This is a genomic window from Pseudomonadota bacterium (assembly GCA_027624715.1).
In the GTDB taxonomy this organism is placed as follows: domain Bacteria; phylum Pseudomonadota; class Gammaproteobacteria; order Burkholderiales; family Eutrophovitaceae; genus Eutrophovita.
This window is the reverse complement of the sequence record JAQBTV010000002.1, coordinates 115,343-173,013: the sequence shown is the minus strand read 5'-3', so window position 1 is coordinate 173,013 and position 57,671 is coordinate 115,343. Positions and strand designations below refer to the sequence as shown.

Annotated in this window: 55 protein-coding genes (2 of these 55 running past the window's edge); 19 read left to right on the top strand and 36 right to left on the bottom strand. The window is 44.6% G+C overall.

Going from position 1 to position 57,671, the window contains the following annotated elements; all coding sequences use genetic code 11:
• Both O3A65_02345 and uvrA read right to left on the bottom strand, forming a co-directional pair.
• A protein-coding gene (locus tag O3A65_02345) for a DUF502 domain-containing protein (protein ID MDA1331302.1) crosses the window boundary here: on the bottom strand, window positions 1-245 show its start. It extends 352 nt beyond the left edge of the window; 245 of the gene's 597 nt are visible here — the first part of the coding sequence; its start codon is at window positions 243-245; the stop codon falls past the left edge of the window.
• Window positions 246-358: 113 nt separating this feature from the next.
• Window positions 359-5,938: an excinuclease ABC subunit UvrA gene (uvrA, locus tag O3A65_02340; protein MDA1331301.1), complete on the bottom strand. Its 5,580-nt coding sequence runs from the start codon at window positions 5,936-5,938 to the stop codon at window positions 359-361.
• 108 nt (window positions 5,939-6,046) lie between these two features.
• Here uvrA and O3A65_02335 point away from each other — a divergent pair, with 108 nt between their 5' ends.
• Window positions 6,047-6,541: a TerB family tellurite resistance protein gene (locus tag O3A65_02335; protein MDA1331300.1), complete on the top strand. Its 495-nt coding sequence runs from the start codon at window positions 6,047-6,049 to the stop codon at window positions 6,539-6,541.
• Window positions 6,542-6,632: 91 nt separating this feature from the next.
• The gene (locus O3A65_02330; protein ID MDA1331299.1) at window positions 6,633-7,820 is read left to right on the top strand and encodes a ChaN family lipoprotein; all 1,188 of its coding nucleotides are present in this window, start codon (window positions 6,633-6,635) and stop codon (window positions 7,818-7,820) included.
• A 247-nt stretch (window positions 7,821-8,067) separates the two neighbouring features.
• On the opposite strand, the gene O3A65_02325 is transcribed toward O3A65_02330, so the two are convergent.
• From O3A65_02325 to O3A65_02310, 4 genes are read right to left on the bottom strand one after another with little or no spacing between them, the layout of a single operon-like run.
• Window positions 8,068-8,775, bottom strand: a complete 708-nt coding sequence (locus tag O3A65_02325; protein ID MDA1331298.1) for a PD-(D/E)XK nuclease-like domain-containing protein — start codon at window positions 8,773-8,775, stop codon at window positions 8,068-8,070.
• Between the two features lie 14 nt (window positions 8,776-8,789).
• Window positions 8,790-9,626: a 23S rRNA (adenine(2030)-N(6))-methyltransferase RlmJ gene (gene rlmJ, locus O3A65_02320; protein ID MDA1331297.1), complete on the bottom strand. Its 837-nt coding sequence runs from the start codon at window positions 9,624-9,626 to the stop codon at window positions 8,790-8,792.
• A 22-nt stretch (window positions 9,627-9,648) separates the two neighbouring features.
• Window positions 9,649-9,999: a nucleotide pyrophosphohydrolase gene (locus O3A65_02315; protein ID MDA1331296.1), complete on the bottom strand. Its 351-nt coding sequence runs from the start codon at window positions 9,997-9,999 to the stop codon at window positions 9,649-9,651.
• A gap of 36 nt (window positions 10,000-10,035) precedes the next feature.
• Window positions 10,036-10,791: a hypothetical protein gene (locus O3A65_02310; protein MDA1331295.1), complete on the bottom strand. Its 756-nt coding sequence runs from the start codon at window positions 10,789-10,791 to the stop codon at window positions 10,036-10,038.
• Between the two features lie 530 nt (window positions 10,792-11,321).
• Between O3A65_02310 and O3A65_02305 the strand changes: the two genes are divergently transcribed.
• Window positions 11,322-11,717 carry a hypothetical protein gene (locus O3A65_02305; GenBank protein MDA1331294.1) on the top strand — a complete coding sequence of 132 codons (396 nt, stop codon included), beginning with the start codon at window positions 11,322-11,324 and terminating at the stop codon, window positions 11,715-11,717.
• A gap of 11 nt (window positions 11,718-11,728) precedes the next feature.
• Here the strand turns inward: O3A65_02305 and O3A65_02300 are convergent, their stop codons facing one another.
• Both O3A65_02300 and infA read right to left on the bottom strand, forming a co-directional pair.
• On the bottom strand, window positions 11,729-12,925 hold the full coding sequence (locus O3A65_02300; protein MDA1331293.1) for a CoA transferase: 1,197 nt from the start codon (window positions 12,923-12,925) through the stop codon (window positions 11,729-11,731).
• 94 nt (window positions 12,926-13,019) lie between these two features.
• Window positions 13,020-13,268 (bottom strand): translation initiation factor IF-1, encoded by a 249-nt coding sequence (infA, locus tag O3A65_02295; protein ID MDA1331292.1) that lies wholly within the window; start codon window positions 13,266-13,268, stop codon window positions 13,020-13,022.
• A gap of 188 nt (window positions 13,269-13,456) precedes the next feature.
• On the opposite strand from infA, the gene O3A65_02290 reads away from it, so the two are divergent.
• Window positions 13,457-14,080, top strand: coding sequence for a class I SAM-dependent methyltransferase (locus O3A65_02290; protein MDA1331291.1), 624 nt, complete (start codon window positions 13,457-13,459; stop codon window positions 14,078-14,080).
• Here the strand turns inward: O3A65_02290 and O3A65_02285 are convergent.
• Window positions 14,077-15,639 (bottom strand): AMP-binding protein, encoded by a 1,563-nt coding sequence (locus O3A65_02285; GenBank protein MDA1331290.1) that lies wholly within the window; start codon window positions 15,637-15,639, stop codon window positions 14,077-14,079. The genes O3A65_02290 and O3A65_02285 overlap by 4 nt on opposite strands.
• An 88-nt stretch (window positions 15,640-15,727) precedes the next feature.
• Here O3A65_02285 and O3A65_02280 point away from each other — a divergent pair, with 88 nt between their 5' ends.
• The 7 genes from O3A65_02280 (at window position 15,728) to O3A65_02250 (ending at window position 22,185) form a co-directional block, all read left to right on the top strand.
• Window positions 15,728-16,273, top strand: a complete 546-nt coding sequence (locus tag O3A65_02280) for an SRPBCC family protein (GenBank protein ID MDA1331289.1) — start codon at window positions 15,728-15,730, stop codon at window positions 16,271-16,273.
• A gap of 78 nt (window positions 16,274-16,351) precedes the next feature.
• A complete protein-coding gene (locus O3A65_02275; protein MDA1331288.1) occupies window positions 16,352-16,651 on the top strand; it encodes a DUF1840 family protein in 300 nt (99 codons plus the stop codon).
• 64 nt (window positions 16,652-16,715) lie between these two features.
• Window positions 16,716-17,492 (top strand): SDR family oxidoreductase, encoded by a 777-nt coding sequence (locus tag O3A65_02270; protein MDA1331287.1) that lies wholly within the window; start codon window positions 16,716-16,718, stop codon window positions 17,490-17,492.
• Window positions 17,493-17,554: 62 nt separating this feature from the next.
• The gene (locus tag O3A65_02265) at window positions 17,555-18,466 is read left to right on the top strand and encodes a glutathione S-transferase family protein (protein MDA1331286.1); all 912 of its coding nucleotides are present in this window, start codon (window positions 17,555-17,557) and stop codon (window positions 18,464-18,466) included.
• 48 nt (window positions 18,467-18,514) lie between these two features.
• Complete coding sequence (locus O3A65_02260; protein MDA1331285.1) at window positions 18,515-19,483, top strand: TAXI family TRAP transporter solute-binding subunit; 969 nt, start codon at window positions 18,515-18,517, stop codon at window positions 19,481-19,483.
• Between the two features lie 32 nt (window positions 19,484-19,515).
• Window positions 19,516-21,363 (top strand): TRAP transporter permease, encoded by a 1,848-nt coding sequence (locus O3A65_02255; protein ID MDA1331284.1) that lies wholly within the window; start codon window positions 19,516-19,518, stop codon window positions 21,361-21,363.
• 102 nt (window positions 21,364-21,465) lie between these two features.
• Entirely contained in the window at window positions 21,466-22,185 is a 720-nt protein-coding gene (locus tag O3A65_02250) for a TerC family protein (protein ID MDA1331283.1), read from the top strand.
• On the opposite strand, the gene O3A65_02245 is transcribed toward O3A65_02250, so the two are convergent.
• The 9 genes from O3A65_02245 to O3A65_02205 form a co-directional block, all read right to left on the bottom strand.
• Window positions 22,186-23,109 carry an SMP-30/gluconolactonase/LRE family protein gene (locus O3A65_02245; protein ID MDA1331282.1) on the bottom strand — a complete coding sequence of 308 codons (924 nt, stop codon included), beginning with the start codon at window positions 23,107-23,109 and terminating at the stop codon, window positions 22,186-22,188. It lies immediately after the preceding gene.
• Window positions 23,110-23,149: 40 nt separating this feature from the next.
• Window positions 23,150-23,947 carry a glucose 1-dehydrogenase gene (locus tag O3A65_02240; protein ID MDA1331281.1) on the bottom strand — a complete coding sequence of 266 codons (798 nt, stop codon included), beginning with the start codon at window positions 23,945-23,947 and terminating at the stop codon, window positions 23,150-23,152.
• A gap of 25 nt (window positions 23,948-23,972) precedes the next feature.
• Window positions 23,973-25,397 carry an amidase gene (locus tag O3A65_02235; GenBank protein MDA1331280.1) on the bottom strand — a complete coding sequence of 475 codons (1,425 nt, stop codon included), beginning with the start codon at window positions 25,395-25,397 and terminating at the stop codon, window positions 23,973-23,975.
• An 84-nt stretch (window positions 25,398-25,481) separates the two neighbouring features.
• Window positions 25,482-26,243 carry a Sir2 family NAD-dependent protein deacetylase gene (locus O3A65_02230; GenBank protein MDA1331279.1) on the bottom strand — a complete coding sequence of 254 codons (762 nt, stop codon included), beginning with the start codon at window positions 26,241-26,243 and terminating at the stop codon, window positions 25,482-25,484.
• Between the two features lie 5 nt (window positions 26,244-26,248).
• Window positions 26,249-27,349 (bottom strand): alpha/beta hydrolase-fold protein, encoded by a 1,101-nt coding sequence (locus tag O3A65_02225; GenBank protein ID MDA1331278.1) that lies wholly within the window; start codon window positions 27,347-27,349, stop codon window positions 26,249-26,251.
• Window positions 27,350-27,697: a hypothetical protein gene (locus O3A65_02220; GenBank protein ID MDA1331277.1), complete on the bottom strand. Its 348-nt coding sequence runs from the start codon at window positions 27,695-27,697 to the stop codon at window positions 27,350-27,352.
• A gap of 25 nt (window positions 27,698-27,722) precedes the next feature.
• Window positions 27,723-29,393: an amidohydrolase family protein gene (locus tag O3A65_02215; protein ID MDA1331276.1), complete on the bottom strand. Its 1,671-nt coding sequence runs from the start codon at window positions 29,391-29,393 to the stop codon at window positions 27,723-27,725.
• 30 nt (window positions 29,394-29,423) lie between these two features.
• Window positions 29,424-30,311, bottom strand: a complete 888-nt coding sequence (locus O3A65_02210; protein MDA1331275.1) for a haloalkane dehalogenase — start codon at window positions 30,309-30,311, stop codon at window positions 29,424-29,426.
• A gap of 23 nt (window positions 30,312-30,334) precedes the next feature.
• Window positions 30,335-31,126, bottom strand: a complete 792-nt coding sequence (locus O3A65_02205; protein ID MDA1331274.1) for an enoyl-CoA hydratase-related protein — start codon at window positions 31,124-31,126, stop codon at window positions 30,335-30,337.
• Between the two features lie 510 nt (window positions 31,127-31,636).
• Between O3A65_02205 and O3A65_02200 the strand changes: the two genes are divergently transcribed.
• Window positions 31,637-32,239 (top strand): urate hydroxylase PuuD, encoded by a 603-nt coding sequence (locus O3A65_02200; GenBank protein MDA1331273.1) that lies wholly within the window; start codon window positions 31,637-31,639, stop codon window positions 32,237-32,239.
• 81 nt (window positions 32,240-32,320) lie between these two features.
• Here O3A65_02200 and O3A65_02195 read toward each other — a convergent pair whose 3' ends face one another.
• Both O3A65_02195 and O3A65_02190 read right to left on the bottom strand, forming a co-directional pair.
• On the bottom strand, window positions 32,321-33,574 hold the full coding sequence (locus O3A65_02195; protein ID MDA1331272.1) for a D-amino acid dehydrogenase: 1,254 nt from the start codon (window positions 33,572-33,574) through the stop codon (window positions 32,321-32,323).
• A 35-nt stretch (window positions 33,575-33,609) separates the two neighbouring features.
• Window positions 33,610-34,368 carry an SDR family oxidoreductase gene (locus O3A65_02190; protein MDA1331271.1) on the bottom strand — a complete coding sequence of 253 codons (759 nt, stop codon included), beginning with the start codon at window positions 34,366-34,368 and terminating at the stop codon, window positions 33,610-33,612.
• 76 nt (window positions 34,369-34,444) lie between these two features.
• Here O3A65_02190 and O3A65_02185 point away from each other — a divergent pair, with 76 nt between their 5' ends.
• Complete coding sequence (locus tag O3A65_02185; GenBank protein ID MDA1331270.1) at window positions 34,445-36,157, top strand: long-chain-fatty-acid--CoA ligase; 1,713 nt, start codon at window positions 34,445-34,447, stop codon at window positions 36,155-36,157.
• Between the two features lie 16 nt (window positions 36,158-36,173).
• Window positions 36,174-37,472: an ArgE/DapE family deacylase gene (locus O3A65_02180; protein ID MDA1331269.1), complete on the top strand. Its 1,299-nt coding sequence runs from the start codon at window positions 36,174-36,176 to the stop codon at window positions 37,470-37,472.
• Window positions 37,473-37,504: 32 nt separating this feature from the next.
• Here O3A65_02180 and O3A65_02175 read toward each other — a convergent pair whose 3' ends face one another.
• The 6 genes from O3A65_02175 to O3A65_02150 all read right to left on the bottom strand — a co-directional run bounded on the left by O3A65_02175 (window position 37,505) and on the right by O3A65_02150 (window position 43,461).
• Complete coding sequence (locus tag O3A65_02175) at window positions 37,505-39,211, bottom strand: dihydroxy-acid dehydratase (GenBank protein MDA1331268.1); 1,707 nt, start codon at window positions 39,209-39,211, stop codon at window positions 37,505-37,507.
• Between the two features lie 30 nt (window positions 39,212-39,241).
• A complete protein-coding gene (locus tag O3A65_02170; GenBank protein MDA1331267.1) occupies window positions 39,242-39,679 on the bottom strand; it encodes a hypothetical protein in 438 nt (145 codons plus the stop codon).
• On the bottom strand, window positions 39,666-40,505 hold the full coding sequence (locus tag O3A65_02165; GenBank protein MDA1331266.1) for an FAD:protein FMN transferase: 840 nt from the start codon (window positions 40,503-40,505) through the stop codon (window positions 39,666-39,668). Before O3A65_02165 ends, O3A65_02170 begins: the two co-directional genes overlap by 14 nt.
• Window positions 40,480-41,028, bottom strand: a complete 549-nt coding sequence (locus O3A65_02160) for an FMN-binding protein (GenBank protein ID MDA1331265.1) — start codon at window positions 41,026-41,028, stop codon at window positions 40,480-40,482. Before O3A65_02160 ends, O3A65_02165 begins: the two co-directional genes overlap by 26 nt.
• A 12-nt stretch (window positions 41,029-41,040) precedes the next feature.
• Window positions 41,041-42,021 carry an NADPH:quinone oxidoreductase family protein gene (locus tag O3A65_02155; protein ID MDA1331264.1) on the bottom strand — a complete coding sequence of 327 codons (981 nt, stop codon included), beginning with the start codon at window positions 42,019-42,021 and terminating at the stop codon, window positions 41,041-41,043.
• Window positions 42,022-42,393: 372 nt separating this feature from the next.
• Window positions 42,394-43,461: a phosphotransferase family protein gene (locus O3A65_02150; GenBank protein MDA1331263.1), complete on the bottom strand. Its 1,068-nt coding sequence runs from the start codon at window positions 43,459-43,461 to the stop codon at window positions 42,394-42,396.
• A gap of 76 nt (window positions 43,462-43,537) precedes the next feature.
• Between O3A65_02150 and O3A65_02145 the strand changes: the two genes are divergently transcribed.
• Entirely contained in the window at window positions 43,538-44,383 is an 846-nt protein-coding gene (locus O3A65_02145; GenBank protein ID MDA1331262.1) for an SDR family NAD(P)-dependent oxidoreductase, read from the top strand.
• Between the two features lie 102 nt (window positions 44,384-44,485).
• A complete protein-coding gene (locus O3A65_02140; GenBank protein MDA1331261.1) occupies window positions 44,486-46,093 on the top strand; it encodes a peptide chain release factor 3 in 1,608 nt (535 codons plus the stop codon).
• A 28-nt stretch (window positions 46,094-46,121) separates the two neighbouring features.
• On the opposite strand, the gene O3A65_02135 is transcribed toward O3A65_02140, so the two are convergent.
• From O3A65_02135 to O3A65_02115, 5 genes are all read right to left on the bottom strand, one after another.
• The gene (locus O3A65_02135) at window positions 46,122-47,324 is read right to left on the bottom strand and encodes a pyridoxal phosphate-dependent aminotransferase (protein MDA1331260.1); all 1,203 of its coding nucleotides are present in this window, start codon (window positions 47,322-47,324) and stop codon (window positions 46,122-46,124) included.
• 184 nt (window positions 47,325-47,508) lie between these two features.
• Entirely contained in the window at window positions 47,509-48,204 is a 696-nt protein-coding gene (locus O3A65_02130; protein ID MDA1331259.1) for an energy transducer TonB, read from the bottom strand.
• Between the two features lie 20 nt (window positions 48,205-48,224).
• Complete coding sequence (locus O3A65_02125; protein ID MDA1331258.1) at window positions 48,225-48,641, bottom strand: biopolymer transporter ExbD; 417 nt, start codon at window positions 48,639-48,641, stop codon at window positions 48,225-48,227.
• A gap of 50 nt (window positions 48,642-48,691) precedes the next feature.
• Window positions 48,692-49,330, bottom strand: a complete 639-nt coding sequence (locus O3A65_02120; GenBank protein ID MDA1331257.1) for a MotA/TolQ/ExbB proton channel family protein — start codon at window positions 49,328-49,330, stop codon at window positions 48,692-48,694.
• A 57-nt stretch (window positions 49,331-49,387) separates the two neighbouring features.
• Window positions 49,388-50,407 carry a transporter substrate-binding domain-containing protein gene (locus O3A65_02115; GenBank protein MDA1331256.1) on the bottom strand — a complete coding sequence of 340 codons (1,020 nt, stop codon included), beginning with the start codon at window positions 50,405-50,407 and terminating at the stop codon, window positions 49,388-49,390.
• A 138-nt stretch (window positions 50,408-50,545) separates the two neighbouring features.
• On the opposite strand from O3A65_02115, the gene O3A65_02110 reads away from it, so the two are divergent.
• Genes O3A65_02110 through O3A65_02100 form a run of 3 tightly spaced genes read left to right on the top strand, consistent with a single transcriptional unit; the run spans window position 50,546 to window position 53,529 of the window.
• Window positions 50,546-51,349: a fumarylacetoacetate hydrolase family protein gene (locus O3A65_02110; protein MDA1331255.1), complete on the top strand. Its 804-nt coding sequence runs from the start codon at window positions 50,546-50,548 to the stop codon at window positions 51,347-51,349.
• Window positions 51,350-51,406: 57 nt separating this feature from the next.
• On the top strand, window positions 51,407-53,032 hold the full coding sequence (locus O3A65_02105; protein ID MDA1331254.1) for a hypothetical protein: 1,626 nt from the start codon (window positions 51,407-51,409) through the stop codon (window positions 53,030-53,032).
• 11 nt (window positions 53,033-53,043) lie between these two features.
• Window positions 53,044-53,529 (top strand): hypothetical protein, encoded by a 486-nt coding sequence (locus tag O3A65_02100; GenBank protein MDA1331253.1) that lies wholly within the window; start codon window positions 53,044-53,046, stop codon window positions 53,527-53,529.
• Window positions 53,530-53,575: 46 nt separating this feature from the next.
• Here O3A65_02100 and O3A65_02095 read toward each other — a convergent pair whose 3' ends face one another.
• From O3A65_02095 to O3A65_02075, 5 genes are all read right to left on the bottom strand, one after another.
• Entirely contained in the window at window positions 53,576-54,520 is a 945-nt protein-coding gene (locus O3A65_02095; GenBank protein MDA1331252.1) for an alpha/beta hydrolase, read from the bottom strand.
• Entirely contained in the window at window positions 54,517-54,948 is a 432-nt protein-coding gene (locus O3A65_02090) for a PaaI family thioesterase (GenBank protein MDA1331251.1), read from the bottom strand. Before O3A65_02090 ends, O3A65_02095 begins: the two co-directional genes overlap by 4 nt.
• Before the next feature lie 23 nt (window positions 54,949-54,971).
• Window positions 54,972-55,748 carry an SDR family oxidoreductase gene (locus O3A65_02085; GenBank protein ID MDA1331250.1) on the bottom strand — a complete coding sequence of 259 codons (777 nt, stop codon included), beginning with the start codon at window positions 55,746-55,748 and terminating at the stop codon, window positions 54,972-54,974.
• 65 nt (window positions 55,749-55,813) lie between these two features.
• Complete coding sequence (locus tag O3A65_02080; protein MDA1331249.1) at window positions 55,814-56,992, bottom strand: acetyl-CoA C-acyltransferase; 1,179 nt, start codon at window positions 56,990-56,992, stop codon at window positions 55,814-55,816.
• 27 nt (window positions 56,993-57,019) lie between these two features.
• Window positions 57,020-57,671, bottom strand: the 3' portion of a protein-coding gene (locus tag O3A65_02075) for a 3-hydroxyacyl-CoA dehydrogenase NAD-binding domain-containing protein (protein ID MDA1331248.1). Its footprint extends 1,454 nt past the window's final position; the window shows 652 of its 2,106 coding nt (coding positions 1,455-2,106); its start codon lies off the right edge, out of view; it ends in the stop codon at window positions 57,020-57,022.

The window sequence follows — 57,671 nt, the reverse complement described above, 5'->3', positions numbered from 1 at the left end:
TCAGTTAAATCGAAGATGAATCGAATAAAATATGCTCGCATTAAAATACCGATGAGAAACACTCCAAGGCATCCTGCAACCAGTCCCATACCCACGACGTAGATCCCATCAGGCAAAATCATTTGTAAGGGGTAGCCCATGAACGACTCGGCCGTCGTAAAAAGCCAAACTAATAAATAAATAGTCGCTAGCACTGGTAACACAGTAAACAGACCAGTCAAAAAAATTCTACTGATAAACTTCATCACAATCGTGTTCCCCCAAATTATTTAGAACTTTTTTCCTAAGATTAAGAACAGTATATTCAATTTTTTATGTCTAGTAATTCGATCGAAAACCATTCAGCGCGCGAATCGACCTAAGATGAAGACTTAGCATCCCTTAATTTTTCATATAACTTTTTTAACGCAAGACCTGTAGCCGAATGATCTTTTTGGGACAGATCTACGGCCTGACCCTCAAACATAATATATCCACCACTGTCTCCTCCTTCCGGGCCTAAGTCAACAACCCAATCTGCACTGGTGATTAGATCAAGATTGTGTTCAATGACTACAACCGTACCACCGACGTCTACTAAACGCATCAGTGTCTCAATTAATTTTTCAACATCGGCCATATGTAACCCAACAGTGGGTTCATCAAGAACAAAGAGCGTTGTTTTATGGCTCTTCCTAGCCAATAGGCCCTCTGCATCAGCACTAAATTTAGAGAGCTCCGAAACAAGTTTAATTCTTTGCGCTTCCCCCCCAGACAAAGTACTACTATGCTGACCCAGTGTTAAGTACCCCAAACCAAGTTCATTAAGTAATTTAAGTTTTTTCTTAATACGAGGATGAGCACTGAAAAGCTCCAGCGCATCTTTGATGCTGAGATTTAAAACATCAGCTATCGAATGATTGTTATACCTAATCTGTAATGTATCTTTACTAAATCGATCACCACCACAGACCTCACAAACGGATCGCACATCAGGTAGAAAGTTCATCTCGATTTTTTGCATTCCTTGACCTTCGCAACCTTCACATCGTCCACCCTTTGTATTAAACGAAAAACGGGGGGCACCATAACCTCGGATACGGGCTTCGGTCGTGGATGCAAAAAGCGTTCTAACATCATCCCAAACCCCGGTATAAGTTGCGGGGCATGACCTTGATGTTTTTCCGATCGGATTCTGATCTACTTCTATGACTTTAGAAACACGCTCAAACCCAGTGATGCGTAAACAATCAGTAAAATCTGCATTACGATTCGGAGATACGCTCTCTGAAATCAGTCTATCCATATTCTCACGCAGTACCCCTCTAATCAGACTGGATTTACCACTTCCAGAAACTCCCGTTACAACTGTCAAACAACCTATCGGTATCCGCACATCAACATCTTTCAGATTGTTACGAACTGCTGATTTCACACATAAAAAATCTGAAGATTGATCAACACTTCTTCGCCGCGAAGGGGCGTAATGCTTGGGGAATTTTAAATACTGACCTGTGATTGAAGAAGCATTAAGCATTATCTGCCGAGGCGAACCCGAAGCAATAATGTGGCCGCCCTCGCTTCCGGCTCCAGGCCCCAAATCAACCACAAAATCTGCCTGAATAATCGTATCTTCATCGTGCTCAACAACGACGAGCGTATTGCCCTTGTTTTGCAGACTTTTTAATGTCTGTAGTAAGACTTCATTATCTCTCGGGTGAAGACCAATCGTTGGTTCATCTAGGACATAGACAGCACCTCTTAAATTTGAGCCTAACTGGGCTGACAAGCGCATTCTCTGAGCCTCTCCACCACTGAGCGTTGGAACGGATCGATTTAAAGTGAGATAAGACAAACCGACCTCAATCATGAATTTTAATCGAGACAATACTTCGTCAAGCAAATCCTTGGCAATCAATTGTTCACGTGCGGTAAGCGCGATGCCTAAAAGTATCCGATACAGCGAACCGACAGGACTAGAAACTAAATCAGAGATAGAAAGGTCATTCCAAAAAACACTCATCGCTTGTCCATTCAAGCGATACCCGTGACAGGATTCACAGACCACGCCCCCCGGGTCGTGCATATACTTAGCTCGCTCAGCTTCCACCTCAATTTCATCCTTAAGATATCTGACAATACTTATCTTTACATCTTGTAACTGACCTGTTCCCTGACACGACTCACACCATCCATACTTTGAATTGAAGGAAAATAGACGCGGATCAAGCTCATCGAAGGATTTTTGACAAGAAGGACAGGCGCGCTTACTGGAAAAACTCCGCTGTTCAAAAGTGCCCCCTGTGAGCAAGGTGTCAATATCAGCGATAATATAAAAAAATCCATCTCCGTAATGCAAGGCAGACTCGATAATATCCACCAACTCAAGACGTAGAGTTTCAGACACATTAATACTAGCGACTGGAAGCTCAATAATATGTTCTACATATCGATCTAAGGCTGGAAAATCATCTGTCGCAAGAAACACGTTATCGACTAATAGATGAGTGAAACCTTTCTTTCGATAAGTCTCAGCCAAATCTTTGTATACACCCTTTCTTGCTCGAACCAAAGGGGATAAGAAACCAATATGGCGGCCAGAATAATCTTGCAAAACGCAATCTACAATTGCAGTCAGTGTTTGCGGCTCGATTTTTACCTGGCAATCAGGACAAAATTGATCACCAATCTTGGACATCAATAGACGCAAATAATGGTATGTCTCTGTTACCGTTCCCACGGTACTTTTGATCCCACCTCGACTAGCACGTTGTTCAATGGCCACTGCTGGAGGAATGCCATACACCGCGTCGACATCGGGCTTTTTGCCTACTTGGATAAATTGTCTGGCATAGGCATTTAAAGACTCGAGATATCGCCTCTGACCCTCACCGTAAATAATGTCAAACGCTAAAGAAGATTTCCCGCTACCGCTCAGACCGGTGATCACTGTCAATTTTTCGTGAGGAATATCCAAACTAATATTTTTTAAATTATTTTCTCTGGCATTCCTGATGGAAATCGAACTTGGAAATGAGTCACGAGCTTGAGCATCCAGAGTGATCTGTCTATCCATCTGCTCGTAACTTACCCTACTATCAACGCGGGCCAGCTCACGCCCTGTTAAAGACGCTGGATCTGCGCATAAATCCTTAGGCGAACCGACAGAGACGATCTGACCACCTGCATCCCCACCTTCTGGGCCTAAATCGATAACCCAATCAGAGGCAGCAATCAGGTCAAGATTATGCTCAACCATAACTACGGAAGCCCCAAGGTTCACGAGAGTACGCAGTGCGAGCAGCAACTTTTGAATATCATGGAAGTGAAGCCCAGTTGTTGGTTCATCCAGTAGAAAAAGTGTTTGCGCAACTGGCTGACTTGAAACCTCAGAGATATAAGTGGCAAGTTTTAGCCTCTGAGCCTCACCGCCAGATAACGTCGGCACAGGCTGTCCAAGCCTCAGGTAGCCGAGGCCGACATCAATTAGCGGCTGCAACTTACGAAACACTTTTGGAACCTCTTTAAATGTCTTAATTGCCTCAAATATTGTTAGATTTAGAACATCGTCAATATTCGCCATACCTACGTGTGGCAAATCGACATGAATCTTCAAAATATCCGAGCCATATCTCTTACCATCACATGCGTTACAACGCAGATATACATCCGATAAAAACTGCATTTCAACCAGTTCGAACCCACTACCCAAACAAGTTTGACAACGTCCTTTACCGGCATTGAAACTAAAATAACTCTTGTCATATTTACCTTGGCGTGCGCCTGGTGAGGCTGCAAAGATGTCGCGAATAGGATCGAGAGCACCGACATAACTCAACGGATTTGAACGCGAGGATTTACCAATTGGCCTTTGATCAAGCATGATGACGCGGTCAATGAGATGTAGATTACTAAAACCGCGTAAACCATCATTAGAAATCCCCATACCCGTTAGATTGCGGGTCATCTCTCTAAAAATGGTGTCCTCTACGAGGGTTGATTTACCAGATCCGGATACCCCTGTAATAGAGACTAGATGTCCGAGAGGTATACTCACATCAATATGTTTAAGATTGTTACGACAGGCACCTAAAACACTCAGCCACTGAGTTTGAAGCGGCTTGACCGGTCTACCTTCTACCGAGTCACTGATCGACCGTTTACCCAAGAGATATTGAGCCGTAAGGCCACTGCTTGTTGCAAGGTCCCGGCTACGCCCAAAAAACTCAATGTGACCGCCCCCCTCTCCAGCTCCAGGTCCTATATCGAGCAAAAAACCAGCAGCTCGTATGATTTGTGGGTCATGCTCAACAACTACAATCGTATTGCCATTATTTCTAAGCCTCTGAATTACATTGATAATTCTCTCCACATCTCTATGGTGCAAACCGATGGATGGTTCGTCCAGCAAAAACAAAGTTTGAGTCAGGGACGCACCTAACGCCGTTGCCAAATTTAGTCGCTGGGTCTCACCCCCCGATAGCGTTCTAGATTGTCTATCCAGTGCAAGATAACCCAACCCCACCTCTTCAAGGAACTCTAACCTGGATGTAATTTGATCGAGAACCAACTGGTTTGAGTCATCTTTACTACCTTTCTGCCAACTGTCTTTTTCTGCGTTAACAAATCGTTTTAAATCGCGAATAGGTAAAGTATTCAACTGATGTATGGATAAGCCCTTTATTGAATCTAATTGCGCTAGGGTCCAATGCAGTCCTGGATGTCTAAAAGAATTTACCGAGCTCTCAGCAGAACCGATTCGCCATAGCAATGCATTGGATTTTAAACGACTTCCATGACAATCTGGACACAGAGAATATGATCGATACCTCGCGAGCAGCACTCGAATGTGCATTTTGTATGCTTTTGTCTCTAGCCAACCAAAAAAATGTCTGATTCCATACCAATATTTTGGCCACGATTTACGCCAACTGACCCATTCTGGCTCCCCCTCCAACACCCACTGCTTGTCTTTATCGGACATCTCACGCCAAGGCACATTCAAAGGCACGCCTCGCCGCTGGGCATATTCCATAAGATCGTCTTGACACTCAGAATAGCTATCCGTCCGCCATGGCCGTATCACGCCCTCAGCAAGAGACAAGTTAGGATCTACGACCACAGAATCCATATCCACACCAATCACACGACCAAATCCATGACAAGTTGAACAGGCGCCCACGGGCGAATTGAACGAAAAAAGTCCAGGACTTGGTGGCGAGTAATCAATATCACAACTGGCGCAATGAAAACGATTACTAAAGTTTAGAGGAGCACCTGCCGTCTCCCCCTTTAAGTGTAGAGTAACTGAGCATTTACCTTGTCCTATTCGAAATGCCGCCTCAAGCCCCTCACTCATTCTTGCATCTTCGACACGATTCATATCAAAACGATCAATGACTATATGCGATTGACCCATCAATTCAATGAAACGGTCATACCCTTGTACCTTCAAATACCCATAAATCTCTTCATTCGTAAAATTATTCGGAACCACAACTGGCGCAGACACCACAATTCGACTCCATCCCTTATGACGGAGTACGGCAACAATTTTTTCGACATCATCAATCACAACAGGTTGTGCACAACTGCGGCAATAGAGGCTGGCGTATTTAGCAAACAATAACTTCAAGTAATCTGCCAATTCAGTCATCGTGCCAACCGTAGAACGCGATGTCTTAACAGAGTTGACTTGGTGAATAGCGATAGCAGGGGGTATACCCTCTATACTAGCAACCAACGGACGATCCATTCGATCGAGAAACTGTCTGGCATAAGACGAGAAAGTCTCCACGTATCGTCTTTGACCTTCCGCGTAGAGCGTATCAAAAACAAGGGAAGACTTTCCAGACCCAGATACCCCAGTGACCGCAATCACCTCTCCCAAAGGCAAATCCAAGTCGAGATTCTTAAGGTTATTTTGAGTTGCCCCTCTAATTTTGATATGTTTTCCCATACCTATGAATTGATTAAAGGCTCCAAATTAAATTTATTGAACTGAATGTAAGATAGACTAATGTTAAAGCAATAAGTTTAAAAATTAAACCAAGAAAATTTACCAATTATGATGCACTTTATTAAAATAATTTCTCGATTGTTTGATTCAAAGCTAACGAACTCGAATGATAATGTAACGGCAACTGCTCTTAGTCGCGTGCTGGCTTCTTTATTGTATGAAGCAGCTCGAGTTGATACTAACGTAACACATGAAGATTTAGAGATGGCCGTCGAATCACTACAAAATCTAATCAGCATCAGCAAGACAGAAGCCGGCCAACTTTTAATTGATGCGTCACAACTTCATAATCGGCCCACCGCATACCATCCACTTACAAAAATCATTAATGAAGAATTCTCGTATAGGCAAAAGTGCGAGCTTATAAAATCCATGTGGTCAGTGGCTCATTCTGATAATCACGTTGATCCACAAGAAGACCACATCATTCGTAAAATATCAGATTTGTTATATGTAGCTCACCAAGATTTTATTTATGCAAAGATTAATGCTCGAGATTCCAAAAAACGTAAATCAATAACGCCAACAGGCCTAACAGAATAAACGTGAACTTAATTCACCCAATCGCCCCAAACTTCAAAGAAGAGCATACATAAAACCAATATTTCTAGCGCGAAAAAAAGGCTATAACATCATGCAGAATTTCTCGTTATCAGTGATTGCTGTAAAAGTTTTAATCGTCATCTCCTTATCTCTATCTCAAGCTTGGTCGATTGATCTTTCAGTCTCATGTAACACCCCAGGAACTTGGGTTATCCCAGGCGAACCAGATTTATTTCCTGTCAACTATTCGGCGGTCCTCAGTCGCGCCGACGATATGGATTTTATTTTATTAGGCGAACAACATGACCAAGCCCAACATCATCGCTGGCAAACGCAAATGCTCTCAGCGTTACTCGCCCACAAAGATCACATTGCAATTGGCTTGGAAATGCTTCCACGCGCGAGCCAACCAGCGTTAGATGCCTGGGTTAATGGGGACCTAACATTAAAAGAATTTTTGTCACAGTCGAATTGGTATCACTTGTGGCGTTTTGATGTCGAACTCTATACGCCAATATTAAACTTTGCTAGGGATAACCAAGTCCCATTGTATGCGCTAAACATATCGAGAGAACTCATATCGGAAGTATCTACGAATGGGTGGCAAGTAAATAGCAGTAAGTTCAATCGTATTATTTCGGAACCTGCTCCCGCCTCTCCCAGTTATCAAGCGGCACTTACAGACATTTTTTATCAACACGAGGGTAGTGACAACAAGCAATTGGAATACTTCATAGCGGCGCAGTTGACATGGGATCGCGCCTTCGCAGAGGGATTAATAAAAGCGAAGAAGGATACCTCTCGCGTAGTTGTTGGGATTCTCGGTTCGGGACATTTAACATACGGCTACGGAGTAAAACACCAACTTAATTCAATTGGTGAGTTCAACATTTTGACTTGGATTCCAACAACAGCCGGTATCGACTGCACTTCTTTAGATCTCATTGACGAAGAGGGTAAATTAATTGCTGATGCTATATTCATAATGCCAGAGATTATTATGGAGAAAAAAAAACACCAACTAGGTATCTTTTTAATCGATAGTGACAACGGAATCGTAGTAGGCGATGTACTAAAAAACAGTATCGCAGCCGAATCAGGGCTTCAAACAAATGACATCATTGTTGAAGCTGCCGGCCAAGTCGTTTTAACAAGTGCCGATCTAATTGAACTGATCCAAAACCAAGTGCCGGGTTACTGGTTACCCATTAAAGTCAAACGCAATGATCAATCCATAGACCTCATCGCCAAAATACCTTTTGAAGGTATATCGTTCTAAATTTAACAATTTGAAAAATCACACCACGATTGCTATAGAGGAGATTCATGAGATTATTAAACACCTAAGTGACTCAAGCAATGCAATAAATCTTGATGAGTCAACCGGCAAGATGAAAAGTACTCTTGGCTGCCGGTCAGTAAAATAGGGCAAATGCAAACAGGAAAGTGCCCCATCAAAGAACAATACTTTAAATTCTGATGCGGCCAACTCATTAACTCACCTACCCGCACATTAACGTGGGTATTCATTGATTTATTACTTGGTAAATTAAGTCCTGAGCCAAAATGATCTGTGCCTTGTCTAAAACATCTAGTCGAATATCAAACGGTGGTGTCAAATCAATACACAAAAAAGCAAATCCAAGTGGCCTATCATTTAAACGCCTAAGAGCCTCTAAGTAAAGTCCTGCCTGAATAAGATAACCATGACGATCACGACTCTTGAGAAATCGTCTTTGGTTCTTACCGGAAAATGTTTTCAGGTCTACAACAAGATCTTGAATAACAAGGTCGGGTCTTGCACGCCATTGAGAACATGCCTCATCTTTCCAATAGATTGAGGTCTCTACTTGCCCAAGATTGATCCAATGAGAAAACAAATGACCGGACCAATGGTTAAGTTTCTCTCGAGCTTCGTTAATGCGATGTAAATCGGATTGGTCCAAGCGACAACCCGAAGATCTGTTAGCACCAGCTAACCAGTCATCTGTGAGAGTTAATAGATCAAGCTCAAAATCCTCAGATTCTTCTAACATTAAACGGTGAAATACAGAGCCTGCCCCTACTCCCCTGCTTGGCGAACTCCGAACGCCTTTTGCTTCATGGTACTGAGATCTGAGATCAGAACTAGACACAAAATCGGTTCGAGCAAGATAATCATTAAGACTATCCTGAATAGCCAAACACTCACCAGGTTTGAGTATTAAGGGAGAAATATTGACGCGCACACTCATAATCACAGCCTCAATCAATCAATTAATTGATTGATTAGCCGACCGTCTCCCGACGAATCTAATCTTTGTAATAACCAATACCCAATCATATCTACGATTGCTTCAAATTGGAAAGGGGGATTGAATATCAGGACCCCACACGCATTCATGGAGGCTGAAAACTTAGTTTTTGATAAACAAATCTCTGCTCGAAGTATCGACTTATGCCCACGCGTCTTAAGTTTTCGAATAAACTGATACGTAACCTCGTCATTCATCACGGGATACCAAACTGCAAAAACTCCTGTCGAAAACTTTTTTAGTCCAACTTCTAAAGAGGATGCAATACGATCAAACTCTGCAGGACGATCATAAGAGGGGTCTATAAAGATCAGACCTCGACGCTCAGCAGGTGGCAATACTGACTTAGTCAGCGAAAATCCGTTCTCGCTACGAACCGAGGTTTTAGGCCATCCTCGAACTAACCCTCTCAATTGCTCCGCATCTGAAGCATTAAACTCATTAAGGACTAGACGGTCGCTAGCTTGCAATAAACTACGCGCAATAACTGGAGAGCCGGGATACCACCTGAGCAACCCATTCTTATTATTGAGATTAAGTATTCTTAGATAAGGTTCCATGGCTGCAGGGTAATCAGCAGAGCCAAAAACCTGACTCACTCCTTTGTTAAATTCTTTGTTTTTAGCTGCCCATGAATGCATTAAATCGTAACGCCCCAAACCTGCATGGGTATCCACATATACGATTGGTCGATCTTTTTTTTGCAGACTGATGATCAATTGTGACAGCAAGGCGTGCTTGAAGACATCAGCAAAGTTGCCTGCGTGAAAATAATGTCTGTAAGCGAACATATCGAGGTAAGCTACCTTGAGTTCACTCGAATTCGGTATATTTTTTTTTACTCCCCTTACTTAAGGCTATGGGGTATTTTTTTTGATTAAGCGATATTTTTTTAAGGCTGGCGTCTATCAAATCAATCTCGAGCACATCTGCCAAGCGAACTAAATATAAAAGGATATCGGCCATCTCAAAAGAGACATCCAATTTTTTGGACTCATCGATCCGGTATGATTTCGACTCGCTAAGCCACTGAAAATGTTCCAGCAACTCACCAGCCTCTGCTGACAATGCCATTGATGTATTTTTAGGACTATGAAACCGCTCCCAATCACGATCCTTCGCGAACTTTCTTAGCTCTAGAGCTAGTGTTTTTAATCCAGTCATAGTCATGCTGGGGGGGAAACCAAACTAAATACGTTTTTACGTCAAATCCGCCTGAGATTCAGTAGGCTTACGAGGGTATCGTCTTCCTGTCCCGCGCCTTCTCCTTTGTCCAGATGGCTTCGATTGGTTAGGTTTTTCACTTGCATCTCCATCTTGCTCTCCCGAAGGAGCCTGCGAAGATCCATTGCTAACTGACCCAGAGTCTAGCGTTTTTTTTATGTTTGGTCTCGATGGATGATGCTGTTTAGGTCCCAAACCAAGAAGCGCTCGCACCGCTTCATAACCGAAACGATGAGCACGATCAGAAGCACTTGCCTTAGGGCCAATAATATGAAGCGTCATCAATCCTTTATCTTTAATGAAATCAGCAATAACTTTCGCAGCTTGCCCTGACTGGAGTTCTCCACCGTCTATCAAGCGATACGGTTTTCCAAGTTGAACACAGTAATCGAGGGCTTCTTCGGGCTCTTCTTCAATATCACCAAAATAAATAATGGCTGTCCCATCACTCTCTTTAACATTTTGGCGAATGCTCTCAATGGTATCCTCCCCCAACAACTCAGTGACCGGATAATTATCAGGGATGAACCCATCCTCTGCCATTCGACCTTCGGCGCAAGCTCCGCCGCATTCTGCACCCAATTCAATCGCCGCATCAAGCACACCACGACCGACGCCTGTTTGCGCATTCGAAACTATCTTCAATCGGCCACTTTGTAGTCCAGAAATTCCAGATTGCCCGGTAGGAGCACTTTTTTTCTTAAAACGAAAATCTCTCTTGCTTCTTGACACCTATACCTCGACTAGCAGGAACAATCGGTAAAACGCGAACACCTACAACATTAAGCGCTACCACGTTCAATGAATAAAAATACAAATTTTTTAATACCTTTAACTAACTGAGGTGCCGAATAATAGAGCGCAGAGCATTCAAAATACATACCGCGTTCTACGGTTACAATCCGCCCTAGCTAATTCATTTTTTAAATTTAAGAACGACTGGCAAGATATTTGCCAAGCCTTCTTGATCCCGAGGACTCTTTGGTCGCACCGCGAGCTATTATAAGAACTAATCTCCATCCTTTTTGACGGGCCCCACTCGGAATTTAAGCCCAAAGTAGTTCTTCGCTCTTTTTCGTCCTGCTTAATGTAACACTTTTTACGAACCTGTCAAATTATTAAAAAAATTCAGCCCGTAGGCGCCCTTCAATAAACCCTGTAACACTTGATACAAAAGGGGTACTTTGTCGAACGTACAAACCTTTGATATCCTTACAGGTAATTAGAGACTCCAAACCCTATCTATAAGGAATAAACGTTTAATGGCTAAAGAACAAAGACCAATCGACAAACTGGCGATGGACCAATCAAGTTTATTCCGAGAAGTAATCGTCACAGATCGGCGAATCGGCACAATACGGATCTCAAACCCAATTACGGCGAACGGAGCTGATGATCCTGAACGACAAACGATTTATGCTGGAGAAACGCAAATCATGACACCAATGGGGGCGCTTCCTATTGCATTTCAAATAGAAGCACACTCGTTAGCGGAAGCTGTCGAGAAATATGGCGATGCTGGTAAAGTTGCTGTAGAAAAAGCAATTAAGGAACTCCAAGAAATGCGTCGGGAACAAACCTCATCCATCGTTCTGCCTGGAAGCATGTCTGGAGTTGGAACTAATGCGGGTCCAGGTGGCGGATTTAAACTACCCTGAAACTAAAGTGGTCAAGATGATCCATCTGAAACCGCACCAGTCTGTATTAAGTCATTAACTTGATCCTCACTGTACGCGAGTTCGCTCAATACTTCTCGTGTATGCTGACCCAAGGTTGGTGCTGGGGTAACTCTTTCTGGTGACGAATGAGACCAATTGCTGGGCGTCTTTGTCGCGTACAAACTACCTTCGGTTGGATGTTCCTCATTAATAAAAAATCCCGTCTCTCGGAGATGATCATCCGTCAACAAGTCATCTACGGTATTCATTTTAGCGACAGGAACATCAATGTCCTGAAAAAAAGACATCCAATAGTCCGTATCCTCATTTTTAATCATCTCTGATAAAAGATCATATATCTCACCAATATTTTGAGCTCTAGCAGAATGCGTTATAAACTTTGGGTCATTCATCATTTCAGATTGATTCATAGCCGCCCAAAATCTGGTCCATTGCGCTTCGTTATAAACCAAAGCGCAAATAAAGCCATTTTTTGTCTCATAAACGCGTCGGTGTTTTAGCCGTTCATAGCCCGAAGGTCCGATTGGCGGTTGAAAACTCAGGCCCGCCATATGATCCCCCAGCACGAAGTGTGATATCGCCTCAAACATAGGAACCTCTACTGACTGACCTCGACCTGACTTTTCTCGCTGATACAAGGCCGCTGTCACAGCATAAACAGCGTGCAATCCAGTCACACGGTCCGCAAAATTAAGAGGTACATAACTAGGTTTTTCCCGACCTTCCTTGGAAACAAGCCAAGGCACGCCGGTACTACCTTGTATCAGATCATCATAGGCCGCCTGCCCCGCTCGAAGGCCATTTTCTGAGTATCCATAAGCGCCTACGTAGATAATATCTGGGTTCAGTGCGCTCACATCAGTGTAAGACAACCCTAATCTCTGCATCGCGTTTGGTCTCACGTTGTAAATTAAAACGTCACTACGCAGAATTAACTTTTTGATAACGTCAATCCCCGATGGATGTTTCAAATTAACAGCGATACCCTTTTTCCCACGGTTTAAATGTAAATGCAAGTGCCCCATATGAGGATTTAGCATAGGTCCGACGTCTCTCATATTGTCACCTGAGAAGGGTTCAACCTTGACCACCTCTGCACCTAACTCAGCCAGTATTTGGGTCGCAAAAGGGCCCATGACTACGGACGTTAGATCTAGAATTTTGACACCGTCAAGAGGACCTGGCATAACACAACCTCATACAATCGTGGGCTAGAGTCGCCACCCGTGTGAAGATTCCGTCAGATTTTGGAAAAATTTCAATAGATGATTTTAACTGCAGCTAGTTCGCTGGAGGCGCCGAAGGTCTATCCTCTCGATGTCGGAAATTAATACGCGCCTTGGTTAAATCATAGGGGGAAATCTCAACCGAAACTCGGTCACCCGCAGTGATTCGAATTCTATTTTTACGCATTTTTCCAGATGCATAAGCAATAACCTCAATGCCATTTTCAAGCTCAACCCTAAAGGTCGTATTGGGCAACACCTCTTGTATAGTGCCGTCCATTTGAATTAATTCTTCCTTCGCCATTAAAACCCCTTTTAAATGTAATGGTGGTCGGAAACAGCCTCGATAAAAAGCCCAAATCTATCCACGAGGGCTTATTCTAACTTCGAATTCGACTCAAACACGACATTCTGATAGTCTGAATTTACTGTACTACCAACAATTAGTAGCTTTAATAATCCAACCTATATGGTAACTCATTATAAAAACTGATGAATTTTTACGAAAAATATATTCTTCCTCCGATACTTAACTGCGCATGCGGACTGTCTTCACTGAAAAGTCATCGAGAAGATATTGTCAGTCGAGCCAAAGGTGCAGTTCTTGAAATAGGCATAGGTTCCTCTCTAAATCTCGATTTCTATAAGCAGGATCAAATCACAGAAATAACCGGAATCGATCCCAACGAGTCACTACTCAAAATAGCCCAGCGCAGCAACCCTAACAAAACCCCCAAGATAAATTTAATCGCTGGAATTTCAGAGCAGCTCCCATTCTCCGATCGGCAGTTTGATTCAGCAGTTGTTACTTTCTCTTTCTGCACTATTCCGAATCCAGAAATCGCAATTAGAGAAATTAAACGAACACTTAAACCAAAAGGCTTACTTCACTTTTGCGAACATGGCATCAGTGACAGTCCACATCTCAAAAAATGGCAGCAGAGAATAGAGCCGATCTGGAAACCTTTAGCTGGAGGGTGTCACCTCACCCGAGATATTTTTGCCCTAATCGCCAGTAACGGTTTTCAACTGTTTGATCACAAAACAATCTATGCTGATCACGTGCCAAAAGTTGTAGGACATTTGTACAGCGGTTCGGCTATCAAACAAAGCTAATTTCGTTTGGACAGCAGTAACTGACGTAGATCTGTTTTAAGCACTTTACCGTAGTTATTTTTAGGCAAAGATTCGACAAAGTGATAAGTTTTTGGGCGCTTAAATCGAGCAATTCTATCAAGACAGCATTCATCCAAAGCCTGCTCATCCGCAAAAGCCCCTTGTGATAGCACTACAAAAGCTACAACGCTCTCACCCCATTCTTCACTAAACTGACCAACGACGGCTACCTCACTTACTGAGTGATGTGTCAACAAAACCTCTTCGATCTCACGAGGATAAATATTGGAACCGCCACTTATAATTAAATCTTTCGACCGTCCGATCAAAGTCAAGAATCCATCATTATCAAAAAAACCAATATCTCCAGTGTGTAACCAGCCATCTTTCCAAGCAGCTTGAGTCGCTTCCTCATCATTCCAATATCCAGAGGCGACGACTGCGCCCTTTACAATAACTTCGCCCATCTGACCCACAAGCGCCGGAGACCCATTCTCACCAAGAATACGCATCGACACAACGCTATGCGCAATACCAACTGAAGCGAGGCGCTCATCATATCTTTCATGTGACGAGTCATTGATCGTCGCTCTAGACAAGACGGTAATAGTCATCGGGGATTCACCTTGGCCGTAGATCTGAACAAAACGGGGACCTAAAATATCCAGAGCTTGCTTAATATCATGAACATACATAGGTCCCCCACCGTAGACAATTGTCTTTAATCCTTCAAGTGAGCATTCAGAAACCTCTTGAATTTGCACAAGTCGCTTGACCATCGTAGGCGCCAAAAACATAGATACGCCATTCCATCGTTGTATTAGATCCAAGACCTCATTCGGATCAAATTGCCCACTGCGAGGTATGATTTGATTGGCACATTTCATCACATGAGGCAAATCATAAAAACCGGAACCATGGGATAGCGGGGCTGCATGGATAATACTATCTGAAGCACTCACATCATCGACGTCTACCAAGTAAGCCATTCCCCCCATAAGCATATTTTGGTGTGAGATCATCACGCCCTTGGGCTTGCCAGTCGTTCCGCTGGTATAAAACAACCAGGCAAGATCATCAGGTTGCCTGTCTTCCATATCAATCGCTGGGCGCGAATCAGTCAATACACAATATTCATTTGAATCCACATCGATCACACGAGAGACAACTGCACAATTCGATGACACAGGAAAAAACTCTCCCGCGAGGTTCTTAGATACAAAACATACGGTCGACCCAGAGTGTTCCAACATATAGCTGATCTCTAAAGCGTGGAGCTTTGAGTTAATTGGCACAACGGATAAGCCAGCGTACCAAGTCGCATATCGAATGACGATATATTCAGGATGGTTTGGCATCACAATAGCAATCCGATCACCGGGCTTAAGGCATAGATCTTCCCTCATAGATGTTGCAAGGCAACGAACTCGCTCATAGAACAAACGATAGGTATATAACGTATCCATCCCGACCGATATCGCAGATCGATCGGGATGTGACTGGTAAGCTTTTAGCAGTATCTGTGCAATATTCATTGTTAAATAGAGACAATCACTCATTAATCTGTAAGCGTTCTAACCTCGTGTTACATTATGACGATATGAAAAAAGAAATAATAATCGAGCACACGTGACCGGAGAGAAAAAAATGATCTTGCGATTTACAGTTAGCGCTATCACCAGCATTCTATTATCATTCGCGCATTCAGCCTATTCTGCGGATCCGCCAGAACTGAGCGTTCGACACACCATTGAGATCAATGCTCCCACCGAGAAAGTCTGGGATATCGTTAGTGACTTCGGTGGCTTGCATCATTGGCTCTTTTTTATAAAGGATACTCAAATCATACTTGGAAAAAATAGGGAGCTAGGTGCTATTCGTTTATTAACCCGAGGCAACGGAACCAAAATAGAAGAGCGACTCGTGGAGTATGATCCTTACAATATGATCATCTCTTATACCTACGCCCAGGGCGTACCAATCTCGAGTGATTACTATTCAACGATAACGGTGACAGAGGTAAAAAACGGCAAATCACAGGTCGAATGGAAAGCTAGGTTTAAACGCTTACAATACTGGGCAGATAGCCCAACAGCGGGCAAAGACGATGCGGCCCTAGTGGAAATCTACAACAGAGTCTATTCCATTGGGCTCGAGGCAATGAAGCAAAACATTGAGTCAGGAGCTCTATAACCTTACTCTTAGGACACTAAAATTCCAGATTATCATAAACAATTTTGATGAATTTGGAGTCTAACTCTAAGATGGCCCATGCCCAAGATTGTTCAATTTGAAAGTCGCATTGGAAACCTAATTATGTTTAAGGAGCACGCGATACCGCTACTTAAATTAATGGGACTCTCTGGCGCGATCCCAAGCGCTATATTGCCAAATGACATTCTCGACGCGTTGAGACGTGCTCGCGCTCATCCATCACTCTCGCAATCGTTTATGAACGATGATAACAATCAAAATAATGAAATTAATATTCCGTTAAATACGAGGTCTAAACCTCTTTTTGATTTATTTGAACGCGCAGAAGCTCGTAAGTGTGAAGTAATATGGTGGTAATTATTTCGTATTTCGCTAATCCGATGAGTCACCAAACATTCGCGATAACAGGAGATTTAAACGCATGACCGACGTAACGAATTTCTTTCGCTTGGATAATAAAGTCGCCATTATCACAGGGGCGAGCCGAGGGATTGGAAAATCTATAGCAATTGCTTATGCCCGATATGGAGCAAAAGTTATCGTATCGAGCAGAAAAATTGAAGCCTGTCAGGAGGTTGTCAATCACATACGAGCGTTCGGCGGTGAGGCGACGGCGACTACCGCAAATATATCGGATAAATCTAGCCTTGAAGATTTAGTGCACTTCTCAAGAGAAACATACGGAGGCATTGATATCCTCGTGTGTAATGCGGCATCCAACCCCTTTTACGGACAATTAAAGGATATTCCAGATGCAGTATTTGAAAAGATATTAAATAATAATATTCTGAGTAATCACTGGCTATCCTCCCTAGTGACACCACATATGGAAACTAGAAACGGAGGCGCTATACTTATTGTTTCCTCAATAGCAGGACTCAAAGGAACCCCAGGACTTGGGGCCTATGCGATTTCAAAAGCTGCAGATATGCAATTAATTCGAAATCTTGCGATAGAACTAGGTGACAAAAAAATAAAAGTGAATGGAATTGCCCCCGGTCTTATCCGAACCGATTTTGCAAAAGTGTTATGGGAGGACCCAATAACGCGTACTGACTACGAACAAAAAACGGCACTAAAGCGATTGGGTGACCCTAACGATATTGCTGGTGTTGCGCTTTTCTTGGCCTCCGATGCCTCCGCGTATATCACTGGGCAAACCATTGTCGTCGATGGTGGAATCACCATTGCCGGCTAAACTGTAGCCTGCGTTCCTCGCGCTCCAAATAATCATCTAGGTTTATAAAAAGGATCTGCTAAATGTCTGAACTTATCCTTCACCACTATCTCACCTCTCCCATTTCAGAAAAAATTAGGGTTATTTTTGGCTTAAAGAACATATCTTGGCGCTCCGTAGAGATACCTAACCTTCCGCCAAAACCTGATGTTATTCCGCTATCAGGCGGGTATAGGCGAACCCCGATCATGCAGATAGGTGCTGATATTTTCTGCGATAGCCAAAGAATTTTATCTGAGATAGAGCGTCAGCAACCATCACCCTCAATGAACATGGGGTTGATTCAAATGATTAATCATTGGAGTGATCAATTATTTCACCCTATAGTTGCTGTAGCGATTGCAGGCTCATCAGATGTTTTTCCCAAAGAATTTTTAGAAGACCGTAAGAAATTGTTCTTAGGAGACTACGCAGACATTGAATCTGTTAAGACACAGATTCCAAATTTTATCGCCCAAATCAGAGCTCAGTTTTCTTGGGCAGAAACAGCCATAGAAGATAAGAGTGGGTTCCTTTTAGGGGAGGAGGCGACCATAGCAGATGCCTCTTTATTTGCCCTTACCTGGTTTATTAGGCGGCGTTGGGAAATTGGAGAAGAATTTATGGAGGAGTTCCCTAATATTTGCCTCTGGGAACAATCCATCAAGGACATTGGACATGGGACGTCTACTGACATGACCTCGCAGGAAGCGCTGGATACAGCTCAAAATGCTCAGACAACATTCAAGTCAAAATCAGACATCAATGACAAACAAGATATCGCAGTTGGTGATAGCGTCTCCATCGTTTTTGACGGGAATACTGGAGAAAAGACAGTAGATGGTGCAGTACATACGATAGATAAAAATAGTATAGGTTTACTTCATACGAATAAGCGTGTCGGCACCGTTTGCATCCATTTTCCAAGAGTAGGGTACCGAATTGAACGCGCCTAAAGAAACATTAGCCGAAAAAATTTAACTGAGAGGGAAGACAACGTGTCCATGCATACAAAATTCGATTTTTTAAAAGCAATGACTATTGTCCTAGCTTTGGGTTCAATCAGCTTATTCGGCTGCTCAGAAGAAAACACCAACGCCAAAACATACAAACTTGTCACTGGACCTCAAGGAGGAGCCTGGTACCCACTGGGTGGCGCGCTAAAAGGCCTTATAGAAAGAGATCAATCAGATATAAAAATTCAAGTATTGCCTGGGGGTGGAGTTTCTAACGTACTCGCTCTACATACCGGACAAGCAGATATCGCACTCGCCCAGAGTGTGACAAGCTTAGACGCAATAGAAGGTAGAGCTCCATTTCAGGAGCCACTTCAAAATATTTGTAATGTCGCCACATTTTACCGACAGTACTTTCAAGTAGTAACACTTGCCGAGTCGAGCGTAGACACACCCTTTGATCTAAAAGATAAAGTTCTAGCAACCCAACCTCGAGGCGCTTCAGGAGAGGCCATTACCAGTCACTTATTGCAAGCACATGACATGGATTATAAAAGCCTCTCAAATGTAAGCTTTGGGTCGTACACAGATTCAGTATCTCTGATGAAAGATGGAAATGCCGACGTATTTACCTTAACAACGACCATCCCATCCGGAGCTGTTATGGATTTGGCCAGCTCTCGGTCCGTCAAATTAATGCCCATGTCGGAGGACGCTCATGAGCGAATGCAAAAAATAAATTCAAAATACGAACGAGGTGTTATCCCCAAGGGGACTTACCCTGAACAAAATGAGGATGTACCAACAATCTTTTGGTATACGCATCTTACCGCTCGCTGCGACGTAGAAGATCAGGTCATAGGACACATTCTTGACTCTATCGTATCGGGATCAATGGAGCTCGTTTCGGTAACCAAAGCCATAGCAGGCCTCGATATACCAACCATGACACGCGACATTGGTGTTCCCATGCACCCCGGAGCGAGCAAATGGTATGAAGACCAAAAACAAAACTAACAGTAGCCGTGCGGTTGACTGATAAAAAAGTGATGCTAAAAACTATGAGTCCGATTGCAACAATCATTTCTTTAGTTGCACTGTCCATGTCTGGCTTTCACCTATATATCGCATGGCAAGGACCACCGGACGCGCTAACCTTAAGGGCCACACATTTAGCATTCGCGTTGATACTTGTATTTTTAACGAGTGGCAGCTTGAACAAAGAGGGACAGCGACGGACCGTCAAGATTGAATCCTTCATATTGATCGTGCTGAGCATTGCCGCTTGCGCCTATTTAGTCCTCTATCAAGACTATATCGTGAGCCGTATGACATATGTAGACCCGCTCAACCCTATTGACCTCACGTTCGGCGTCATCACCATACTCCTAGTATTAGAAGGAACGCGCCGTGCTGTGGGCTGGGCACTACCGATCACGGCTGTTGGGTTTCTAACCTACGCCCTCACAATTGGCGGTGTAGATTTTCAACGTGTCATCGAGCAAATGTATATGGGGACAGAAGGTATTTTAGGCATTCCGTTATACGTCTCTGCCACATACGTCATGTTGTTTATCCTCTTTGGTGCACTCGTGGAGAGAACGGGAACTGGTGCATTATTTATGGATTTCGCAATGGGACTCGCTGGTCATTCAGCCGGAGGTCCTGCAAAAGTCTCATGCATTACCAGCGGAATGTTTGGCACGGTTTCGGGCAGTGCCGTTGCAAATGTGATGACAACTGGGGCATTCACGATTCCACTCATGAAACGACTTGGTTATAAACCGGCCTTTGCAGGCTCCGTCGAAGCCGTAGCTTCAACAGGCGGGCAAATCATGCCGCCAATCATGGGTGCTACGGCATTCATAATGGCCGAATTTCTTGGAGTCAGTTACCTTACTGTTGCCATGTACGCCCTCTTACCGGCGATACTCTATTACGTTGCTTTATTTCTAAGCATTCATTTTGAAGCTAAAAAAAATGGCATGCACGGACTAGACAAATCTGAACTTCCGAAAGTATCAAAAGTCCTTAAGGAGCGCGGCCACCTATTCCTTCCCTTAATCATCATTATCGGCACACTTATGCTTGGTTTTAGCGCGCCATTTGCAGCGCTGTGCGGCATCATGAGCACCATTCCAACAGCGCTTCTCCGAAAAACGACTCGAGAATACATAAACATTAAAAATATACTGAAAGCGCTTGAGGAAGGAGCGAAAAATACCGTTACTGTCGCCCTTGCATGCGCTTGTGCTGGCATTGTCATCGGTGTGATCTTCATCACTGGATTAGGGTTAGAGTTCACGAATTTAGTGCTTTCCGCAGCAAATAATCACCTATTTCTAGCACTTGTTTTAACTAGTTTTGCCGGCATTCTGCTCGGTATGGGTATGCCAACCGCACCCGCTTACATCATGCAAACCGCACTATTGGTCCCCGCACTAGTGAAGCTAGGCGTTATGGTTGAGGCCGCCCATATGTTTGTTTTTTATTTTGCCATTCTATCTGCCATCACTCCCCCCGTTGCATTAGCTGTGTATGCTGCAAATGGTATTTCGCGCGCATCAATTTGGGACTCCAGCATCACCGCACTACGACTTGGCGCGACGGGGTATATCATTCCATTTATGTTTGTCTTTGGCCCATCTCTGCTGCTCATTGGTACCGGCATGGAAATAGTACAAACGAGTATTACAGCAGTCATTGGCGTCATATGCCTTGCGTCCGGCCTCTCTGGATACTTATTTAAAGTAACCTCAGTCTGGGAACGCATAAGCTTATTAACTGCCGCATTAGTTCTCATTAAACCAGGTCTAGAGAGCGACATCATTGGAGCGGCACTCATAACGTTGACCCTTATTGGTCAATTACGAAAGGAAAAAATATCGCATCAATAAGTAATCAAGATACAGAACGCCACAACTCAAAAAATACTTTTTAGGTCTCAGCCTGCGCTCTAAATTATAATAAGAGGATGCTGACTAAATTGAGAAAGAAAAATGTTTGATTGGTTCGCCTCACCTGAGGCATGGGTCGCACTTGGAGCACTAACAGCTTTAGAAATTGTTCTGGGTATCGATAATATTATTTTTCTGTCAATACTTGTTAACCGTTTGCCAGAAGCCCAACGTAACTTTGCTAGACGTCTTGGGCTTTCGCTCGCGATGATTGCACGATTGGGACTTCTCTTCTCACTTTCATGGGTAATGTCACTAAGTACGCCAATTATCACATTGGCTAATCTTGAAATATCAGGTCGCGATCTGATTTTATTCTTTGGTGGATTATTTCTAATTGTGAAGGCGACCCAAGAAATTCATGAAGCGCTAAAGGGTGTAAGCATTGAGAGAACATCGAACAAAAAAGTCAGCCTGGTATCAATACTTATTCAAATATCTATTTTAGATATTGTTTTCTCGCTAGACTCAGTAATTACAGCGGTCGGCTTAGTAGATCAACTAAGTATCATGGTTATTGCTATCGTTTTAGCCGTTGCTGTGATGATGTTTGCAGCAAAGGGTATTGGGAATTTCGTAGATAAACACCCTACCATCAAGGTGCTTGCATTAGCATTCTTAATATTGGTCGGCATCGTACTGGTCGTTGAGTGTTTTCAAATTCATGTACCCAAATCTTATATTTACTTTGCTATGGCATTTTCCTTTACGGTTGAACTCGTTAATATCAGGATTAGAGGTACTGAAAAAACGTCGGCTTAGTCAGGTATTTAGAAAATTCAGAGGTAATCCCGGACAATGCCATTCAAAGGAATAAAGTCGACCCAGTCCAGACGAAGTAACAAAGACAGTTTTTAGATCTGGGCCACCAAAACAAACGTTTGTCACCATTAGATCAAATTCTGGTACCGGCACTCTTGCTCGTACCTCTCCGGTCGGCGCAATAGCGGTGAGACACCCCGTCCCAAGCGTTGCTACGACAACATTGCCCTCAGCATCGACCGCAAGTGAATCAAGTCTCTCGTAACCACTAAATTTATGAAGTAATCGGCCCGGCCAAAAAGGATGTGGTCCGTTTTTCTTCAACACACCCGGCGAATCTATATCAAACGCCCAAAGCCTGGCAGCATTCGTCTCAGCAACATAGAGTGTTTTCTCATCTGACGAGAGACCGATACCATTGGGGGTGTCAAAAGGATGAATCAACTCAACGATCATTGATCCGTCGATCTTGGCGTAAAACACTGACCCTCGATCTATTTGTCGGCTACGACGCTTACCTAAGTCCGTAAAATAAAAACCACCTACGCGATCAAAAACAATATCATTTGGCCCCTTAAGAGATTCCCCATCACAATCACGATAAAGACTGGTGACTTCACCGCTTTTTAGGTCAACAGTCTGTATCGACCCCCCCGCGTAGTCATCCGGTAGAGCTTCACCTGGCCGATTAAATGGCCCAGTCTTCGTCCAAACAAACCCACCGTTATTACAGACGTACATTTTCCCATTAGGACCAAGTGCTGCCCCATTAGGTCCTCCGCCACAGTCCGCTAAGATAGTTTTTTTTCCATTATGATCAACCCGCGTGAGCGTTTTACGTTCAATTTCTACAAGCAAAACGGAACCATCGGGCATAGCCACAGGGCCTTCAGGGAATAACAACTCCCGACAAATTTCTTTCACTGTAATTCCTCCTCAAAATAATATGTCATTAGGATTTACGCTAAAGCATTAACACGCCTCCATCAACATGATAGGACTGCCCTGTTATGAAGTCAGAGTCTTTAGATGCCAAAAAATAGGCCATTGAAGCGACATCCTCGGGCGTTTGCGCTCTAGCCATCGGCACAGCCTGAACCCGCTCTTTCCAAACTGTTCCGACTGGTTTATTTTCAATCGCAGTCCACTCAGCATCAATTTGGATCCACATGTCGGTATCAACGGGCCCTGGACATATGCTATTGACTGTCACTTTTGGCGAGCATTCTGATGCTGCAGATTGGGTAATCATAATAACCGCGGCTTTACTCGCAGAATAAGCACACATAAATTTTCGTCCTGCTCGTCCAGCGATCGAAGCCATATTGATGATTTTACCTGTCGGCCTACCGTCGGCTAATGGCGTCTGACTCAACATTTGTTTAGCACACGCCTGTACACAAAAAAATAGACCTCTTGCATTCACATTTTGCATGTAATCCCAATCCTCTGGAGTTGTCTCTAAAAAGCGTTTGACTCGTATAACACCTGCATTGTTCACCAAAACATCAATACGTCCAAAATGCTTAGTCGATTCCGCAATGAGCCTAGTCACAGCTATAGGGTCACTAACATCAACTCTCAACGGCAAAACATCTACCCCCATACTCTGTAGTTCTTTGGAAAGTGACAGGACGCCATCTTCATCAATATCAGCTATTACAAGTCTCGCACCCTCTGACGCATAACGACGCGCTATCTGCTCACCGATACCGCGCCCTGAGCCTGTAATAACAGCCACAACACCTTCCAATCCATGCATACGCTTTACTCCTAAAAATATAAAACTAATCAATGCGCGGCCTATGAGAATGCCACTGAGTCCGATCCTGAAATGCTCGAGCAATCTTTAGAATTTTAATTTCATCAAATGGCCTTCCGTAAATCATCAGACCAATTGGTAGCCCGCGAACATTAAAGCCACACGGAACCGTAACAGCACTTAAATTAAGCATGTTACCGATGGCTGTATTACGCAAACAGCTCACATTCGTTTTTGAATACGCGTCGACACTAGCCTGGCACGCTGCAACAGAACATGGTGGAGTCATCACAGTGGGAACGAGCAATGCATCCGCAGTATCAAAAAACTCAATGGCTTGATGCCTAATCGATGTAAGACCATTTTGAATATCGAGATACTCTACCGCCGTGACTTCTTTTCCTTTAATCAAACGATGTGAAACAATAGGATCAAGTTGATCAAAATACTTATCGACCAATAACCTATTCGAGTAGTAAGCCTCTGCAGCAATGACTAACCCTTTTGGATTCAATCTGAGCGCTGCATTTGCCACGTCTACCGACCGATATTCAATACTAGCCCCTAGATCTGCAAATACAGAAGCTGTGTCTAAAACCGATTTTTCCACCTCAGGGTCACACTCATCGAAGAATACATTCTGAGCATAAATCAATCGGTATCCCACCAACGATTCCTGTGATGCAGCCTCATCCATGTGTATTAATGGACGAAAAGCTTGCATCGATGGATCATCGAAATCCTGTTTCGCCATTAACCGGTACACGACCTCTGCGTCTTTAGCGTTTCTCGTTAAAGGGCCCACTGAATCAAGAGTCCAACTTAAGGGAAAAACACCTCGACGACTAATTTGACCGACAGTGGTTTTCAATCCAGTTACACTATTAAACGCAGCAGGAATCCTTACTGACCCGCCCGTATCACTCCCAAGAGCCATAGGCACAAGACCAGCACCAACCGCCACGCCTGACCCACTGCTCGACCCACCAGGTATGTGATGTTCACGAGCCCATGGATTTACTGGGGTACCGAGTTTATTATTAATACCCACCCCACCGTAAGCAAATTGGACAGTATGAGTCTTGCCAACAAGAATAGCTCCTAGCTCTTCGAGGCGGGAAACAATAAAGGCATTCTCATTCGGCACGTTATCGGATAAGAGCTCAGTACCTGCTCGAGTCGGAACACCAGCAATATCAAACAAATCTTTGGCCGCATAGGGAATGCCGTGTAGTGGGCCGCGATCGACCCCTGCGTCAAATTCCGAATCAGCAAATTTTGCTTGTTCTAGCGCACGAGTCTCAAGAATCTCCACAAACGCATGGAATTTTTTATCGTACTGCTTGATCCTATCCAAGTAGCCTTGAGTCAATGATTTCGAGGTGAGCTGACCAGAACGGAGTTGTTGGCCGAGCTCTACAATTGACGCAAACGGATCAAACGAAGTCATAAGAACGATCTCTCCTAAATAGGTACGACTCAATAGAGACTAAAAATTAACCTAAACACTAAAGACAAAATTTGATTATGGCAATCAAGATCCGAGAAGGACAGGCAATACCTCTTCAATTGGACCTCGCAAAAACCCATCTGCCGCATTGTCGTACTGCGTTGGCTGGTTATTGACTATCAATACATCAACATGAGCAGCTTTCGCGACATCCACAACACTCGCGATCGGGTAAACTTGCAGAGTCGTACCGACACATAACAAGAGATCACTTTTTTTGACAAAATCAAATGCCGCATCAATTTTGATCGCGTCCAAAGATTGTCCAAAAGAAATCGTGTCGCTTTTCAAAATACCCGAACAATGCAAACAACTGGGATCAAGCTCACCTCCTTTAACCCGCTCAAGCTCATCCAGCATATTCGTTTTTTTTTGGCATGACATGCACACCACACGATGAATCGTGCCATGTATCTCTATGATTTTATTCATGTCATTTCCAGCGGCTTGATGTAGCCCATCAATATTTTGGGTAATTAAGGTCAGTAATTTTCCTGTTTTCTCAAATGCAGCAATAGAATTATGTGCGTCATTCGGTATAGCCCTTAACGCAGGATGCGTTAAGCGAGACTGCCACGCTAAACGCCTGACGTCCTGGTCTACCATGTAATATCGAATATCCGACATCTTTTCAGCAAGAGGATTTTTCGTCCACACACCCTGAGGCCCTCTGAAATCAGGGACTCCTGAACCAGTCGAAACTCCAGCCCCTGTCAAAATCACAACTGCTGAAGCAGACTGAACCATAGCCTTGGCTCTGTGGATATCTGACTTTGCGGAGCCCATCGATACTAACTGATCGCCTTAAAAAGGAACGGCAAGCTTCTATTGAGTCGATAATCAAGATCTGAATGGTTATCATCAAATTCTTCGTAAACATGCTTAACACCGAGATTATGTAATCGTTCTGACAAAATACGCGATCCATAATGGATAAAGTATTGATCCCTCGTCCCACACTCTATCCAAATTCCTTTTAGCTTCTTCAAATGACTCCCAAAACGTTTTACCAAATTAATAGGATCATGAGCCAACCAACGCTTCCAACGCGCCTCAATTAACTCTCCTGTGTCCATATTAAATGGCACCCTAAAACCAAGTGGCGCTTTTGGATCAGGATCATATGTGGCTGCCATACAAAGGTTCATCAAACAATGCCCCTCAGAAGACGATATTTTTTCTTTTGACCAAATTGCTTCCAAAAAACGTTTAATTCTCCCATCGTCCATCCCATGCTTAACAAGCTCCCGCCTTCCTTTCTCAATATTTGAACCCTCTTTAGGTAGGTAACTAGCAATACGATATTTTGCTAACGCATCCAATGTATTTGGCCAATCCCGGCGATAAATGCAATCAAAATAAGCATCACCAGACAGGTTAGCAATAGCACCCCAAACATCAGGGTGATTCATGCCTTGAACCATGGCCCCATAACCACCAGATGATTTTCCAAAACAGGCGCGATGTTTGGCTGATGACTTAGTACGAAACATACCATCGACAAAAGGAACAATCTCTAGGTTTAAATAGTCATCATAACGGCCTAACGCGGAGGAATTAATATATTGATTACCACCAAGCGACGTAAAACAATCTGGGAATACCACGATCACCGGGCCGATCTTTTTCTCGTGATATAAACGCTCTAATCGCTCAGCCATATTTTCACCAAAAGGCTTCCAATTGAGTCGCGCAAGGCCTGATCCCGTGAAACCAGCTAAATCATAAAAAACCGGATATCGCTGTGTCGTATTAGAAGCATAATCCGGTGGTAGCCAGACTAAAATATCTCGCCGGTAAGGATCCTTCAGGGGGTTATTCTTCAGCACCTTGGAGATATGCTCCAGCCGCACTAACCCACCCTTCGGATGACTTTTTTTTCTCAAGGACATTTAACGTTCACCACTCTTATAAGCTTCAGACAACGATTGTCTGATAACATCCACGTTTAATAGTTGACGCAACTGACTGTACGCATTAGACCACGCCCGCGCTGTATTTTCTAAGTCAAACCGCGTCATACCGCTTTGTGTACAAAAAAACAGCTCATTAAATGCGTCATGAATACAAAGCACAAATCCAGAAAACTTGTTTTTCATATTCTCGTCAGAGCTGACTGACCACTCGCGAACTCCCTGTAATGCTATGAGCCGTTTTTGTATTTTGGCTGCACTTGTCGGTACGATGCCAGATACGTAAATGCCTAGGATTAACATCAATCGTCTTAAATTCATCAACATAAAATTACCTTCTCTTGAAATCTACTTAAGACTTCAAAAGCATGCCGTTATTTGCTGATTGCTCGAAACCATCCTTCCAAGCAAGAATGCCATTAACAATCGTATATTTAATACCTCGCGAAGGCATAACCATACGTTTCGCGCCGCCAGGCAAGTCATACCGGCGCTCAGGTCGATCTGAAGATCCAATCTCTGCGGCATCGAATATCGTAATATCTGCCGCATAACCTCTGCGAAGACGTCCGCGATCCTTAATCCCAAAAAAATCTGCTGGATCAGAGGTCAGACGTCTTACTCCCTCCTCTAGAGACAATACACCTCTATCGCGAACCCAGGTCCCGAGCAGATACGTTGGATATCCCGAATCACACAACATATCAACATGTGCCCCGCCATCGCCTAACCCAATCAGTATCGAAGGGTCGTTAAGCAGCTCTGCCACACGATCAATTCGGGTATTAAATGATTGAATCGTAAATTCGCACGCCAAATCATCGGCAACTGCAATATCAAGGAACGTATCTACTGGATCTTTGCCCTGAGCATGTGCAATATCCGAAACGGATAAATCAATAAATGGGGCAAGTACCTCGTTGCGTGCCTGATGCAAAGTAATTCGTTGCCAGTCAGCAAATCCCGTTGGATTCTTTAAATCCTCTCTAAACTGCTTTCTGAATTCTTGATCAGAGTAAATGAGTTTCTGAGCTTCCTTAGATTTATTTTCGAAAACACGCTTCCACGAGGGGAAAGACGCGAATGAGAAGGGATTACGCATACCCATCTCTCGCGTGATCGGCAAGGGCGATGTCTGCGGTCTAGCACCTTTTTCAATCATTGGTTTAGCGCGCCGAAGACTTTCTCGAACTGCCTCTGAAATATCGTCTCGATCAAACATTGCAATAAAAGTAACCGGCCTACCGCTCTCATCAAGCAACATATCAAGAAGGTCACACTGATCCTCTTCTAGCACTCCAAGCTGACGGGTCAACGCAATTTCAATCGCACCTTTATTACGTTTTTTTAATGTGTTCGCATACAACTTTAATTCCTCACGATTGGCATTACGACACGCTAAAGGTTTTCCACCGAAACCCATATGTTGATTCAGTATCGTGCTGGAGAATCCAAAAGCTCCGTGGTCCAATGCCTCTCCGAGTAGACGGGCTATCTCACACATTTCAACCTCATCCGCAGCTCTTTCTATAGATTCTTGACCCATCACAAAGTGCCTGAATGGACTTAACGGCGCCAAAAATGCGGTGTTCACACCAATTTTTTGTCTCTGGGCAAAATCCATAAACTCTGGAAATGACTCCCAATCCCAAGTGATCCCTTTTTCTAAGACCTCGAATGGGATTGCTTCAACATTTTCGAGGTCACGCATCGCGACCTCACGCGCATCTGAGTGACACGGAGCGATACCGACACCACAATTACCCAAAACAACCGAAGTTACGCCATGCCAAGAAGACGGCGTAAGCAATGTATCCCAACAAATCTGAGCATCATAATGAGTATGTGGATCAATAAACCCAGGCGATACAATGAGACCGTCTGCGTCGATCACTTGCTTGCCTGCGGTGTTTAATTCTCCAACATCAACGATAATGCCGGCGCTGACACCTACATCTGCGCGATAGGCTGGACGTCCAGTCCCGTCTACAATATTTCCATTCTTAACTAAAAGATCGTACATCTCAGAAGGACTGTAAATTGGACCGCTTATTTAGTCAGGACGAAGACGTTGTACGAAGCTCGCAATGTGCGCACCTATCTCGTCAGGACTGTCTTCTTGCAAAAAATGTAACCCAGATACCGTCACCTCACTTTGATTCGACCACTGACGACACAAGTCTCTTTGTCGCCCAACTAAAATAGACCCAGGCTCCGCATTAATGAAGAGTTTGGGGACTTGGGAAGCCCCTAGCCACCGCGAATAATCCCTAACGACATTTACCACATCAACAGGCTCGCCCTGTATGGGAATCTGTCTTGGCCACGACAAAGTTGGCCTCCTCTCCTCGCCAGGATTTTGAAAAGGCCTCCGATATTCAGCCATCTCGCGCTCACTCAATGTTCGCAAGACGGATCCAGGAAGTACGCGCTCTACAAAAATATTTTTATCTAAAATCATTTCTTCCCCAGCAGGAGACCGGAACGCTTTAAATACCTTCCGCGCATTTTCTGGCCAATCATCCCAAGTCAGCGCGTCAACTATCGCCTCCATATAAACAATACCTTGCACTCGATGATCGTGCTTTGAAGCCCACTCAAAAGATAAAGCTGAACCCCAATCATGAATGACAAAAATAATTCGATCTCCTAAGTCTAATTGCTCCCAAGCCGCGAACAGGTAGTCTCTTTGCTCGACGTATGAGTAACGACTCACATTGGAATCTGTTAGTTTGTCTGAATCCCCCATACCGATTAGATCACATGCGATCAATCGCCCCAACCCCTCACAATGAGGCATGATATTGCGCCATAGATATGATGACGTCGGATTTCCATGCTGAAAAACAATCGAATCCCCTTCGCCCACATCGATATAGGCCATCTTCTTCCCATTGATTTGAAGCAACTTCTTTGATGCAAAGGGCTTATCGCTAAGCATAAGATCTCTCCCTTAGTTATTAGTTATCGCCCTTCGAATATCGGTTTTTGTTTACTTATGAACGCAGCAATCCCGTTCTGAGCATCCTCAGTACCAACCATCCGTGCGATTTCCCGAGTTTCTCGCTCCATTTGTGATTCGAGCGTGTCGTTAGGCGACATAAGCACCAGTCTTTTTACACCGCCGTGCGCCAATGTAGGGCCTGCAGCAAGATCTCGAGCCAATTGATCCACTTCTTTTTGCAGATCAGCAGCCGGCACAATGCGATTTACGAGCCCCCAATCAAGCGCCTCTTGGGCTGTTAGTATTCGATTCGTTAGATATAACTCGAGCGCTCGACGACGTCCAATAATTCGCGACAAAAAGTAGGTAGAACTTCCATCTGGTGTGAGGCCAATACGCGTGTAAGCACTAGTAAACTTTGCCGTATCAGATGCTATGACTAAGTCACAACATGCGGAAAGACTCAATCCAGCTCCAGCGGCCGTACCATTCACGGCCGCAATAACCGGAGCATCTAACCAGGCCAAACGCGAAATAGCAATATGGAGATATCCTGTCATTTCGCGTACTAAAGCTTCTAGACGATGCTTGTTCGTATGGAATTCAGTAATGTCGCCACCAGCACAAAAAGCTTTATCTCCACTGCCCGTAATCACTACTGCACGTACATCTTTATTACTCGCCATCAAATTGACAATGTCGTGAAGATCTTTGCTTGCCTGGCCATTGATGGCATTAAATGAATTCTGGCGATTGATCGTAATTCTTGCAATGTTATCCTCCACTTTAAATAGCATCGTTTCAAATTCCACCTCTACCTCCTATATATTATTTTTATTTCGAGTTTTCTAATTACAATATCAGTATATATTTTTGTTTACTGCCATACTTTTACGATAAATACTGATACTTTACTTTATAAGAACCGCTGACGTTTGCACATGAGGAAAAAATTTTTGCCTACGTTTAAAAACATCGAATGAAAGAGCCGCTTGTTTTCCTCGGACGTACTGGCGAAGCACAACTCTGCCCTTCATTTGTTAAAGTCTCAAATCAAGAATTGGACAGATTGAATTAAGCACTTCAAAAAATCAAAGGTAAGTCACACGTTTGAGAATCCGGTAACAAGCTAATCAAGAGTAGATCCTACAGCGCCCGAGACAACCAGCAAGCGATCTGGGGCGGGCATTGCCGTCCAGTCATGTTTCTTTGATTGTGTTTACATCTACGGTATACTTTAGCTAGCTAGATTGTGGTGTAGTTCACCACTCTAGCAAGTGAACACTAAACTAAAAGTGGATTCCAAACACAGGGAGATATTTATGAATGCAATATTTCAATCGCTAGGAAAGACTGTCCTTGCCGGCGTAGTGATTTTGGTAGCTCTGCTACTCATCGTATCGAGCATGGGGGACGCGAGCAGTATGTCACACGCTTGGGGAATATTTATCGTTCGTTGGTTGCATGTGCTCGCAGGCATAATGTGGATAGGCATATTGTGGTACTTCAACTTTGTGCAGATACCTTCGATGCCAAAGATCCCCGATGAACAAAAGCCAGCGATCGGTAAAGTCATTGCACCAGCCGCACTTTTTTGGTTCCGATATGCCGCTCTCGCGACTGTAGTTACTGGCGTATTACTAGCTCAAGGACATGGCTACTTAACAACTGCCCTGTCATTTGGTGAGGGATATCTAGCCATCGGAATTGGCATGTGGATGGCTCTCGTTATGGCGGCTAATGTTTGGTTCATTATCTGGCCTAACCAACAGAAGGCACTTGGGATTGTAACTGTTGAAGCAGCCCAAAAGGCTGCTGCTGCGAAAATAGCGATGATGGGGTCGAGATTCAACACAATGCTCTCAATTCCGATGCTGTATATGATGGTTGCACAACAAAATGGAGGTGGTGCTTTAGTCTGGTAATAGCCTATGATAAAACGTTCTAAAAAAAGCCCACATGTATGTGGGCTTTTTTTTATCCAATTTAATTCATTGAATCTGAATTCAAAGAAATGAAAAATTAATATCTGGTTTTATTCCACTAACTATATCTGCAATTGCAGCCCCCGAACCGCAAGACAATGTCCAGCCAAGCGTCCCATGCCCGGCATTGATGAATAAGTTACTAAATTTTGTAGGCCCTATTAATGGCACACTTGAGGGGGTCATGGGCCTCAACCCAGCCCACTTTTTCGCATTTTCGTAGTCCATCCCTTGAGGGAACAATTTCTTGACTCGATTTGCAATCCCCGCGCACCGCGCTTCATTAATCGAAACATCATAGCCATTCAGCTCGGCCGTACCTGCCAATCTTAAAAAGTTGCCAAGCCGCGACATTGCAACTTTTCCATTTGCGTCTGTGATGCATACCTGTGGAGCCAAATGCGGATCAATCACTGGAACTGTCAGAGAATAACCCTTAACAGGAAATATAGGAACGCGAAGTCCTATTGGGCGCAATAAAGCATCCGTGACACTGCCAGTAGCGATCACGTAAGCATCAGCCACCTTGACTGTTACCTCGCCTTCCTTATTAAGGGTACGGATGCCGCCAATTGAATCGTTCGAGCCTATAAAACCAACGGCTTCGGTATCGTAAGAGAACGTCACATCATACCGACGCTTGCATGCCTCTTCGAGTTGTCGAGTAAAAACATGAGCATCTCCCGACTCATCATCGGCGGCATAGGTTGCTCCTACAATAGGCAAGGTCGATTGCCGCAACGCAGGCTCGATCCGAATCAGTTCATCGGCTGCACATACAGACATGTCCAAACCATGTTCAAGCAGGGACGCCAAGCCCAAATTAGCAGCTGCAAACTCAGACTCGTCGGTGTGAATTTGCAAAATACCCTTTGTGACTTGATGATACTCAAGATCCTCGCTTTGTCGAAGCTCTTGCAAACATTCGCGACTATAGATACCCAACCTCAAAATATTAAGCATGTTCTGCCGTGTTTTGCTGGGTAAACATTCAAACAAAAATTTGAGACCCCAAGACCACTGTTTGAAGTCCGCCCGCATACGAAATAGAAGCGGCGCATCCTCGCGTCCTAACCATTTAAGAACTTTAAGTGGTGCGCCAGGATTAGACCAGGGTTCGGCTTGACTGACAGAGATCTGCCCGCCATTGGCGTAACTAGCACCTAGCCCAGAACCAGAATCCCGATCAATCACTTCTACCTGATGACCACGCTTAGCAAGAAACCACGCTGTAGTCATTCCTACGACGCCTGCCCCAACGACTAGTGTCTTCATATTATTCGTATTTCCTCATGTCAACCGTTAGACTGTTACCGCGCAACCCAGCCACCATCGGACAAAATATCAGTACCTGTGATAAACGAGGCTGCATCGGTACATAAAAATCGAGCGATCTCACCAATCTCCTTAGGATCCCCCCAACGGCGGGCAGGTACATTTGATAATAGCTCATCACTTTTAGACACATCAGACCTCAATGGCGCAGTCAAGTCTGTCGCATAAAACCCTGGGCTGATTGCCACGACATTAATACCATCATCAGCGTGTTCTAAAGCCATTGATTTAGTAATTGCTAGGACTCCATGTTTGGACGCGCAATAGGCAGCCCGCCCAATGCTACCCACATTGGCCATGATAGAGGTGATGTTAATGACTCGACCCCATTTATGAATTTTCATATGAGGGACGAAAGCTCTCGAGCACAGAAACACGCCCGTCAAATTAGTGTCTAGAACCGTGTTCCATTCCTCCAAAGAAAACTCGATGAGGTTTTTACGGATTGCTGTTCCAGCATTATTAACTAAGATATGAATGGCCCCAAATCGCTTACTGACTTGTTTTTCTAAATCGCTTACCTGATCTTCATAACGAACATCACAAACAAACGTATCTGACTCTACGCCAATCTTGTCTAAAAGCGCCTTCGTCTCTAATAGCTTCTCTTCATTCCTTCCAACGCAGGCAATTGACGCACCCGCATCTGCAAGACTGATGGCCATAGCTCGGCCAAGCCCTCGACTGGCTCCAGTGACAACGGCGATCTTACCTTTCAATGGTTGATCCAACATAACTTTCCCTCTGCTTACCTATTGTTTAAAGCGTGAGTATACAGTCAACAACGATCCAGATATTTAGGTATAGTTTTTGTTTAAGACATTAACTAAAGTTCACATATTCAAAAAACCCATGTTCCAAGGCAGACACTTCAAAAACTGGCCAACTCACTTACCTCGAAAACTTGAGCCTCCAATAAAAACCATATTCCAAAACCTAGTCGTATCTGCCGATCGGTTCCCAGAAAAGTCAGCGATTATTTTTTACGGTACCACGATATCCTATCGAGATCTTCTGAAACAAACTGAATCGCTCGCAAGCTACTTGCGCGACGAGTGTTATGTAAAAAAAGGAGATCGAGTTATTCTCGACTTACAATCGTCACCTCAATTTGTTATTGGCTATTACGCAATTTTGGCGCTGGGAGCCCTCGTAGTTCCAATCAGCCCAATGAATGTCTCAGACGAAATTAACCACTACTGCACAGACTCGGGGACTCGGACAGCCATCGTGAGTCAAGACGTTGTCAAAGAATTTAAGGATGTGCTTGATAAAAATGTTATAGATCGACTCATCGTCGCAACCTACTCTGACTACATCTCAAAAGATTTTATAGGTGAAATCCCGACAAGCATTGCTGAAGAAAAAATAGCGTTCAAAATAGCTCAAGTGGTAGATTGGTCCAGCACCCAGCGAGGAAACGTAAATCTTAAAAACGCTGAAATTAACCTCAGTGACCTCGCTGCAATTTTGTATACATCCGGAACAACAGGACGGCCGAAAGGATGTATGCATACGCATGAAACCATAATGAGGAACATAGCGGGTGCAGTGCTATGGGAAGGCATCACCTCAACCTCTGTTCTACTTACTACAACACCACTATTTCACGTCACTGGGATGCAGCATAGCATGAATGCGGGAGTCGCCGCATCTGGCTCGCTTGTTATTTTACCCAGATGGGACCCCAAAATTGCCGGAGAATTAATTGAGAAACACGGCTGTACACATTGGGCCAATGTGCCTACCATGGTGGTCGATTTGCTAGCTGACTCCACGGTTGAAACGCGTGATCTGAGCTCACTACAGAATATTTTTGGTGGCGGCTCATCCATGCCGGAAGCAGTCGCACAAGAACTATTCGACCGGTGCGGTATCAGATACATGGAAGCGTACGGGATGACTGAGACGATCTCACAAACGCACATGAACCCCCCACAAGATTTGCGCAAGCAATGTCTGGGTATACCCACGTTTGACACAATGGCCACAATCATTGACCCAGAAACCTTGCGTGAGCTGGGCCCCAATGAAAAAGGTGAAATCGTCTCTTCTGGCCCACAAATAATGCTTGGTTATTGGGGACGAGAAGACGCTAACAAAGAGAGTTTCATTCACATTAATGGGGATCGATTTTTCAGAACTGGCGACCTTGGTTGGTACGATGAGGATGGATTTTTCTATATCTCTGACCGCATCAAACGCATGATTAATTCCTCGGGCTATAAAATCTGGCCAGCAGAAGTGGAAGCCGCACTATACAAGCACCCAGCAATCAAAGAATTAGCGATCATTTCATCGCCAGATGCCCGAAGGGGAGAAACAGTTAAAGCAATGATTGTACTCAAAGGGGCTTATGAAAATAGCGCATCCGAAAAAGAAATCATCGATTGGTCACGAGAACACATGGCCTCCTATAAGATTCCTAGGGTTGTTGAGTTTGTCAGTGAATTACCTCGATCAGCTTCGGGAAAGATTCAGTGGCGCCTATTACAAGAAGCCGAATGGCAACAACAGTCGTAAATGATTAAATAAACAAATGAAAAATTTAGATAAAACTCAAGATCAAGGATTGACTCAAGATATCAACTCTGTATATGAGGAACAACGTGATGAAATCACTTCTTTCATTTGCGACCTAATTAAACATCCGAGTCTCCTTGGGCATGAGGATAGCGCTCAAAATTTTATGGAGGAGACTTTTGTATGCTTAGGTCTTGATATTGATCGTTTTAGCATCAATCACGATGCGCTCAAAAATGTCGAAGGGTACTCACCCTCTGTCGGAGAATGGGATAGACATGACAATATTGTTGGCATCCATCGGGCTAAATCTAAAACTGGTAAATCACTAATACTTAATGGCCATATTGATGTAGTTCCTGTAGGCGCCGATGATTTATGGTCGTCCCCCCCCTTCAATCCCACCGTTAAAGACGGCCGAATATATGGACGTGGCGCGGGAGATATGAAAGCCGGTATCGGCGCCTACATTTACGCTTTTAAAACGCTCCAAAAGCTTGGTTATCAACCTGCTAGCGATGTTTTTTTGCAATCCGTAGTCGAAGAAGAATGTACGGGCAATGGAGCACTTGCTTGCCTACATCGTGGTTATAAGAGCGATGCTGCAATTATTCCTGAGCCCTTTAACGAAACAATCATGTCGGCCCAGATGGGGGTCATGTGGTTACAAATAGAAGTTACTGGAAAGCCCGCGCACGTACTCCACGACACAACGGGAAACAATGCTATTGAGGCGGCGTTCAGCATTTGGAAACATTTGAAAGATTTAGCATACCTGTGGAACGATAAGAACCACTCGCATTCAGCATTTAAACATGTAGCAGCTCCTGTCAAATTCAACCTTGGAAAAATTTCAGGTGGTGAATGGGCCTCATCGGTACCGACGCGATGTGCAATGGACATTCGATGCGGCTTCTTTCCTGAGCAATCGCCAAAAGATGTACGGCAGTTAATCGAGAATCATTTAAACGCGACGATTGACAGCGACCCCAACTTGAAAAATATTAATCACGTGATAACGTATCGCGGCTTCCAATCACCTGGCTGTATTGTCGACACCAGTAGCGAACTTATTAACCTATTAAATTATACTCACGAAACTCATTTAGGCCGGCGGGCAGAATTATTTGCCAGTGCCGCAACGACTGATGTGCGAACATTTCAATTGTATGGGCACATTCCCTCAACATGCTATGGACCAGAAGCATTAAATATTCACGGAATTGACGAATCGGTCTCGATCCAAAGCACGCTTGATGTCAGTCGAGTCCTGTGTCACTTCATGACACAATGGTGCGGCATTGAGAAGAGCTAATACTAAAAGAGTATGTTAGCGCTCAATATCCATCATTTGAGTCGCAAAAAATCAAAATCGCATCCGAGTGGCGCCTGAGTGACCGTTTTATAGTAGAGCTGAGCATAACCCCTAGGTGGAGCCGTACGCATCGTCCAGTCTTTCTTCCGACGATCTAATTCTTTCTCAGATACCAGTAAATCTAATTTTTTCTCTTTTACTGATAATCTGATGGTATCACCCGTTTGCACAAATGCCAGATTCCCACCGGAGGCAGCATCAGGAGACACGTGCAGCACTACCGTCCCAAAGGCAGTCCCACTCATTCGTGCATCCGAGATACGCACCATATCCTTTATACCTCTTGCTGCCAGTTTTTTTGGGATTGGTAAATACCCAGCCTCAGGCATACACGACTCACTTTTCGGCCCAGCATTTTTTAGCACTAAAAAGTCGTCCTCTGTTACTTCTAAATCTTCAGAATCAATGCGCTTACTTAAATCTTCCAATGAATCGAACACTACCGCTCTTCCCGTACGCTCAAAAAGATTCGAATCAGCAGCCGCTCGCTTGAGTATCGCACCTGTTGGGGCGAGCGTACCAAACAGTGCGATTAATCCACCCTCTTTTTGATATGGATCGTCAAAAGTACGTACTACGTTCCGGTCGATCCATTTCGGGGTTTCCGCCAACCATTGACCAAGTGTCTCACCCGTCACAGTCAAGCAATCGAGATGCAATTGGTGTTTTAATTCGTGTAAGACTGCAGTGAGCCCACCAGCCGCAAATAAATCTTGCATATAATGTTCGCCCGTTGGTTTTAAATTAACCAGCACTGGCGTCTCATCGGAAATACGATTGATATGCTCTAGCGGTAGATCAATTCCACGTCTACCAGCAATCGCAGCTAAGTGGACCACTGCATTTGTTGAACCACTTATTGCAAGCAAAACTCTCAGCGCATTTTCCACCGATTTAGGTGTGATAATTTCGTGAGGCAACGGCGCCCCAGAAACCGCCATTTCCATAGCACGCTCACCACAAGCCTCGGCCAAACGGAGTCGATCAGCATGAACGGCCGGTATGGCTGCACTTCCAGGCAAACTCATCCCAAGAACCTCGGTAATGCAAGCCATAGTGCTCGCTGTACCCATAACAGCACAACTGCCGGCTGTGGTTGCCAACTTACCCTCAATTTCATTAATCTTGGCGTCAGAAACCTCACCAGCACGGTATTTACCCCAAAACCGGCGGCAGTCAGTACACGCGCCCAACTGCTCACCCTCAAAGGGCATGGCTAACATTGGCCCAGTCACCAGTTGTATGGAAGGAATGTTTGCTGAAGCAATACCCATGAGCTGAGCAGGAACTGTTTTGTCGCAACCGCCGATGACAACGCATGCATCAATAGGTTGCGCCTTCAACATCTCTTCAACGTCCATTGACATCAAGTTTCTAAACATCATACTGGTAGGCGACAGGAATACTTCACCCAGCGAGATTGTTGGGAATTCTATAGGCAGGCCTCCACGCTTCAAAACACCTCTTTTAACTGCTTCAACCAGATCCGGCATCGAGCGATGACAATTATTAAAACCACTGGGTGATGTAGCTATTCCAATAATAGGTCGACTTAAACTATCCAGGGAATACCCCATAGATCTAGCAAATGAACGACGCAGATATGCGGCAAATCCTGGATCACCATAATTCGTTAAATTCCTTGTGATCCCTTGACTCATATTTTTTGAATCTTCCATGAATTCTGTACCATTAATAAATATCGATTACTACTTCCTACGAGATTTGAGCCCTCTTTGAATGTGAACAACAGCCAAAATTGGCAGCGTCAAACCGATCACCCAATGAATGATCGCTGTCACTTCTCGACTGCTTTCATTACCCAAATAATACAGAAAATACCCAGACACACTTAGGACAGTCATAGTGGTGAACATAAAAATACCTGTCCACAAATTTCGACGCATAGACCATGCTCGTGAGACATGCCCAGGGAGTACGCTACCAAATCCAATCATCATGAGTGCTGCAACTATGCCATGAATCGACAGCAAGTCGTGCTCCATCGGATGATGTATCGGCCCAAACTCGCCTTCAATACGTATGAAGTAATGCAAATAAAGCCACAATGCACCCGACAGCGTGAGGATGCCACCCACGGTATAAAGAAACCATGTGTGATAACGACCTAACTTAATGCGCAACATTTGGCATCACGTCCATCGTTTTTGAATAGCTCGTTACGCGCTCCCCTTGCACCAAAAAACCACGAGCATTAAATTGACTGAGTAACAACTCACTCTCCTCTCTCATCATCAGCATACATTTTGTAAGTGCATCGGCCACCACACAAGTCGATGCCATCACTGATGCCGAAGTACCTGCCGGAACAGATTTTTTGCTTCTAGGGTCAACTATTATGCCCGACTGATTATATGCAGCATGCTGTTGGTACGCAGCACTTGTTGCAAACGCGGCATTAACCAAATCCAACGATGCCACCGACTCATGAGGTCTTAACGGATGTCGAACGAGAATTGGGTATGGCGAACCGAATGTCCTGATATCACCGCCGGCATTCACATAAGCCGATTCAGCAGCCCGCCCCTTCAAACATTCAATCGCCTTATCCACTGCATAACCTTTGGCAATTCCACCTAGATCAATTAATCCAGCCCTCAAGCGAAGCACTCTACCATCATCCAAAAGACGCAACAAATCACCCTTGGGCTCACCGTCTCTACAGATGCTGAATACACCTTCGCTGCGTCTTGAAATGTCTTGGGCCAAGTCGAGCACCGCCCACAAATCTGAGGAAACCACCAGTTGAGCGTTAACGCTGAGACCATTGACTTTAGTCACCTCACTGCGATCATCAAATCGACTCATCGAGCACTGAATGCGTTCAATCTGAGCAAATGCATCAGAAATGAGTTGTTGCGCTATTTCTTCAGGAAGGTCTTGAACTCCAATCTCAACGATGGTGCCAAGAAGCGGCCGCGCTCGTTTACTGATTTTTGAGGTAGAGATCATAAGTGGCCAACACCCGATTCACCCCTTCTGTAATATGCCGGCAGGACATGGTTGCTCCAGAAATATTTTTAATTTCCTCCCCGAGGTCAAGATTTGATCCAGGTTTATGTCCCACAAATTGCTCACGCCAACGGGGATTTCGCACCTCATAACCATAACTCTCACGGTATGCCAAAATCTCAATTTGCCTCAATTCACCCTGAGCACTTAGGGCCACAGCATAAGTGATGTATTCATGCTTTCCAATAACCTCATCCACAATAAAGTAACCAGATAAATTACCACCATAAAATACCTTCCAAGCGGGCAAAACATCTCTATCAACGACTACACCAGAGGCATTTTTAATTGCTTTTTTTGCATTACTGTTTAGATCAACATCTGATTTTTTAAACACAGCTGAATTGCCAAACATCAACTTTTGCGCCTGTTCTACGCTTAAATATTCCGCCGCATAGACATGCCCAGATACCACTACAGTCGCAATGGGAATACCAATAAGTTTGAACCAATCGTTATTCATTTTGTACGAACACTAACGACTGGTTGAGAGCACCACTTTGCCAATAACGCGCTTTTGCATAAGTTCGTTAAGCGCCTCACCCGCCCGCTCTAGCGGATAAACTTTGTGAATGTACGGAGATATTTTTCCTTGCTCGAATAAATCCATTAATTCTTGGTTGTTCTTTTTATTCAAATCTGGCTGACGCTTAGTAAACTCTCCCCAAAAAACACCAACAACAGAACATCCTTTGAGTAATGGCAAATTAAGCGGCACTTTTGGAATCTCACCTGCAGCGAAACCAACCACTAAAAATCGACCACCCCAACTCATATCTCGGAGCGCTTTCTCCGAAAATGAGCCACCCACCGGATCGTAAACCACATCAACACCGCGACCTTGCGTGATGTCTTTAACAGACTGACGCAAATCACTTTGCGCATAATTAATTAAGTGATCTGCACCGCTTTGCCTGCAAACAGACAATTTGTCGGCATTTGATGCCGCAGCGATCACCGTTGCACCTAGGACTTTGCCTAATTGAATCGCAGCTATACCAACACCTCCAGAGGCGCCAAGAACCAGTAGAGTTTCACCGGCTTGCAATTGAGCACGATCCTTCAACGCGTGATAACTCGTGCCATACGTCAAAACGAAAGCGGACGCTCTTTCAAAATCCATTTTGTCAGCAATCATAACGGTACGGGTTTGCTCGACAACCAACTCCTCAGCAAAGCCTCCCCATGTTGAAAATGCAATGACTCGATCCCCAACCTTCAGAGTGTCCACATCGGGACCCACTTGCTTGACTACTCCCGCGACCTCTCCACCTGGAGAAAATGGCAGATCCGGCTTAAATTGATATTTTCCTTGGATAATGAGCGTGTCTGGGAAATTTACCCCACAAGCCTGAACCGCTATCACAACCTGCCCTATACCTGGCACTAAGCCTGGCACTTCCTCCAAGACCAAACCATCAGGCATTCCTAACTCTTTGCATAGTACTGCTCGCATACTGTGGTCCTTATTTTGTGAAGATTTAAACGTTTTAAGGCAGTCATGGCACGCTCGATGAGAGATCTAATCCACTAAATGGAGCGTATATCCTCGAGGAAAGACTCAAAGCGTTGATCAATATAACCCTTCACGGCCAGTGTGCACTGACCACATTCCTTAGAGCACCCCGTTTTGTCCGAGATGTCCTTAAAAGTCCTGCACCCTTGGTCAATAGCGTAATCAACCTCAGATTCCCGGACGGCTCTACACACACATAAGTACATGTATCCACTTCCCCAAATCGCAATATTAATGAGAATGATTATCGTTTAGAGTTGCGCCAAATGCAAGGGGACTAAGAATCTTGGATTCAACTCCCTAGATCAAGCCTTATGAAACGGGTTTTCTTAGGATTTTCTCAACCTGCCTCCAACCCGCCTCCGCCATGGGTCGAGCTCGTTTACCCTGTTCTAGCGCATGCGCATTAGCAGCAGTCCCATCCTTAACGCGCCCCATAATTCCTTGAAGAATACCGGCTAATCGAAACATGTTGTAGGCAATATAGAAATCCCAATTTTCAATTGAAGTCCTTCCAGTGCGCTGGCAATAACGTTCAACGTACTGCTCCTCGTGAGGAATCCCGGTTTGCTCATGGTCTACACCAGCAATACCGCGAAACTCACCCGGGGTCAGTCTCCAGTACATGCAGTGATACGCGAGATCCGCCACAGGATGACCTAACGTTGATAGCTCCCAGTCCAATACCGCTAAGACTTTGGCTTCAGTAGGATGAAAGATCACATTGTCCAATCGATAGTCACCATGCGTGATAGAGATTTCCTCACTTTGGGGTACGTTATCAGGCAACCACTGAATGAGGTTCTCCATCGGTTCAATCTCTTCCGTTTCTGAAGCGCGGTATTGTTTAATCCATCGACTGATTTGTCGCTCAACGAAATTTCCTGGTCGACCAAAAGACTCGAGACCCACCGTAGATTGATCAATAGTATGTAGCACCGCGATCACGCGATTCATCTCGTCGTAAATACTCGATCTCTCGTCTCGATCCAAATCCGGTAGTAGACCATCCCAAAGAACACGACCTTGCACAAAGTCCATCACATAAAAAGCAGTCCCAATGACCGTTTCGTCCTCACACAGACAATGCGTTTTTGCGACAGGCACGTCAGTAGGATACAGAGCACTCATGACACGATACTCTCTGTCAACCGCATGGGCTGATGGCAATAACTTTCCAGAAGGCTTTCGACGTAACACATACTTACCGCTTGAGGCCTTAAGAAGAAAAGTTGGGTTAGATTGCCCACCACTAAATTGTTCAAGCTCAATAGGCCCTTGGAATCCATCAATACATGCGCTTAAATATTCTCCTAAGCGATCGAGATTAAATTGTCGCTTGGGATCAACGGGCCGAGTACCGATAAATTGTTCATGCATTTTTAAATATCTCCTTACAACTTATTATCTCATGGTCATGGCATACTAGACTTAGAAAAAAAAGCCGGAGCAAAACATGAGAAACCTTAAAAACAAAGTAGCGGTCATTACTGGTGGGGCCAGTGGCCTTGGGCTTGCCATGGCAAAACGTTTTGGACGAGAAGGCATGAGAATCGTCCTTGCAGATATTGAAACAGAACGACTAAACGCAGCCGTTTCAGATCTTGAAACTCTTGGCGTTAGTGCACTAGGCGTGTCATGCGACGTATCACTTGCTGAAGACGTAGAAAATCTCGCACATTGCACTCTAGAACACTTTGGATCTGTAAATGTGGTGTGTAATAATGCTGGAGTCTCTCTCAGCGGGCTCATCTGGGAGCATTCAACGAAGGATTGGGAATGGGCCTTCGGTCCCAACGTTTGGGGCGTCATCCACGGCATCCGTGTATTCACTCCCATTTTACTCAATCAAAAAGAAGAGGGGCACATTGTTAATACAGCCTCAGTCGCGGGATTGATGTCATTTAACGGCATGGGGCTCTATTGCGCGACAAAACATGCCGTCGTCACAATGAGCGAATGCCTGCATCACGACTTAACGAGCGTGGCAGAACACGTGCATTGTTCCGTTTTATGCCCTGCCTACGTTCCTACACGCATCGCCGATTCAGAACGTAATCGACCAGAACAACTCCAAGACAAACGCGAAAAATCTGCGTTTGAAGTAGATATGGAAAAAAATCTTAAAAAAGCGGTTGAGTCCGGCAAAATAAGCGCCGAACAAGTCGCAGATCATGTCCTCGCAGCAATCCAAGATAAACACTTTTACATACTCCCCCACGCCAAAATGAAGCCTGCGATTGAAATGCGTTATCAAGACATTTTACTAGACCGCTTACCTGTAGATACCTCAAAACGCTAAACACCCAATTCTAGAATGCGTAGCATGAATAATGCATGAGCGTTAGAATGCGCATCCTAATACGAATATTAAACACACTGATTGAGTACGCACAACAAACCTGTGGAACAGACAAAAAACGAAGTCCAAACGGAGGCTAAGAGACGTAGGACCTTCGCAATCATTTCTCACCCTGATGCTGGAAAAACAACGCTAACGGAAAAGTTATTGCTCTTTGGTGGTGCGATACAAGCTGCAGGAACGGTTAAAGCAAGAAAATCTAATAAATATGCAACCTCGGACTGGATGGCCATCGAAAAAGAACGAGGCATTTCAGTCGCAAGCTCGGTTATGCAATTTGAATACCGCGATTGCGTGATTAATTTGTTGGACACACCGGGCCATAGAGATTTTTCGGAAGATACCTATCGAGTATTAACCGCAGTCGATGCAGCATTGATGGTTATCGACTGTACGAAGGGTGTCGAATCACAAACCATAAAACTTTTAGAAGTCTGTCGACAAAGAAACACCCCCATCATCACTTTTGTGAATAAACTTGATCGCGAAGGCAGGCATCCCTTAGAAATTATCGACGAGATTGAATCGGTGCTCAATATTCATTGTGCACCGATTACCTGGCCAATCGGAATGGGGAAAAGACTTGCCGGAATTTACGATTTAGCAAGACAAGAAACACTACTCTTCGATCCGAATAACCCAGATCAAAGAAACATCTCAGCCCTAAAGGGATTGGACAAAAATATGGTCGATGCTCGATTCTCGGCTGAAGTCGCCGAGACTCAAGATGAAATCAGTCTCTTACAAGAAGATGGCAGACATTTTGACAGGGAATATTTTCTTGAAGGCGAGCTCACGCCCGTATTTTTTGGGTCTGCCATGAATAATTTTGGCGTCATCAAAGCCCTTGAAGCCTTAGTTGAAGATGCGCCCTCGCCTCGTGCGCGCCTCGCCATTGAACGCTCTGTTGCGCCTGAGGAAAACAATTTTTCAGCCTTTGTGTTCAAGATACAAGCCAATATGGACCCACAGCATCGTGATCGAATTGCATTTCTGAGAGTTTGCTCGGGACGTTTCTCAAGAGGCATGAAATTACTGCACGTCAGGAGCGGCAAAGAAATCCGAGCGGGTCAAGTCGTAAGCTTCTTATCTCAGAGACGCGAAACTATTGAAGATGCTTGGCCTGGAGACATCATCGGCCTTCTCAATCACGGGAGCATTGATATTGGAGACACCTTTACCGTCGGAGAGTCATTATCCTTCACAGGCATTCCATACTTCGCTCCCGAATTATTTCAAGGCGTGAATCTCAAGGATCCACTTAAAAGTAAACAACTTCAAAAAGGGTTACAACAACTTGGCGAAGAGGGTGCCATACAGGTTTTCAAACCCGTCATCGGCAATGAAATGATCTTAGGCGCAGTCGGGCTGTTACAGTTTGAAGTCGTCGCACATCGCCTAAAAGCTGAATATGGCGTTGATGCAAGTACTCGGTCCCTTAGTTTCTATGGGGCCCGCTGGATCACCTCATCAAACAAAAAGAAACTGATCGAGTTTGAAAAAAAACTGGCTGGAAACTTGGCACACGATGCGTCTGGAAGTTTGGCATTTTTAGCCACATCTAAACCCAACCTAGATTTAACTATGGAACGATGGCCTGATATTGAGTTCCATAACGTACGCGAACACGCACAAAAATTTGCGGCGTAATCAACACGGTTCGATCTAGTTATTTAGATTACCGCATATTCTTTCGAACAAAGGCATCTAATCGCGCGACACCTTCAATAATATTCTCGTTAGAAGCAGCATAGCTGAATCTGATGTGCTGCCCATCATCGGGCACCCGTCGGCCAAAATGAATATCTGCCAACACAGCTACCCCTGCCTCATGAAGCAGTCGTTGCCTCAACTCTTGAGAATTTTTGACGCCTATCATATCGCAGGCCTCAGTCACATTTGGCCACACATAGAACGCACCACCTGGAATAAGACAAGTAACGCCCGGAACCTTATTCAAGAGGCCAACGATCAAATCACGGCGCTCGAGAAACTTTGAGCGCATCATCGCCGCCCCAGACTGGTCACCGTTGAGCGCCTCGACTCCAGCCCATTGCGTGATATGTGAGGCGCATGACTCAGTGTTGGTAACCCATTTTGTGAAGGTTGGTGCAAGCACTTTATTCGCTGCGAACCCTAGTCTCCAACCTGTCATTGCCCAAGTCTTCGAGCACCCATCAGCTACAATAGTTCGCTCCGTCATGTTGGGAAAACTCGCGATTGAGGTAAATGACTCTTCAAAGCATAATTGCGAATAAATCTCGTCCGAGAATACCCATACGTTCGGATATTTATCAAGTATATCAGCAATAACTGCTAACTCAGCCCTAGAAATAATACCCCCAGTTGGGTTTTGAGGAGAATTAAGAATCAGCAAACGGGTCTTATCGTTTATTCTTGCTTCTAATTCTGCTGGATCAAAATTAAAACCTCTTGATTCCCGCAAATGCAAAGGAACTGGTATCGATCCATTCACCTTTATTTGAGATTCGTATATCGGAAACCCCGGATTAGGATAAATGACCTCATGCTCCTGACCATAATCGGTGGTTGCAAGTATTGAATACATGATGAATGGCTTAGCACCTGCAGCAACTACAACATCGTCAGCCTGATAATCCAACCCACGTGTGTTATTGAGATATTGTGCAACCGCCTGCCTTATTTCTGGGATACCTGCAGATGGCGTATAGCCATGCTTGCCACCTTGAATAGCTCTAATGCCTGCATCTTGGACATTCTGTGGTGTTGGGAAATCAGGCATTCCGATACAAAAAGATACAATGTCCTTGCCTTGCCTTTGAAGATCACCTACCTCAGCCAAAACAACAAATGCATTCTCTGTCCCTAATTGACTCGAGCGTTGTGAGATTACCGGCATTATATTTTCCTAAATAACTTGGACTTGACTGTAACTTTATTCAATCGGTCTAAGAGACCTGAGACTAAACCAAAAAGCATAAAATAAATGGAATACAGTCTACAATAAAATAGGAATCTTGATAGATTGGGTCACAAAAATCGAGGTTTAAACTTGAATAGCTGCATTCGAAGTCTTTTAATACTCAGTATTTCGTCCATGGATCAATCTTGAAAATAAACTTTTGTTCAAATTCCGAGAAAGTTCCATCACGCTTAAACTGCCATTGGCGCACACTACTCAACACCTCCTCATTAAAGACTCCGGGAGGATTGGCGTTAACCACCTGCACATCCATGACCCGTCCATCACCATTAACCATAATACGCACCGTAATATTACCCTCGATACTCTCATCCTCAGCCTCCCTAGGGTATTTAGGGAACGGCACTTTCCTCACAGGTCTTGCATCTTGAAAGACGGATTGAAGCGCTGGCTCTTCTTCTTCTTCTTCATCTTCTTTCTCTTCAGGCTTATGCGCTGGCAATTTAATCTCTGCTGAGATTTCATCAGGTAACGGCCTTGGAGGTTCGAGTGGGATAGTATTTTTTATCTTTTCTAGCTCTGGCTTAGGTAGCTCTTCCTTAGGTTTTGGAGGAGGCGGCTTTAGCGCCTCAAGAGGCGGCCGCTCGTCCAATCGGACTGACATTTTTATCTCAGGTAAGCCCTCGTCCTCAAGAGTTACCTGCGGAATCCATAACCCATAGAGATACCCGCCAAGAAAAGGCGACACCTGTATTAATAATGCAAGCACAAGCGCCGCCCACCAGGGCAAGAACCTTTTCTCTTCTAAATGGAGATCAGGCCAAAGTGCTTTCACTTGGCGGTATTTACCAAACATGTGAGGTCTCTTCGTTAACCCTATTGGTCAGCCGCTATAGCAGCAATACCTACAGAATTGATGCCGGCACCGCGAACACTATCCATGACGTTAATTAACGTCTCTAATTGCACGTCTTTGTCACCTGCGATAATGACTGAAACTTTCCGATTCTTCTTAAGCTCAAGCAACTTAGAAGTTAAACTCTCACCTGAAATTTTTTCGCCGTCAACAATAAATTGGTTATCTTTTTTGACACCCACTGTGATCGTTGACTCTTTGATATCTTGAGTTGTTTTTGACCCTGGAAGATTCATATCTAAACCCGTCCCGGCGATCATGTTTATCGATAACACAACAAAAAAAACCAAGAGAAACATCATGATGTCAATCATAGGAATGACTTCGACCCTAGGCCGGTCTGCCACAAAATAACTATTTTTATCTCTTCTAAACATGGGTATTTTTTAATTAAATAAATTAGGGGATTAGCTGATCAAAAATGCGACTAAGAATTACTGTGAAAACGATTTATGAGCATGGTTTTTATTAAATCCATTTGATGCACCGCAACGCGAATACGCTTGTTGAAGTGATTAAGAAACAGCACTGCGACAATCGCTATCAGAAGTCCGGCACCAGTTGCAACCAGCGCCTCAGCAATTCCACCTGTTACCATTTTCGTCGAACTTTTTATGGTATCAGCCGTACCCAATATATCGAAAGCATCTACCATCCCTATAATAGTTCCCAACAACCCCATGAGTGGTGCCAGTGTTACAGACGTATCCAAAAACCAGATACCTCGATCTAATTTAGGCAATTCCCACATAATGGATTCTTCGATTTTTCGACCCATCTCTTCCGCGTCTTTGCCCTTAGCTAACTTCGCGGCTTTGATGAGCGCCACTTGCAACGTCGCCTCGTAGTGCTCCTCTAGCTCTTTGAGCTGATCCGCATTTTGATGTTCAATGACGTTCAGGTCATGCTCCATATTTGATCCACTTCTAACTACACGATGATAAAAGTACAACCGCTCAACAATAACTATGATCGTAACTAGGAGAAGGAGCCCCATTAGAGGCAGCAAACCTCCGGACATTTTGCTGAAATATATTATTGTTTCTATGTTTGCTTCAAAATCCATCAGTTTTTCCTCTCATCAATCTCAAAAATAAACATTTATATTTATACTAACTAATACTTATTCAACGGGAGGGAAGAAAGGCATTCCATACCGCTCAACAATCCGTTTAATCTCCCCCGACTTAAGCATTTCCTCAAAGGTATCATCAATAAATTTTTTGAATTCTGTCTCTGTGTTTTTAAGTCCCCAAGCACTATTCCAACGCATCTCCGGAATTGGAATATATCCTTTGACCATTTCCAGATTACCATCAGGACGGTTCAATTTCGCTTGCGATATGGCCCCCGACCAAATCATCGCCGCATCGACTGTGCCATCGAGCATAGCGTCAACCACTCGGAAATTCTGAAAAAATGTTTCATGAGGAATATTATTCGCGACAGCGTAATCACTCATAGGAGAATATGCAGGCAAACCAATCTTGATGTTCAATCTCTTAACGTCATCCAAGCTGGTCAACCCTTTGACCGGCCCTGGAGTCACTAGAACAAAGCCTGTGCTCATGAACGACTTCGTATAAATAATCCCACTGGGATCAAGTTGATGTTCGTCGGAACCTGTCATGGTAAGCCCCAGCACGAGATCACACAGCCCTCGATTAATGGAAAGGTCAAACGCTCCCCCTGGAGCCCCATAACCAAATCGCGTAGCCATGTTCACCCACATCATCTCAACTTTTAAATCATGCTTTTTTGCAACAGCATTTAAGAGTTCAATCTCCAGCCCAGCAGGTTCATTTTTACGTGCTGTACGCGAAAAAGGCCAAAACCAACCATCTGCACAAGCAAGAATTGCCCCTAACTCTTCAGTTCGTTTCATGGCAGTCATTTTTTTGAATCCATCTGGCACACCAATCGGTCGATAATTCTTGTACCCCGCACGGTAGAGTGGATCCGACAAAGGATCAAATATTTCGGGTTCGACGTATCCTATCTTGGGTCCACGATTGCGCCCATAGACATATTCATCCTCTAACCCCAACACCCGCTCCTCATCATCTCGAGCGAACGTCTGCGTCGTCAGTGGCGACACAAAAATGACTAACATTACAAGTAATAAAAAACGAAGAGAAAACATAAATTACCTATTAACTTTCATCTTAACGACCTCACTCACCCGTTAGGAAGTAAGGAGTGCCCGAGACAAAGCCATGAGGTTAAAAGTCGCTAATATTACACTAAAGGTACTGAAAACATGTGAGACAATGCTCCCACTATGCAAAATCAATCCAAAATCGCTTTGAAGGCAGCTCAGCTTTTATTAGAGCAACACAGTCAAGACGCTGCCTTCGCCGATCTGCCCATAGATATCAAACCAACAACTGAGTCACAGGCTTATGCGATTCAGTCTGAATTCTTTAAGCTTCGTAAATCCAGCTTAGGCGACATCGTTGGCTACAAAGTAGCGCTTACGTCTGAAGTCATGCAAAATCTTGTTAAGTTCCCAACTCCTTTTAGCGGCCCTTTACACGGCAACCTAATCTACGAAGATGGCGTAACCCTCCTAACCAAGAATTACGGACAGCTGTGCATTGAATGTGAGATTGCAGCTGTTCTAAAGACAGACTTACCCCGCCGAGAAACCCCCTATTGTGCGACCGATATCGCTGACGCGATTGATACCATTGCTCCAGCACTTGAAATTGTAGATGACAGACGTGCTGACTACGACCGAATCAGTCAAGAAATTCTCACTGTGATTGCGGACAATGCGTTGAATGCTGGGCTCGTGCACGGGAAAATGACGGATGACTGGCGACAACTAGATCTTGCTACTTTAAAAGGTACTGTAAGAATTAACGGGCAATTAACAGGCGAAGGCTATGGTCGAGACGTGCTCGGGCACCCCTTCAACGCACTTGCCTGGCTCTCAAATAAAATACTTGACCAAGGTCAAACCATCAAGGCGGGTATGACTATCATTACAGGATCAATGATCAAGACCCAATTTGTGCAGCCAGGAGACCAGCTGACATTCACCATCCCAGAACTCGGGTCGGTAAGCATCCACGTATCATGATAAGAATACAGTTGAAGTGGCTCACTGAGACCAAGTAAATATAAGCAAGGAGTAAATATGAAGGCTAGCATCTGGAAATGGGTTGATCAGCATATCTTTGGGCTTATCCGCGAGTTTCGAATCAGCTTTTTACCGCCGCTGATGGTCTACGTGGCTGCAGGTCTCTCTCCCCTGACCCAAATTGTTGGATCATTCTATGTCAAAGAACAGCTCGGACTCACCGCAGAATTTTTAGCTGGTCTGGCTTTCTGGGCGATGCTGCCTTGGGCACTCAAAATGCCCGTCGGGCACCTTGTTGATCTGTTTTGGAAAGTCAAAAGTGGATTTGTCTACCTCGGCGCAATGCTGATTGGCGTCAGTTTAGGTATCATGATTCTTCTCCTGGGCCACACAGAGGCTATGTTAACGATAGCGAGTGCAGAAGTGTGGTTCATCACATCGTCCCTACTTGGACCCATTGGTTATGTGTTACAAGACGTTGTTGCGGACGCTATGACTGTCGAGGCAGTTCCGAGCGTTAACCGTAACGGTCAGCCCATTGACCCAGCACACATACGGTCCCTGCATACGACAATGCAATTATTGGGTCGACTCGCGATCATCGTCGGAGGCATATTTGTAGCGCTCCTCAACGTTACGATGATGAATGGGGTTGGTGAGTTACCCGAAGCCGAAAAATCGCTCGCTTATCTTTCGGTTTATCAGATCGCTCTACTCATACCTCTGTCTTCAATTCTTGGCGTTCTCAGTGGATCACTCATCCAACGAAAAGCTATTCGTAACCTCATTAAGTCAGGTCACACCAAGGACGCAGCGATCTCAATGACCCGCGTGCAAAGTGAGCGACCAAATGTCAATTGGTGGATCCTTGGCGGAGGACTCGCGTTCGCTTTACTCTCGATAAGTGTTGGCTTAGCCGACGCACCAGGCGCTCAAGAAATGGTGTTCGTTATATCAACGGCCATCATCTTATTCCTGATGTCAAAACTCATGAAAGAGTTAGACCCGAAAGCACGACAAGTGCTGGTAGGCACAGCAGTCATAATTTTCGCATATCGTGCAGTGCCTACTACAGGTGCCGGCACTTCTTGGTGGATGATTGACGTACTGGAGTTTGATCAGTCCTTCATCGCAAAGCTCTCCCTTATTGCCTCGTTCCTAGCCTTATTTGGCATGATTATTTTTAGAAAATTCATGGCTGAGAAATCAATTGCCTACGTCATAGGCGCGCTTGCTATTGTAGGCACCCTATTGATGATTCCTGATATCGCTATGTTCTATGGTGTCCATTACTGGACAGCGCAGGTCACGGATGGAGTCATCGATCAACGCTTTATCGCAGTAATTGATACCGCCATGGAGTCACCACTCGGACAGATTGCCATGGTTCCAATGCTAGCTTGGATTGCCAACTCTGCACCTCAGAATTTAAAGGCGACATTTTTTGCTGTCATGGCATCTTTCTCAAATTTGGCGCTATCCGCAGCGCAACTAGGCACAAAGTATCTTAACCAAATGTATACCGTCGCACGAGAGGTCAAAGACCGAGAAACGGGCCTGATCACAACAGCAGCGAACTATGATGAGTTAGGACCCTTATTCATCACAGTAGCCTGCATCGCAATTTCAATACCACTCGCAGCGATTGCGCTTGTTAGGTATCTCAAATTAAAAAGTGCGTAATTAAGTCGACTATGTTCCAACGATTAACATTAAGATCCTCGGCATCACAACAAAATATTCAAGAACAGATTGAGCAGTCTGCGAAGAGGTACGTTGATATAAAAACAGAGATGATCGAGTCTGGAAGACTGAAGCTTAGTCGTAAGAATGCACCGCCAATATTAAATGGGTTTATCCCCATTTTCATCGGGAACATTATCGAAAATGAACATGGAACGACGCTTGAGGGCTATTTTAGATTCCACTTACTCGCTATTGGTTTGTTCGCAGGTTTCATAGGGGCCTCGTTACTCAACATGCTACGCATCTACACACAAGATCCTACCGTACAAGTACTTATCTCTGACCCTCGCATCCTTTTTGAATTGCAGTTTTCAGGCTTTTGTGTGCTGGTCGCTATTTTCACATGGCTGGGCGGTAAACCTTTTCGACAACACATGAAATCGTTTCTTCACGAAAATTTCAATGAGTCAAAAATCCTCGATACTCAATTTTAATGCGCTCATTTAATAACTTTCATTATCAAAGTGCACTCGATACGTACTAGGATTTTTGGAAGGCCATTTTCAGTTGCCAGGCCGACTCCTCTATCGCCTCAGCCGCTTGATCGATGACACCACCCATGAGATAAAAGCCATGAATCATGCCCTCGTAGTTCGATAGGCGCACCTGATTTCCAGCCTCTATGAGTGCACGCGCAAAGTCTACACCTTCGTCTCTAAGTGGATCATATCCAGCCACAATAATTAAAGCCGGTGGGAGCGCGGACAAATCATCCGCCTCCAACGGAGCGTACCGTGGATCACGCGTATCTTTTGATGTGCGTAAATATTGCTGATAAAACCAAGTGATTGTCTTTCGTGTCAGCAAGTACCCCTCAGCAAACTGGTAATGCGATCGCGTTTCTGGCTCAGCCGCAACGCACGGATAAATTAATAATTGAAAACATACGTGTGGGCCTCTTTTGTCGCGAGCAAGTAACGTGACTGCGGCTGCCAAGTTACCACCCGCACTGTCACCGCCCACAGCCAAGCTATCTTTATCGCCTCCAAATTCCGTCGCATGCTCCGCCACCCAAATCAATGCGGCTTCGCAATCAATCACCGCCGCGGGAAACTTATGCTCAGGCGCCAATCGATAATCAACAGCAACGACAATACAATCCGCCTGGTTGGCTAACGCACGACATGCGGCGTCATGAGAATCTAAATCACCAATGACGAACCCTCCACCGTGATACCACACTAAAACGGGCAAAAGTTCACCAGTTTGCGCGGATCGGGGGCTATAAATTCTGATACCAATCGGTCCCAAGGGGCCAGGGATTTGACGATCTTCAACCTTAAAAATGTCCACGTCGGCTTTCGTCTTTGCTGTCCGTCTCAAGTATTCCACTCGGGCAACGTCAGGCGTGAGCTGCCACATTTCTGGCGCACCCAAAGCTTTAACAGCATCTAACAAATTTCTTGCTTGCGTATCTAGGGTCATATTATTTTTTCTTTCGGATACTTGAGTTTGAATGTCCCACTTGCTTTAGCTGCTAACTCCCCATTCTCATTGAATAATTCCCCTTCAACAAAAATCAATTTTCGACCCATACGTGTCGCTTTAGCTTTTGCCCGCAAATTTTTCGTAACTGTTTGAAGGAAATTCGTTTTTATCTCAATCGTGATTGCACCCAAGGCCAGCTCATCTATAGACTTAGCACTCAAGCCCATCACCATATCCAGCACGCTCAATATCACTCCCCCATGCGCTACGCCCCAGGAATTATGATGCTCTTTTCTAAGAGCTAATGCAATTTCCACTTCGCCATTTTCCTGTCGATGGGCACGCACACCCAAATACTCAGCAAAAGGGATGTAAATATCAATGCCTGTAGCGTTATTACTACTTTGTATTGATGGATGAACCATTTATTGAATAAAAGAAGAGATAGTTAAACCGCTAAATATCCACCATCTACGGCAACAATTTGCCCCGTCATAAATGCAGAGGAATCGGTCGCAAGCAACGCAGTCAAACCTTTAAGGTCCTCACTGCCACCAAGCTTTCTCATTGGCGTTTGCTTCAGAATATGCTCACTTCCTCGGGCGATCATGCCTTCTGACATTTTGGAGGGAAAAACACCTGGCGCTATCGCATTCACCGTGATGTTGTATTGCGCCCATTCGACAGCGAGAGAGCGCGTGAAATTAACAATCCCGCCCTTACTCGAGTTGTACGCAATCGTTGGCATAAAGCCCGGTTCAGTACCAACAAATCCCGCAATCGACGCAATGTTAATAATCTTCCCATACCGCCGAGGAATCATTGATAACTTCCCAACAATTTGGCTCAATAAAAAGGGCGCTGTAAGGTTAAGGTTAATCACCTTGTACCATGCATCTAACGGGTGGTCCTCCGCATTCGCGCCCCAAGCCGCACCCGCATTGTTAATGAGGACATCAATTTGACCGTGGCGCGCTAGAACACCCTCAACCATCGGCTGGACCGAATCCGTATTCTGCAAATCGTTGACCACCGTTTCAACTTTTACCGATTGCTTAGTTAGCGTAGCTGCGGCCTCTTCTAATTCTCCCGCCTTACGAGCCGTAATCACCACCTGCGCGCCCAACTCTCCAAGCACTTCAGCCATTTGCAGACCAAGACCTCGCGATCCACCAGTAATCAGGGCGACTTTCCCGTCCAAATTTTGCAAATCCTTCAAGCTCATTGCAACCTCTTCATCTCGTTAATGGTTAACTCTTCTTCGATATACGAACACATGAAGACCTCGGTTTAATGCACCACCTCAAACAACCCTGCGGCCCCCATTCCTCCGCCAATGCACATCGTAACGACAACCCATTTAGCATTGCGTCTTCGTCCTTCCAAAAGTGCATGGCCGACCAAACGGCTACCACTCACTCCATAAGGGTGCCCCATCGCAATAGCACCTCCATTAACGTTAAGTCGTTCGTTTGGAATACCCAGGCGATCTCTACAATATATGACCTGAACAGCGAATGCCTCATTGAGTTCCCACAAATCAATATCATCAACTTTGAGTCCACTGCGCTTTAACAATTTGGGCACTGCGTAAACGGGACCAATGCCCATTTCATCAGGCTCTAATCCAGCGACTGCAAACCCTCTAAAAACACCCAATGGTTTGAGACCACGCAAAGCCGCAGCTCGATCACTCATGATCAATTGCGCTGAAGCGCCGTCAGAAAATTGACTGGCATTCCCCGCAGAAATCACTCCACCTTCCAGCGCAGGTCTAATTTGAGAAACCGCCTCATACGTTGTTCCAGGGCGAATCCCTTCATCCTTTGAGGTGGTCACCTCCCTCATTTGTTCCTGACCAGTATCTTTATCAACCACTTTCATAGTTGTTGTAATGGGAACGATCTCCTCCGAGAGCAAGCCAGCTTTAACTGCTCGCTCAGCCCTATTTTGACTTTCTGCACCGTATCGATCTTGCACTTCTCGAGAGATTTGATAACGCTTTGCAACGGTCTCTGCCGTTTGCAGCATAGGCCAGTAAATCTCAGGCTTCTTCTCATGCAACCATGGGTCTTCTATAAAAGAGGTATTCATTTGATTTTGAACACATGATATTGACTCAACGCCGCCGGCGACATAGATCCCATCTTCCCCTGCCAGGAGGCGCTGGCTAGCAAGCGCAACGGTCTGAAGCCCAGACGAACAAAATCGATTCACGGTCAAGCCTGACACAGTCACCGGCAACCCTGCCCTAATCGCGATTTGCCGAGCAATATTTTGTCCGGTCGCACCTTCAGGACTTGCGCAACCCATCAAAACATCCTCCACTTCCTGTGGATCAATTTGCGAACGCTCAACCACTGCTTTGACCACATGTGCACCAAGACTCGCCCCATGCGTCATATTCATCGCACCTTTCCAACTTTTACACAGTGGCGTTCGCGCTGTATCAACAATGACTGCATCCATTCTCTATTGCTCCTAAAAAAATTAAAATTAAATCGACCCGAACGTTCGGCTTTCATCCACCAGTTTCGTTAAGTACGTCGAGACCTTCCAATGATCTCCCAATGCTTGACTTGAATAGCGTTGAATTCCGTCAACAACTGCAGACAATCCGATCGTATCTGCATAGAACATCGGCCCACCTCGATAGCGAGGAAAGCCATAGCCGAAAGCATAGATCACATCAATGTCTGAGGCCCTTTGGGCGACGCCCTCTGCCAAAATATCAGCGCCTTCATTGATCAAGGCAAACATGAGTCGTTCGACAATTTCAAAAGCCTCTATCGTTCGACGTTCAATCCCTTTTTCGCGCGAGGCAGCCTCAATAATTGTGGCAGCCTCGGGATTAACCTGTGGCACCCGACTTCCAGACTCATACGTGTAATATCCACGACCAGTTTTTTGACCAAACCAACCGAGCTCACAAATACGATCAGGTATTGTCACATACCGCTTACTCATTGCGCCTTCAGCTTGTTTTCTTTTGCGAATAGCCCACCCAATATCTAAGCCGGCTAAATCACTCATTCGAAAAGGCCCCATTGCAAACCCAAAAGACTCAATGGCCTGATCTACTTCTTGCGGCAACGCACCCTCTTCAATTAAATACTCAGCCTCTCTTAAGTACGTATGAATCATACGG

What these genes read in the sequence shown, in the direction of transcription:
- O3A65_02250 (MDA1331283.1), top strand. Translation starts at nt 21,466, where the DNA reads ATGTTTGATTGGTTCGCCTCACCTGAGGCATGGGTCGCACTTGGAGCA.
- O3A65_02255 (MDA1331284.1), top strand. Translation starts at nt 19,516, where the DNA reads ATGCTAAAAACTATGAGTCCGATTGCAACAATCATTTCTTTAGTTGCA.
- O3A65_02330 (MDA1331299.1), top strand. Translation starts at nt 6,633, where the DNA reads ATGCAGAATTTCTCGTTATCAGTGATTGCTGTAAAAGTTTTAATCGTC.
- O3A65_02280 (MDA1331289.1), top strand. Translation starts at nt 15,728, where the DNA reads ATGATCTTGCGATTTACAGTTAGCGCTATCACCAGCATTCTATTATCA.
- O3A65_02170 (MDA1331267.1), bottom strand. Translation starts at nt 39,679, where the DNA reads ATGTTGCGCATTAAGTTAGGTCGTTATCACACATGGTTTCTTTATACC.
- O3A65_02120 (MDA1331257.1), bottom strand. Translation starts at nt 49,330, where the DNA reads ATGGATTTTGAAGCAAACATAGAAACAATAATATATTTCAGCAAAATG.
- O3A65_02190 (MDA1331271.1), bottom strand. Translation starts at nt 34,368, where the DNA reads ATGTTGGATCAACCATTGAAAGGTAAGATCGCCGTTGTCACTGGAGCC.
- O3A65_02225 (MDA1331278.1), bottom strand. Translation starts at nt 27,349, where the DNA reads ATGTCCTTGAGAAAAAAAAGTCATCCGAAGGGTGGGTTAGTGCGGCTG.
- uvrA (MDA1331301.1), bottom strand. Translation starts at nt 5,938, where the DNA reads ATGGGAAAACATATCAAAATTAGAGGGGCAACTCAAAATAACCTTAAG.
- O3A65_02130 (MDA1331259.1), bottom strand. Translation starts at nt 48,204, where the DNA reads ATGTTTGGTAAATACCGCCAAGTGAAAGCACTTTGGCCTGATCTCCAT.
- O3A65_02080 (MDA1331249.1), bottom strand. Translation starts at nt 56,992, where the DNA reads ATGGATGCAGTCATTGTTGATACAGCGCGAACGCCACTGTGTAAAAGT.
- rlmJ (MDA1331297.1), bottom strand. Translation starts at nt 9,626, where the DNA reads ATGTTCGCTTACAGACATTATTTTCACGCAGGCAACTTTGCTGATGTC.
- O3A65_02175 (MDA1331268.1), bottom strand. Translation starts at nt 39,211, where the DNA reads ATGGAAGATTCAAAAAATATGAGTCAAGGGATCACAAGGAATTTAACG.
- O3A65_02095 (MDA1331252.1), bottom strand. Translation starts at nt 54,520, where the DNA reads ATGACCCTAGATACGCAAGCAAGAAATTTGTTAGATGCTGTTAAAGCT.
- O3A65_02115 (MDA1331256.1), bottom strand. Translation starts at nt 50,407, where the DNA reads ATGTTTTCTCTTCGTTTTTTATTACTTGTAATGTTAGTCATTTTTGTG.
- infA (MDA1331292.1), bottom strand. Translation starts at nt 13,268, where the DNA reads ATGGCGAAGGAAGAATTAATTCAAATGGACGGCACTATACAAGAGGTG.
- O3A65_02145 (MDA1331262.1), top strand. Translation starts at nt 43,538, where the DNA reads ATGAGAAACCTTAAAAACAAAGTAGCGGTCATTACTGGTGGGGCCAGT.
- O3A65_02270 (MDA1331287.1), top strand. Translation starts at nt 16,716, where the DNA reads ATGACCGACGTAACGAATTTCTTTCGCTTGGATAATAAAGTCGCCATT.
- O3A65_02195 (MDA1331272.1), bottom strand. Translation starts at nt 33,574, where the DNA reads ATGAAGACACTAGTCGTTGGGGCAGGCGTCGTAGGAATGACTACAGCG.
- O3A65_02135 (MDA1331260.1), bottom strand. Translation starts at nt 47,324, where the DNA reads ATGCCGGTAATCTCACAACGCTCGAGTCAATTAGGGACAGAGAATGCA.
- O3A65_02240 (MDA1331281.1), bottom strand. Translation starts at nt 23,947, where the DNA reads ATGCATGGATTGGAAGGTGTTGTGGCTGTTATTACAGGCTCAGGGCGC.
- O3A65_02235 (MDA1331280.1), bottom strand. Translation starts at nt 25,397, where the DNA reads ATGACTTCGTTTGATCCGTTTGCGTCAATTGTAGAGCTCGGCCAACAA.
- O3A65_02155 (MDA1331264.1), bottom strand. Translation starts at nt 42,021, where the DNA reads ATGCGAGCAGTACTATGCAAAGAGTTAGGAATGCCTGATGGTTTGGTC.
- O3A65_02300 (MDA1331293.1), bottom strand. Translation starts at nt 12,925, where the DNA reads ATGCCAGGTCCTCTTGACGGTGTCAAAATTCTAGATCTAACGTCCGTA.
- O3A65_02160 (MDA1331265.1), bottom strand. Translation starts at nt 41,028, where the DNA reads ATGAATAACGATTGGTTCAAACTTATTGGTATTCCCATTGCGACTGTA.
- O3A65_02090 (MDA1331251.1), bottom strand. Translation starts at nt 54,948, where the DNA reads ATGGTTCATCCATCAATACAAAGTAGTAATAACGCTACAGGCATTGAT.
- O3A65_02125 (MDA1331258.1), bottom strand. Translation starts at nt 48,641, where the DNA reads ATGTTTAGAAGAGATAAAAATAGTTATTTTGTGGCAGACCGGCCTAGG.
- O3A65_02335 (MDA1331300.1), top strand. Translation starts at nt 6,047, where the DNA reads ATGATGCACTTTATTAAAATAATTTCTCGATTGTTTGATTCAAAGCTA.
- O3A65_02275 (MDA1331288.1), top strand. Translation starts at nt 16,352, where the DNA reads ATGCCCAAGATTGTTCAATTTGAAAGTCGCATTGGAAACCTAATTATG.
- O3A65_02215 (MDA1331276.1), bottom strand. Translation starts at nt 29,393, where the DNA reads ATGTACGATCTTTTAGTTAAGAATGGAAATATTGTAGACGGGACTGGA.
- O3A65_02105 (MDA1331254.1), top strand. Translation starts at nt 51,407, where the DNA reads ATGAAGGCTAGCATCTGGAAATGGGTTGATCAGCATATCTTTGGGCTT.
- O3A65_02305 (MDA1331294.1), top strand. Translation starts at nt 11,322, where the DNA reads ATGGCTAAAGAACAAAGACCAATCGACAAACTGGCGATGGACCAATCA.
- O3A65_02285 (MDA1331290.1), bottom strand. Translation starts at nt 15,639, where the DNA reads ATGAGTGATTGTCTCTATTTAACAATGAATATTGCACAGATACTGCTA.
- O3A65_02265 (MDA1331286.1), top strand. Translation starts at nt 17,555, where the DNA reads ATGTCTGAACTTATCCTTCACCACTATCTCACCTCTCCCATTTCAGAA.
- O3A65_02100 (MDA1331253.1), top strand. Translation starts at nt 53,044, where the DNA reads ATGTTCCAACGATTAACATTAAGATCCTCGGCATCACAACAAAATATT.
- O3A65_02220 (MDA1331277.1), bottom strand. Translation starts at nt 27,697, where the DNA reads ATGTTGATGAATTTAAGACGATTGATGTTAATCCTAGGCATTTACGTA.
- O3A65_02150 (MDA1331263.1), bottom strand. Translation starts at nt 43,461, where the DNA reads ATGCATGAACAATTTATCGGTACTCGGCCCGTTGATCCCAAGCGACAA.
- O3A65_02230 (MDA1331279.1), bottom strand. Translation starts at nt 26,243, where the DNA reads ATGGGCTCCGCAAAGTCAGATATCCACAGAGCCAAGGCTATGGTTCAG.
- O3A65_02315 (MDA1331296.1), bottom strand. Translation starts at nt 9,999, where the DNA reads ATGACTGGATTAAAAACACTAGCTCTAGAGCTAAGAAAGTTCGCGAAG.
- O3A65_02260 (MDA1331285.1), top strand. Translation starts at nt 18,515, where the DNA reads ATGCATACAAAATTCGATTTTTTAAAAGCAATGACTATTGTCCTAGCT.
- O3A65_02110 (MDA1331255.1), top strand. Translation starts at nt 50,546, where the DNA reads ATGCAAAATCAATCCAAAATCGCTTTGAAGGCAGCTCAGCTTTTATTA.
- O3A65_02325 (MDA1331298.1), bottom strand. Translation starts at nt 8,775, where the DNA reads ATGAGTGTGCGCGTCAATATTTCTCCCTTAATACTCAAACCTGGTGAG.
- O3A65_02165 (MDA1331266.1), bottom strand. Translation starts at nt 40,505, where the DNA reads ATGATCTCTACCTCAAAAATCAGTAAACGAGCGCGGCCGCTTCTTGGC.
- O3A65_02290 (MDA1331291.1), top strand. Translation starts at nt 13,457, where the DNA reads ATGAATTTTTACGAAAAATATATTCTTCCTCCGATACTTAACTGCGCA.
- O3A65_02085 (MDA1331250.1), bottom strand. Translation starts at nt 55,748, where the DNA reads ATGAGCTTGAAGGATTTGCAAAATTTGGACGGGAAAGTCGCCCTGATT.
- O3A65_02210 (MDA1331275.1), bottom strand. Translation starts at nt 30,311, where the DNA reads ATGCTTAGCGATAAGCCCTTTGCATCAAAGAAGTTGCTTCAAATCAAT.
- O3A65_02180 (MDA1331269.1), top strand. Translation starts at nt 36,174, where the DNA reads ATGAAAAATTTAGATAAAACTCAAGATCAAGGATTGACTCAAGATATC.
- O3A65_02200 (MDA1331273.1), top strand. Translation starts at nt 31,637, where the DNA reads ATGAATGCAATATTTCAATCGCTAGGAAAGACTGTCCTTGCCGGCGTA.